General features: G+C 60.6%; 51 protein-coding genes (1 of these 51 running past the window's edge). 22 read left to right on the top strand and 29 right to left on the bottom strand.

The window, feature by feature from the left end:
- Nucleotides 1–233 carry the 3' portion of a DUF1127 domain-containing protein gene (locus tag ABMC88_RS12345; protein ID WP_349577202.1) on the top strand. The gene continues 1 nt to the left of window position 1, outside the view, so the window shows 233 of its 234 coding nt (coding positions 2–234); the start codon is cut by the window's left edge — 2 of its three bases fall inside, at nucleotides 1–2; the stop codon is at nucleotides 231–233.
- Nucleotides 234–326: 93 nt separating this feature from the next.
- On the opposite strand, the gene ABMC88_RS12340 is transcribed toward ABMC88_RS12345, so the two are convergent.
- Nucleotides 327–764 carry a PaaI family thioesterase gene (locus tag ABMC88_RS12340; RefSeq protein ID WP_349577201.1) on the bottom strand — a complete coding sequence of 146 codons (438 nt, stop codon included), beginning with the start codon at nucleotides 762–764 and terminating at the stop codon, nucleotides 327–329.
- 2 nt (nucleotides 765–766) lie between these two features.
- Here ABMC88_RS12340 and ABMC88_RS12335 point away from each other — a divergent pair, with 2 nt between their 5' ends.
- The 5 genes from ABMC88_RS12335 (at nucleotide 767) to gluQRS (ending at nucleotide 6,230) form a co-directional block, all read left to right on the top strand.
- Nucleotides 767–1,606, top strand: coding sequence for an enoyl-CoA hydratase (locus tag ABMC88_RS12335; RefSeq protein WP_349577200.1), 840 nt, complete (start codon nucleotides 767–769; stop codon nucleotides 1,604–1,606).
- A gap of 94 nt (nucleotides 1,607–1,700) precedes the next feature.
- A complete protein-coding gene (locus tag ABMC88_RS12330; RefSeq protein ID WP_349577199.1) occupies nucleotides 1,701–3,029 on the top strand; it encodes a cytochrome-c peroxidase in 1,329 nt (442 codons plus the stop codon).
- Between the two features lie 340 nt (nucleotides 3,030–3,369).
- Complete coding sequence (gene trmFO / locus ABMC88_RS12325) at nucleotides 3,370–4,719, top strand: methylenetetrahydrofolate--tRNA-(uracil(54)-C(5))-methyltransferase (FADH(2)-oxidizing) TrmFO (RefSeq protein ID WP_349577198.1); 1,350 nt, start codon at nucleotides 3,370–3,372, stop codon at nucleotides 4,717–4,719.
- Nucleotides 4,720–4,797: 78 nt separating this feature from the next.
- Nucleotides 4,798–5,343 (top strand): class I SAM-dependent DNA methyltransferase, encoded by a 546-nt coding sequence (locus ABMC88_RS12320; RefSeq protein ID WP_349577197.1) that lies wholly within the window; start codon nucleotides 4,798–4,800, stop codon nucleotides 5,341–5,343.
- Nucleotides 5,340–6,230: a tRNA glutamyl-Q(34) synthetase GluQRS gene (gene gluQRS / locus ABMC88_RS12315; RefSeq protein WP_349577196.1), complete on the top strand. Its 891-nt coding sequence runs from the start codon at nucleotides 5,340–5,342 to the stop codon at nucleotides 6,228–6,230. Before ABMC88_RS12320 ends, gluQRS begins: the two co-directional genes overlap by 4 nt.
- Here the strand turns inward: gluQRS and hisI are convergent.
- Nucleotides 6,227–6,574 carry a phosphoribosyl-AMP cyclohydrolase gene (gene hisI, locus ABMC88_RS12310; RefSeq protein WP_349577195.1) on the bottom strand — a complete coding sequence of 116 codons (348 nt, stop codon included), beginning with the start codon at nucleotides 6,572–6,574 and terminating at the stop codon, nucleotides 6,227–6,229. The two genes, gluQRS and hisI, sit on opposite strands and share 4 nt — an antisense overlap.
- 70 nt (nucleotides 6,575–6,644) lie before the next feature.
- Between hisI and ABMC88_RS12305 the strand changes: the two genes are divergently transcribed.
- Entirely contained in the window at nucleotides 6,645–7,091 is a 447-nt protein-coding gene (locus ABMC88_RS12305) for an iron-sulfur cluster assembly scaffold protein (RefSeq protein ID WP_349577194.1), read from the top strand.
- Between the two features lie 194 nt (nucleotides 7,092–7,285).
- On the opposite strand, the gene ABMC88_RS12300 is transcribed toward ABMC88_RS12305, so the two are convergent.
- The 5 genes from ABMC88_RS12300 to sciP form a co-directional block, all read right to left on the bottom strand.
- On the bottom strand, nucleotides 7,286–7,414 hold the full coding sequence (locus ABMC88_RS12300) for a hypothetical protein (protein WP_349577193.1): 129 nt from the start codon (nucleotides 7,412–7,414) through the stop codon (nucleotides 7,286–7,288).
- A gap of 97 nt (nucleotides 7,415–7,511) precedes the next feature.
- Nucleotides 7,512–9,602: an ATP-dependent DNA helicase RecG gene (gene recG / locus ABMC88_RS12295; RefSeq protein ID WP_349577192.1), complete on the bottom strand. Its 2,091-nt coding sequence runs from the start codon at nucleotides 9,600–9,602 to the stop codon at nucleotides 7,512–7,514.
- Complete coding sequence (ligA, locus tag ABMC88_RS12290; RefSeq protein WP_349577191.1) at nucleotides 9,599–11,734, bottom strand: NAD-dependent DNA ligase LigA; 2,136 nt, start codon at nucleotides 11,732–11,734, stop codon at nucleotides 9,599–9,601. Before ligA ends, recG begins: the two co-directional genes overlap by 4 nt.
- A gap of 90 nt (nucleotides 11,735–11,824) precedes the next feature.
- Nucleotides 11,825–12,532: a response regulator transcription factor CtrA gene (gene ctrA / locus ABMC88_RS12285; RefSeq protein WP_349577190.1), complete on the bottom strand. Its 708-nt coding sequence runs from the start codon at nucleotides 12,530–12,532 to the stop codon at nucleotides 11,825–11,827.
- Between the two features lie 102 nt (nucleotides 12,533–12,634).
- Nucleotides 12,635–12,913, bottom strand: coding sequence for a CtrA inhibitor SciP (sciP, locus tag ABMC88_RS12280; protein ID WP_349577189.1), 279 nt, complete (start codon nucleotides 12,911–12,913; stop codon nucleotides 12,635–12,637).
- Nucleotides 12,914–13,044: 131 nt separating this feature from the next.
- Between sciP and mnmA the strand changes: the two genes are divergently transcribed.
- The gene (gene mnmA, locus ABMC88_RS12275; RefSeq protein ID WP_349577188.1) at nucleotides 13,045–14,187 is read left to right on the top strand and encodes a tRNA 2-thiouridine(34) synthase MnmA; all 1,143 of its coding nucleotides are present in this window, start codon (nucleotides 13,045–13,047) and stop codon (nucleotides 14,185–14,187) included.
- Here the strand turns inward: mnmA and lpxB are convergent.
- The 13 genes from lpxB to pyrH all read right to left on the bottom strand — a co-directional run bounded on the left by lpxB (nucleotide 14,175) and on the right by pyrH (nucleotide 26,366).
- A complete protein-coding gene (gene lpxB, locus ABMC88_RS12270; protein ID WP_349577187.1) occupies nucleotides 14,175–15,341 on the bottom strand; it encodes a lipid-A-disaccharide synthase in 1,167 nt (388 codons plus the stop codon). The genes mnmA and lpxB overlap by 13 nt on opposite strands.
- Nucleotides 15,338–16,120 carry an LpxI family protein gene (locus ABMC88_RS12265; protein WP_349577186.1) on the bottom strand — a complete coding sequence of 261 codons (783 nt, stop codon included), beginning with the start codon at nucleotides 16,118–16,120 and terminating at the stop codon, nucleotides 15,338–15,340. The genes lpxB and ABMC88_RS12265 overlap by 4 nt, the downstream gene beginning before the upstream one ends.
- Entirely contained in the window at nucleotides 16,117–16,896 is a 780-nt protein-coding gene (lpxA, locus tag ABMC88_RS12260) for an acyl-ACP--UDP-N-acetylglucosamine O-acyltransferase (protein WP_349577185.1), read from the bottom strand. Before lpxA ends, ABMC88_RS12265 begins: the two co-directional genes overlap by 4 nt.
- Complete coding sequence (fabZ, locus tag ABMC88_RS12255; RefSeq protein ID WP_349577184.1) at nucleotides 16,896–17,366, bottom strand: 3-hydroxyacyl-ACP dehydratase FabZ; 471 nt, start codon at nucleotides 17,364–17,366, stop codon at nucleotides 16,896–16,898. The genes lpxA and fabZ overlap by 1 nt, the downstream gene beginning before the upstream one ends.
- Nucleotides 17,367–17,435: 69 nt before the next feature.
- Complete coding sequence (locus ABMC88_RS12250) at nucleotides 17,436–18,083, bottom strand: OmpH/Skp family outer membrane protein (protein WP_349577183.1); 648 nt, start codon at nucleotides 18,081–18,083, stop codon at nucleotides 17,436–17,438.
- Nucleotides 18,037–20,394, bottom strand: coding sequence for an outer membrane protein assembly factor BamA (gene bamA, locus ABMC88_RS12245; RefSeq protein WP_349577182.1), 2,358 nt, complete (start codon nucleotides 20,392–20,394; stop codon nucleotides 18,037–18,039). Before bamA ends, ABMC88_RS12250 begins: the two co-directional genes overlap by 47 nt.
- 145 nt (nucleotides 20,395–20,539) lie before the next feature.
- A complete protein-coding gene (locus ABMC88_RS12240) occupies nucleotides 20,540–20,668 on the bottom strand; it encodes a hypothetical protein (RefSeq protein WP_349577181.1) in 129 nt (42 codons plus the stop codon).
- Nucleotides 20,669–20,799: 131 nt separating this feature from the next.
- Complete coding sequence (gene rseP, locus ABMC88_RS12235) at nucleotides 20,800–22,152, bottom strand: RIP metalloprotease RseP (protein ID WP_349577180.1); 1,353 nt, start codon at nucleotides 22,150–22,152, stop codon at nucleotides 20,800–20,802.
- Nucleotides 22,153–22,158: 6 nt separating this feature from the next.
- Nucleotides 22,159–23,331 (bottom strand): 1-deoxy-D-xylulose-5-phosphate reductoisomerase, encoded by a 1,173-nt coding sequence (gene dxr / locus ABMC88_RS12230; protein ID WP_349577179.1) that lies wholly within the window; start codon nucleotides 23,329–23,331, stop codon nucleotides 22,159–22,161.
- Nucleotides 23,332–23,336: 5 nt separating this feature from the next.
- Entirely contained in the window at nucleotides 23,337–24,131 is a 795-nt protein-coding gene (locus ABMC88_RS12225) for a phosphatidate cytidylyltransferase (protein WP_349577178.1), read from the bottom strand.
- A 28-nt stretch (nucleotides 24,132–24,159) separates the two neighbouring features.
- Nucleotides 24,160–24,912 (bottom strand): polyprenyl diphosphate synthase, encoded by a 753-nt coding sequence (gene uppS / locus ABMC88_RS12220; protein WP_349577177.1) that lies wholly within the window; start codon nucleotides 24,910–24,912, stop codon nucleotides 24,160–24,162.
- A gap of 74 nt (nucleotides 24,913–24,986) precedes the next feature.
- Complete coding sequence (gene frr / locus ABMC88_RS12215) at nucleotides 24,987–25,553, bottom strand: ribosome recycling factor (RefSeq protein WP_349577176.1); 567 nt, start codon at nucleotides 25,551–25,553, stop codon at nucleotides 24,987–24,989.
- Between the two features lie 87 nt (nucleotides 25,554–25,640).
- Nucleotides 25,641–26,366 (bottom strand): UMP kinase, encoded by a 726-nt coding sequence (pyrH, locus tag ABMC88_RS12210; protein WP_349577175.1) that lies wholly within the window; start codon nucleotides 26,364–26,366, stop codon nucleotides 25,641–25,643.
- Between the two features lie 102 nt (nucleotides 26,367–26,468).
- Between pyrH and miaA the strand changes: the two genes are divergently transcribed.
- The 6 genes from miaA to ABMC88_RS12180 all read left to right on the top strand — a co-directional run bounded on the left by miaA (nucleotide 26,469) and on the right by ABMC88_RS12180 (nucleotide 33,475).
- The gene (gene miaA / locus ABMC88_RS12205; RefSeq protein ID WP_349577174.1) at nucleotides 26,469–27,353 is read left to right on the top strand and encodes a tRNA (adenosine(37)-N6)-dimethylallyltransferase MiaA; all 885 of its coding nucleotides are present in this window, start codon (nucleotides 26,469–26,471) and stop codon (nucleotides 27,351–27,353) included.
- 127 nt (nucleotides 27,354–27,480) lie between these two features.
- Nucleotides 27,481–28,314 (top strand): helix-turn-helix transcriptional regulator, encoded by an 834-nt coding sequence (locus ABMC88_RS12200; protein WP_349577173.1) that lies wholly within the window; start codon nucleotides 27,481–27,483, stop codon nucleotides 28,312–28,314.
- Between the two features lie 259 nt (nucleotides 28,315–28,573).
- Nucleotides 28,574–29,620, top strand: a complete 1,047-nt coding sequence (locus ABMC88_RS12195) for an ABC transporter permease (RefSeq protein WP_349577172.1) — start codon at nucleotides 28,574–28,576, stop codon at nucleotides 29,618–29,620.
- Between the two features lie 14 nt (nucleotides 29,621–29,634).
- Complete coding sequence (locus ABMC88_RS12190; protein WP_349577171.1) at nucleotides 29,635–31,101, top strand: ABC transporter permease; 1,467 nt, start codon at nucleotides 29,635–29,637, stop codon at nucleotides 31,099–31,101.
- 2 nt (nucleotides 31,102–31,103) lie between these two features.
- Complete coding sequence (locus ABMC88_RS12185; RefSeq protein WP_349577170.1) at nucleotides 31,104–31,385, top strand: hypothetical protein; 282 nt, start codon at nucleotides 31,104–31,106, stop codon at nucleotides 31,383–31,385.
- Nucleotides 31,382–33,475 (top strand): dipeptide ABC transporter ATP-binding protein, encoded by a 2,094-nt coding sequence (locus ABMC88_RS12180; protein ID WP_349577169.1) that lies wholly within the window; start codon nucleotides 31,382–31,384, stop codon nucleotides 33,473–33,475. The genes ABMC88_RS12185 and ABMC88_RS12180 overlap by 4 nt, the downstream gene beginning before the upstream one ends.
- Before the next feature lie 516 nt (nucleotides 33,476–33,991).
- On the opposite strand, the gene ABMC88_RS12175 is transcribed toward ABMC88_RS12180, so the two are convergent.
- Nucleotides 33,992–34,411: a hypothetical protein gene (locus tag ABMC88_RS12175; RefSeq protein ID WP_349577168.1), complete on the bottom strand. Its 420-nt coding sequence runs from the start codon at nucleotides 34,409–34,411 to the stop codon at nucleotides 33,992–33,994.
- A gap of 216 nt (nucleotides 34,412–34,627) precedes the next feature.
- Nucleotides 34,628–35,239, bottom strand: a complete 612-nt coding sequence (locus ABMC88_RS12170; RefSeq protein ID WP_349577167.1) for a lytic transglycosylase domain-containing protein — start codon at nucleotides 35,237–35,239, stop codon at nucleotides 34,628–34,630.
- 207 nt (nucleotides 35,240–35,446) lie between these two features.
- Here ABMC88_RS12170 and ssb point away from each other — a divergent pair, with 207 nt between their 5' ends.
- Together ssb and ABMC88_RS12160 are read left to right on the top strand one after the other, a co-directional pair.
- Entirely contained in the window at nucleotides 35,447–35,989 is a 543-nt protein-coding gene (gene ssb, locus ABMC88_RS12165) for a single-stranded DNA-binding protein (protein WP_349577166.1), read from the top strand.
- Nucleotides 35,990–36,011: 22 nt separating this feature from the next.
- A complete protein-coding gene (locus ABMC88_RS12160) occupies nucleotides 36,012–36,317 on the top strand; it encodes a hypothetical protein (protein ID WP_349577165.1) in 306 nt (101 codons plus the stop codon).
- Here ABMC88_RS12160 and aroB read toward each other — a convergent pair.
- The gene (gene aroB, locus ABMC88_RS12155; protein WP_349577164.1) at nucleotides 36,314–37,426 is read right to left on the bottom strand and encodes a 3-dehydroquinate synthase; all 1,113 of its coding nucleotides are present in this window, start codon (nucleotides 37,424–37,426) and stop codon (nucleotides 36,314–36,316) included. The genes ABMC88_RS12160 and aroB overlap by 4 nt on opposite strands.
- The gene (locus ABMC88_RS12150) at nucleotides 37,419–38,015 is read right to left on the bottom strand and encodes a shikimate kinase (RefSeq protein ID WP_349577163.1); all 597 of its coding nucleotides are present in this window, start codon (nucleotides 38,013–38,015) and stop codon (nucleotides 37,419–37,421) included. The genes aroB and ABMC88_RS12150 overlap by 8 nt, the downstream gene beginning before the upstream one ends.
- A 78-nt stretch (nucleotides 38,016–38,093) precedes the next feature.
- On the opposite strand from ABMC88_RS12150, the gene ABMC88_RS12145 reads away from it, so the two are divergent.
- The 3 genes from ABMC88_RS12145 to ABMC88_RS12135 are packed head-to-tail and all read left to right on the top strand — an operon-like array spanning nucleotide 38,094 to nucleotide 40,829.
- Complete coding sequence (locus ABMC88_RS12145; RefSeq protein ID WP_349577162.1) at nucleotides 38,094–38,246, top strand: hypothetical protein; 153 nt, start codon at nucleotides 38,094–38,096, stop codon at nucleotides 38,244–38,246.
- Nucleotides 38,247–38,250: 4 nt separating this feature from the next.
- On the top strand, nucleotides 38,251–39,861 hold the full coding sequence (locus tag ABMC88_RS12140) for a hypothetical protein (protein WP_349577161.1): 1,611 nt from the start codon (nucleotides 38,251–38,253) through the stop codon (nucleotides 39,859–39,861).
- On the top strand, nucleotides 39,858–40,829 hold the full coding sequence (locus ABMC88_RS12135; RefSeq protein ID WP_349577160.1) for a site-specific tyrosine recombinase XerD: 972 nt from the start codon (nucleotides 39,858–39,860) through the stop codon (nucleotides 40,827–40,829). Before ABMC88_RS12140 ends, ABMC88_RS12135 begins: the two co-directional genes overlap by 4 nt.
- On the opposite strand, the gene ABMC88_RS12130 is transcribed toward ABMC88_RS12135, so the two are convergent.
- The gene (locus ABMC88_RS12130; RefSeq protein ID WP_349577159.1) at nucleotides 40,772–41,584 is read right to left on the bottom strand and encodes a metallophosphoesterase family protein; all 813 of its coding nucleotides are present in this window, start codon (nucleotides 41,582–41,584) and stop codon (nucleotides 40,772–40,774) included. The genes ABMC88_RS12135 and ABMC88_RS12130 overlap by 58 nt on opposite strands.
- A gap of 71 nt (nucleotides 41,585–41,655) precedes the next feature.
- Between ABMC88_RS12130 and ABMC88_RS12125 the strand changes: the two genes are divergently transcribed.
- Nucleotides 41,656–42,963, top strand: coding sequence for an HlyC/CorC family transporter (locus ABMC88_RS12125; RefSeq protein ID WP_349577158.1), 1,308 nt, complete (start codon nucleotides 41,656–41,658; stop codon nucleotides 42,961–42,963).
- Nucleotides 42,964–43,055: 92 nt separating this feature from the next.
- Here ABMC88_RS12125 and ABMC88_RS12120 read toward each other — a convergent pair whose 3' ends face one another.
- Together ABMC88_RS12120 and ABMC88_RS12115 are read right to left on the bottom strand one after the other, a co-directional pair.
- Nucleotides 43,056–45,479: a GcvT family protein gene (locus ABMC88_RS12120; protein ID WP_349577157.1), complete on the bottom strand. Its 2,424-nt coding sequence runs from the start codon at nucleotides 45,477–45,479 to the stop codon at nucleotides 43,056–43,058.
- Between the two features lie 96 nt (nucleotides 45,480–45,575).
- Nucleotides 45,576–46,868: a DUF2254 domain-containing protein gene (locus ABMC88_RS12115; RefSeq protein ID WP_349577156.1), complete on the bottom strand. Its 1,293-nt coding sequence runs from the start codon at nucleotides 46,866–46,868 to the stop codon at nucleotides 45,576–45,578.
- A 144-nt stretch (nucleotides 46,869–47,012) separates the two neighbouring features.
- On the opposite strand from ABMC88_RS12115, the gene ABMC88_RS12110 reads away from it, so the two are divergent.
- Nucleotides 47,013–49,430: a GcvT family protein gene (locus tag ABMC88_RS12110; protein ID WP_349577155.1), complete on the top strand. Its 2,418-nt coding sequence runs from the start codon at nucleotides 47,013–47,015 to the stop codon at nucleotides 49,428–49,430.
- Nucleotides 49,431–50,030 carry a nucleotidyltransferase family protein gene (locus ABMC88_RS12105; RefSeq protein WP_349577154.1) on the top strand — a complete coding sequence of 200 codons (600 nt, stop codon included), beginning with the start codon at nucleotides 49,431–49,433 and terminating at the stop codon, nucleotides 50,028–50,030.
- Here the strand turns inward: ABMC88_RS12105 and ABMC88_RS12100 are convergent.
- Together ABMC88_RS12100 and ABMC88_RS12095 are read right to left on the bottom strand one after the other, a co-directional pair.
- Entirely contained in the window at nucleotides 50,023–51,126 is a 1,104-nt protein-coding gene (locus ABMC88_RS12100; protein WP_349577153.1) for a Hint domain-containing protein, read from the bottom strand. The two genes, ABMC88_RS12105 and ABMC88_RS12100, sit on opposite strands and share 8 nt — an antisense overlap.
- A gap of 341 nt (nucleotides 51,127–51,467) precedes the next feature.
- Nucleotides 51,468–57,083: Ig-like domain-containing protein (locus ABMC88_RS12095; protein WP_349577152.1), on the bottom strand; the 5,616-nt coding region annotated here is incomplete at its 5' end.

Here is a 57,083-nt window from a genome sequence, read left to right as displayed (position 1 = left end):
TGACACACGCAGCGATCCTGACAAACGACGCCCTCGCGGTCCTGAACTCATCCCGCAGCTTGCCGCTGCTGGCAGTGGTCAGCGTCAAGTTTGCAGCCTGCGTGACGAAATGGGGAGCCCGCCGCCGCACGCGCCTGCATCTGGAGCAACTTGATGCGTGGCAGTTGGATGACGTGGGACTGACACCTGACGCGGCTCGCGCCGAGGCGCAAAAGGTGTTCTGGCGGGCGTGACATCCCCGTGGCGGACGCCAGACCTCTTCACTTGGGCAGGGTTCACCCCTGCCCTTTTTTGATACAATCGCCTAGCGCGACCGAATTGTACCCCTAGCCCATTTTCGCAGGGGGAATGGCATAGGTCATGGTGGCCTGTGCGACAGGATCGGCCATCCCTTCGGAATAGACCAGCACATGGCTGACCGAAAGCTGGCGACCCAGCTTCAACAGCCGTGCCGTCGCGATCAAATCCGCATCCGCCTGCGGCTTGCGCATAAAATCAAGCGAGCAATTGGTGGTGACGGCCAGCGCCTTTGGCCCGATCATTGCCAATGTCGCCACATAGGCCGCAACATCCGCCAACCCGAACATCGACGGCCCTGATACCGTGCCACCGGGGCGCAGGTGCTTTTCCGTTACGCGCAGGCGCATGGTGACTTCGTTCGGCTTGACCTCTTCCACGTTGAAATCATCCGCAACCTGCTGGAACACCTCACGCATAAAGACGTTCAACTGGTCGGCGTTCATCTGCAATTCGGCCTTGGCCATACTTGTTCTCTCCTCCGCTTTGCACCAGAGTTGCCGCAACAAAGGAAGGGCGCAAGATGGCAATTTTGGAAATTACGCAACGGGACGCGGTCACGCATATCATGATGAACAGCCCCGAGCGGCTGAATGCGCTGAGCGACGAGATGCTGGCCGCGCTGCAAAAGACGCTGGACAAGCTGGCCAAGGATCCGACCTGCCGCGTGATTACCATCTCGGGCGCGGGCAAAGCGTTCTGCGCGGGCCACGATCTGCGCCAGATGCAGGCGATGCGCCAGAACACGGACGCAGGAGCAGCGGCATTTGCCGATCTGTTTGCCCGCTGCACCGATGTGATGATGCGCATCCAGTCCATGCCGCAGCCCGTGATTGCCCAAGTCCACGGGATCGCCACTGCCGCAGGCTGTCAATTGGTAGCGACCTGCGACATGGCTGTGGCGGGGCATGGCACGCGCTTTGGTGTCAATGGCGTGAACATCGGGCTCTTTTGCTCGACCCCGATGGTCGCGCTCAGCCGTAATATCGCGCCGAAAAAGGCGTTCGAGATGCTGACCACAGGCGACTTCATCGAAGCCGACCGCGCCGAAGAGCTGGGCCTGATTAACCGCGCCGTCCCCGCCGAGGATCTGGCCGCACATACGGCTGCCCTTGCCGATCAGATTGCGGCCAAACTGGGCGCGGCAGTCAAAATCGGCAAACGCGCCTTTTACGAGCAACTGGCGCTGGATACAGCCGCCGCCTATGCCCATACGGGGGCGGCAATGGTGGAAAACCTTGCAAACGCGGACACCGCCGAAGGGATGCAAGCCTTCATCGAAAAACGCGCACCCGATTGGAAACACTGACTGTTTCCCAAACCAGCACGGTGTTTTTCCAAAGCATTTGTCGCAATTTCGCCGCAATTCACATAGACCTCACAAAACCGTGAGGAGTAGTGTAATGTTGAATATAACAGGGCGTGCGCTGAAACTTGGCTTGGTTGCGGCACTCTTTGCAACGACAACGCAGGCAGGCCCGCTGCCCCAACCCGCCAGCGATAAAGATTACCACGCCTTCCCCCCCGACATGATCGAACTGGGACGTGATCTGTTCTTTGATCCGATCCTGTCGGGCAACAAGAACATCGCTTGCGCGACCTGTCACCACCCCAGCCTCGGCACCTCTGACGCGATGTCGCTGTCGATTGGCGAAGGCGGGCTTGGCCTTGGGGCCGACCGCAAGGCGGATGCAGGCAACCGCCCGCAGGACCGCATCCCGCGCAATGCGCCCGCACTGTTCAACCTCGGGGCCAAAGAGTTCACCGTCATGTTCCATGATGGCCGCACCGCCAAAGACCGCCACGCCATGTTTGGCATTCGTATGCCCGAAGGGCGCACGCTGGAACGTCCTGTCGCCTCGCCCTTGGCAGCGCAAAACATTTTGCCGATCCTCTCGCCCGCCGAAATGGCAGGCCACCCTGGTGAGAACGAGATTGCCGACGCTGTCGCCGAGGAACGCATCATGGGCCCCGATGGCGCATGGGATTTGCTGGCCCGCCGCGTGCAAGCTATCACCGAATACCGCGAGCGGTTCAAATCCCTTGGCACCTCGGACATCCACATCACCGACATCGGCACGGCCTTGTCCGCCTTCATCGGCTCGGAATTCCGCGCCGATCAAAGCCCGTTTGACCGCTACCTTGCAGGCGATACCGACGCGATGACCGCGCAAGAGCTGGCAGGGATGGACCTGTTTTACGGCAAAGCGCGGTGTTCGACCTGCCACACGGGCACCTTTCAGACCGATCATGATTTTCATGCAATCGGCCTGCCCCAGTTCGGCCCCGGCAAGTTGGATTACGCCGACACGGGCCTTGGCATGGTCTCGGGCGAGGCGGACGATATGTACCGTTTCCGCACGCCGACCCTGCGCAACGTGACGCAATCGGCCCCCTACGGGCATAACGGCGCCTACTCCAATCTCGAAGATATCGTCCGTCACCATCTGAACGCGGTGCAGGGCCTTGCCCAATACGACCGCAACGCAGCCCTCTTGCCCAGCGACATCGACGGCGCGGACGACTGGAAGGCCATGGATGACTTTGACGAAGTCATGCGCATCGCCGAAGCGATCGAGATCAGCATCATCAAGATGGAAGAAGACGAGATTGCCAAGATCATGTCATTTCTGGGGGCGTTGACCGATGAAGGCGTGATCGAACGTGGCCTTGGCGTGCCGGCCTCTGTGCCTTCGGGGTTAGAGATGGATCTGGTGCTGCCGCCCTCCTAACCGCTCAAAACATCAATAAAAAGTTAACCCTCACTGCCCGGCAGTGGGGGAATTTTTTTGTCCGTTCCCATTGTTGCGGATTTGGCACCGCTGTGTTGCGAAGTTACATCTCGCAAATCGGGCAGCAATAAGGCACAAATAAGTCATAGCACAAAGCGTGCCCTTTTGGGTCGCCGCCGGCGGAAGATCCCTCCAGATCAGGCTCTCATCTGATCCCCCCTTCTCCCCGCAGCGGCGACCCCAAACCCCCCCCGACAGTCCTGGCCATACGGCACATTGCGCATTTGACGCAGGGCGCCCCCTGTTGCACCGCCGCGCTGTCTCGCTTATCTGCGCTGTCATGGATAACACATTGCACATCATCGGCGGCGGCATGGCCGGATCAGAGGCCGCCTGGCAGGCCGCAAACCTTGGCATCAAGGTGGTCATTCACGAAATGCGTCCCAAGGTCGAAACCTTCGCCCACCAAACGGGGCTATTGGGCGAGATGGTCTGCTCCAACTCCTTCCGCTCGGACGATAGTGAACAAAACGCCGTGGGGCTGCTGCATTGGGAAATGCGTCAGGCGGGCGGGCTAATCATGCAAACCGCCGAGAAACACCGCCTGCCTGCGGGCGGTGCCTTGGCGGTGGACCGCGACCCGTTCGCGCAATCCGTCACCGACGCGCTGATGGCACATGAAAACATCAGCGTGGAATACGGCGAGATCAAGTCCCTGCCCACCGAAGGCCATTGGATCATCGCCACAGGGCCGCTCACCTCCTCCGATCTGGGTGCTGCGATTGCGGCGGAAACGGGCGCCGAAGCCTTGGCCTTTTTCGACGCGATCGCGCCGATCGTCTATCACGACAGCATCGACATGAGCAAAGCGTGGATGCAATCGCGCTATGACAAGGGCGAGACAGAGGAAGAGCGCACGGCCTACCTCAACTGCCCGATGGACGAGGGCCAGTATTACGCCTTCATCGACGCGCTGGCCGAGGCCGATAAGACCGAGTTCCACGAAGGTGAGACAGCGGGCTACTTCGACGGCTGCCTGCCCATCGAAGTGATGGCCGAGCGTGGCCGCGAGACCCTGCGCTTTGGCCCGATGAAGCCTGTCGGCCTGACCAACCCGCACCAGCCCGAGGTAAAGCCCTATGCCGTGGTGCAGCTGCGCCGCGACAACAAGCTGGGCACGCTCTATAACATCGTAGGCTTCCAGACAAAGATGAAGTACGGCGCGCAAGCCGAGGTATTCAAACGCATTCCGGGCCTTGAGAACGCCAGCTTTGCGCGATTGGGCGGGATCCACCGCAACACGTTCCTGAACTCTCCTACGCTGCTGGATGGTCAGATGCAGCTGAAATCACAGCCGCATATCCGCTTTGCCGGACAGATCACCGGCGTCGAAGGCTATGTCGAGAGCGCCGCGATGGGCCTGCTTGCGGGCCGCTTGGCAGCTGCGCAGATCAAGGGAGAGACGCTGGACACGCCCCCCGCCACCACGGCCACCGGCGCGTTGATCACCCATATCTCGGGCGGAGCCGAGGCCAAGACGTTCCAGCCCATGAACGTGAACTTTGGCCTCTTCCCGCCGGTTGAGGGCCTGAAATCCGGCCGCCGTGGCCGCAAGGACCGCTACAAAGCCTATACAGACCGCGCCAAAACCGATTGGCAGGCGTGGCTAAACGCTGGACAAGAAGGTTAACGACCGTAAACTACGCCTATGAATAACAGCTGTATAGACACTGCATACGATGCGCGTGACGCCGACGGAACCCGCGCGATGTATGACGATTGGGCCGCTTCTTACGAGGCTGAAGTAACCGCGAACGGCTACGCCACCCCTGCCCGCTGTGCAGAGGCTTTGGCCGACTGTGTCGAAGATCGCAACGTGGCGTTGCTGGATTTTGGCTGTGGCACGGGGCTGGCGGGCCTTGCCTTCAAACGCGCAGGGTTCAAAGTGATCGACGGGGTGGACCTGTCGCCCACGATGATCGCACAGGCCCGCGCCAAAGGCATCTACCGCAGCATCGAACAGATCGAGCCCGATACCTCCCCCGACGAGACCTATGCGGTGATCGCAGCCGTGGGGGTGATTGGTGAGGGCGGCGCCCCGATTTCGACCCTCGATCTGCTGCTGCATGCGCTGCCAAGCGGCGGCAAGCTGGTGTTTTCGTTCGATGATGCAACGCTGGCCGATCCGACCAATACGGGGCGCCTGAACGAATGGCTCGATTGCGGGGCAGCGCGTCTGCTTTTTAGCGAACACGGCCCCCATTTCCCCACCAAAGAGATCGAAAGCACCGTCTACGTGGTTGAAAAAGCTTGAGCTTTACCACTCGATTTGCCCCATCCCCGACTGGCCCGCTGCATCTGGGCCACGCCTATTCCGCGCTGCTGGCCTATGACATGGCACAGGCGGCAAACGGCACTTTCCTGCTGCGGATCGAAGACATCGACCAATCGCGTGCCCGCCCCGAATGGGAGGCGCAGATATACGAAGATCTGCGCTGGCTCGGGATCACGTGGGATGACCCCGTGATGCGCCAGTCTGACAGGCTGTCATCCTACAAAACCGCGCTGCATGACCTGTGGAACACAGATGCCCTTTTCGCCTGCACCTGCTCGCGCCGTGACATCGCCGAGGCGGCCTCCGCCCCACAAGAAGGGGGTGCCCCGCTGATCGGTCCTGACGGGCTTGTCTATCCGGGAACCTGTCGGACCAATGGCCGCAGCTCGGGGGTAAACCCCTTGCCTGAAAATGCCGCTTTGCGCCTGTCTATGAACTATGCCGCCACAACCACCGCCACGCCGCGCATTGGCGGCGGTGTGTTTTCGTTCACCGAAACGGGCATGGGCCCGAACGGTGAGACAGGCCTGATCGAATTTCCCGCGCAAGCGGCGGTTGCGCACATCGGTGATGTGGTTCTGGCACGCCGTGACATGGGCACGTCATACCATCTGTCGGTGGTTCTTGATGACGCGGCCCAAGGTGTCAGCCATGTGGTGCGCGGCGCAGATCTGTTCGAGGCTACAAAGATTCACGTTATACTTCAAAGGCTTCTTGGCCTCTCTACCCCGACATACCACCACCACGCCCTAATCCGCGACGACGGCGGCAAACGGCTGGCAAAACGCGACGATGCGCGTGCCATTTCCCTGTACCGCCGCGAAGGCGCTTCGCCATCAGACATCCGCGCCATGGTCGGGCTTTAGCCGAGGTCTGCCTCGCCCTCGGCGCTCACGCCTGTGAAAAAGCAACTGCGCCGCCCTGTGTGGCACGCAGCGCCAACCTGATCGACCTGCATCAGAATGCAATCGCGGTCGCAATCCACCCGCATCTCGCGCAGCGTTTGCACATGCCCCGAGGTCGCGCCCTTGGCCCAGAACTCTTGCCGCGAACGGCTCCAATAGGTCACCTGCCCCGTCTCAAGCGTGCGCATCAAGCTTTCGGCATTCATCCACGCCATCATCAGCACTTCGCCTGTGGCGTTGTCTTGCGCAATGGCGGGGATCAGGCCCGCGTCATTGTATTTCAGGCTGGTTGGATCAAAGGACATAGCGGCCCCCCTATTTGTTTTTGCATCTGCGTCTCATCGGCTTATGTAAAGGGCAGACAAAGGAAACGCCATGTCCAACGACCAAGACCTGATCAAGCTCTATTCCGCCCGCATCCTTGCGCTGGCCGCCGACATCCCGCATCTGGCGCGGCTGGAGGCACCGGACGCCACGGTAAACCGTCGCTCGCCCCTGTGCGGGTCGAGTGTGACGGTGGATGTGTCGGTGAAAGACGGCGTTCTGGCCGCGATGGGCCAAGACGTCAAAGCCTGCGCTTTGGGTCAGGCGGCGGCGGCGATCACGGCAGAGGCAGCGGTTGGCGCGCCTTTGGACGTGGTCGAAACAGGACGTGACCAATTAAAGGCGATGCTGAAAGGCAAAGGCGGCGTGCCCGATGCGCCCTTTGACGGGTTCGAAGTGCTGACCCCTGCGGTAGAGTACAAGAACCGCCACGCCTCGATCCTGCTGTGTATCGAGGCTTTGGCCGAGGCGATGGCCACAGCCCGCACCAACGCATAAAAAAAACGCCGCACATCCGGGACAGGATGGCGGCGCAAGGAACAGCGTTACCCGTGTGGGACCCAGAGGTACGGTTGGGGAAAGGCACCCCCATCAGATGTTATGGACAGGCAGAACGTAACATCACACCGCTGCGCAAAATTGGGACAAATGCAGCGGTAAACCGACCCTGGCACGAGAGCGCAGGCAGAAAATCAGACAAAAGCGGGGAAATGCAAGCCTGCTACCAGCATGACAATCAACGCGGCAGCGCCTGCTGCGTCATACGCCAGCGTGTCCTGGGACCGTGCTGCGATGGCTTTGATTGTTTGGTAGAAGGTCATGTCTCTCTCCGTCTTTGTTGCACCTTTGTTCTCATTTTCATTAACCAAAGTAAAGAACTTTTTAAGAACATTTGTGAACTTTTTGGAACAGATACGACTAACCCACTGAAATCAAACGGATCGCCTCGTCCTGACGCATAAGCCACAGCAGCAGCCGTGCCGCCTGCCCGCGCGTGCTGGTTAATTCTGGGTCAGTATTCAGCAACGCACGCGCATCCGATTGTGCCACGGCCATCAACGCAGCCTGCTTTTCCAGATCAGCCACTTTGAAACGCGGTACGCCCGACTGCGCCGTGCCGATCAGATCGCCGGTGCCGCGCATCTTTAAATCGGTCTCTGCAATGACAAAGCCGTCCTCGGTCTCGCGCAAAACCTCGAGACGTTGCCGCCCTGTCTGGGTCAGCGGGTTTTGATACATCAACAAACAGCTCGACGCTGCCGACCCACGCCCCACGCGACCGCGCAGCTGGTGCAACTGCGCCAGACCGAAACTCTCGGCCCGCTCGATCACCATGATCGACGCATTGGGCACATCCACGCCCACCTCGATCACCGTTGTGGCCACCAGCAGCTTCGTCTCACCACGCTGAAAGGCCAGCATGCCTGCGTCCTTCTCCGCCGGTGGCATCTGCCCGTGGACAAGGCCCACGACACCCTCGCCCAAGGCAGCGCGCAGACGTTTGAATCGCTCCTCAGCGGCGGTCAGATCGCTGACCTCGCTTTCCTCAACAAGTGGGCAGACCCAATAACACTGCCGCCCGTCGGCGATGGCAGCACGCAGGCGGTCGATGACTTGGTCGTAGCGGTCGGTGCTGATCAGCACGGTCTGGATCGGTTTGCGCCCGGGGGGTTTTTCGTCCAGCACGCTGACGTCCATGTCGCCGTATTGTGCCAAAGCGAGGCTGCGCGGAATCGGCGTGGCGGTCATCACCAGCACGTCTGCCTGACGGCCCTTGCGCCCCAGTTCCAACCGCTGGCGCACGCCGAAACGGTGCTGTTCATCCACCACGGCAAGGCGCAGATCGTGGAAGACCACACTTTCCTGAAATACCGCGTGGGTGCCAACCAGAACGTGGATGTCCCCCCGCTCCAACGCGGCAAGCTTCGCGGCACGCTCAGCCCCTTTGTCGCGGCCCGTCAGGATTTCCAGCACGACACCCGCGCTTTCGGCCAAGGGACGCAGGCCCTGAAGATGCTGCCGCGCAAGGATCTCGGTCGGGGCCATGAGCACGCCCTGCCCGCCGGCCTCAACCGCGGCCAGCAGCGCCATGAAAGCGACCAGCGTTTTGCCCGCGCCCACGTCGCCTTGCAACAGGCGGTTCATGCGCTGATCGGTGGCCATGTCGGCGGTAATCTCGGCGATGGCGCGGCTCTGGGCACCCGTCGGTTTATACGGCAGGCTTTTGAGTACGTTGGCTTGCAACACGCCCGTGGCATGAGCGGCGCGGCCTTTCTTGCGCCGCTCGACCTGACGGGCAAGGGCCAGTGTGATCTGATGGGCCAGCAGTTCGTCATAGGCCAGCCGTGCGCGGGCGGGCGCGCTGGCGGCGATGTCGCGCAAGGATTGCGGCGCATGGGCGGTCTGGGTGGCGGTGGTGAAATCGGGCCAGTCTTCCTTGGCCAGCTGGCTTGGGTCGATCCATTCATCCATCTGCGGGATCAGCGCCAGCGCCCCCCGCGTCGCCTTATACATCAGCTTTTGCGTGACCCCGTGGGTCAGCGGATAGACCGGCTCAAACGCGGGGATCGTGTCGGCCTCTGACTCTGGCACCATGAAATCGGGGTGAACCATTTGCGGGATGCTGTCGAACAGCTCTACCCGCCCCGAGACGATGCGGCGGCTGCCTTCGGGCAAGCTGCGTTGCCAGAAATCGCCACGGGCATGAAAAAAGACGAGTTGGAAGGACGTCTGAGCGTCCTCGACATGGATGCGATACGCGCCGCCTTTGGTGCGGGCGGGCGTGTGTTTGCCGACCGTTACGGCCACCGTCAGCGTGGTGGGGAAATGCGCGCCCGCCACCGTTTCCAGCAGCTGTCGGTCAATGCCCGATTGCGGCAGCGTAAACAGCAGATCACGCGGCGCGATCACACCAAGCGCCGCAAAATGCTGCGCCGTTTTGGGGCCAACACCCGTCAGCGTTTCCAACCCCGCAAACAGCGGGAACAGGGGTTCGGGCCGCGTGCTCATAACCCTTCAATCAGGGCGAGCCAGCCATCTTCGTCCAGCGTTGTAATCTCCAATTCTGCGGCCTTCTTGGCCTTGGACCCTGCGCCGGGTCCCGCGATCAGGATGTCGGTCTTGGCACTGACCGAGCCCGAGACTTTGGCGCCCAACCGCTCGGCCCGCGCCTTGGCCTCGGCGCGGGTCATCTTTTCCAACGTGCCGGTGAAGACCACGGTTTTGCCCGCCACGGGAGAGCCTGAGGTATCGGCGCGCTTGACCTCTTGCACATCCAGCTGCGCCACCAAACGGTCGATCGAGGCACGCTCGGCCTTTTGCGCGAATGCCCCGACGAACGAGCCCGCCATGACAGCACCCATGCCGTCGATGGCCAGCAGATCGTCCCACGCCTCGCCGCTCTGCTCGCGAGCAGCGTCCACCCCACGGGCCAGCGCCTCCCATGTGCCGTAGTGCAAGGCGATCATGCTCGACGCGGCATCACCCACATGGCGGATGCCAAGGCCAAAGAGCAGACGGTCCAGCGGGATCGTACGCTTGTCCTCGATCGCGGCAAAAAGGCCCGCGGCCGACTTCTCGCCCCAGCCCTCGCGGTTCTTGAGCTGTTGCAGGCCGCTGCCGTAGCGGTCTTGCAGGGTGAAAATATCCGCAGGCTCCGCGATCCAGCCGTCGGCATAGAACTGCTCGACCTGTTTTGCGCCTAGCCCGTCGATGTCAAACGCCCCGCGAGAAACGAAATGCTTGAGCTTTTCCACCGCCTGCGCAGGGCAGATCAGACCGCCCGTGCAGCGGCGCACGGCATCGCCCGGCTCACGCACCGCCGCACTGTTGCAGCGCGGGCATGTGTCCGGAAAGACGAATGGCACGCTGTCGTCGCCGCGTTTCGAGATGTCCACATCGGCGATCTTCGGGATCACATCGCCCGCGCGGTAGACCTGCACCAGATCACCCACACGAATGTCCTTGCCGCCGCGAATTTCGGTGCCTTTGCTATCGAGGCCGGTGATGTAATCCTCATTATGCAGGGTCGCATTCGAGACGACGACACCGCCCACCGTTACAGGGCTAAGCCGCGCCACAGGGCTGAGCGCACCTGTGCGCCCGACCTGAATGTCGATGCCCTCCAGCGTGGTCCAGGCAAGTTCCGCAGGAAACTTATGCGCGGTGGCCCAACGGGGAGTGGTTGAGCGAAACCCAAGGCGTTTTTGCAACTCAAGGTTGTTAACTTTATAGACGACGCCATCGATGTCATAGCCTAAATCAGGGCGTTGTGATTCGATTTTGCGATAATGGGCGATCATCGCGTCAGGCCCGTCACACAGCGCGGTGAGCGGATTGATCGAAAAACCGAAGCGGCCAAGCGCCTCGATCGCGCCCATTTGGGTGCTGTCCAAAGGCGCCGACAGGCTGCCCCACGCATAGGCGAAAAAGCGCAGGGGCCGCGCGCGGGTGATCTCTGCGTCAAGCTGGCGTAGCGATCCCGCGGCGGCATTGCGCGGGTTGGCGAACAGCTTGCCGCCACGGGCCTGCTGAGCTTCGTTCAGGGCGGCGAAGTCGTCGTGGCTCATGTAGACTTCGCCGCGCACCTCCAACACCTCGGGGGCATTGGTCAGGGTTTGGGGAATGTCAGAGATGGTGCGGGCATTGGCAGTGACGTTTTCCCCCACGGCCCCGTCGCCCCGCGTGGCCGCCTGCACCAGCACTCCGTTTTCATAGCGCAGCGACAGAGAGAGCCCGTCAATCTTCGGCTCTGCGGTGTAGGCCAATGGCGCGTCAGCCGCGAGGCCAAGGTATTTGCGGATAGAGGTATCAAACTCGGCCACATCCGCATCTTCAAACGCATTAGCCAAGGATAGCATCGCAACACTGTGGCTGATCTTTCCGAACCCCGAGGCCACGGGCGCGCCCACCTGATCACTTGGGCTATCGCTGCGTTTGAGCTCGGGAAAAGCATCCTCAATCGCGGCATTGCGGCGTTTCAAACGGTCATATTCGGCGTCATCAATGACAGGCGCATCATCCGTGTGATAGGCCGCATTCGCCTGCGACAGCCGATCCGCCAGATCGGCCAGTTCAGCCGATGCCTGCTGCCGCGTCAGATTTTTCACATCCAATTCAGCGCTTTCAGTCGTTTGAGTCACAAAAACCTGCCTTTGGTGTTGCCGCCTACCCTTGAGTAGATAGGCCGCGACCATAGGCAGGTCTAGCGCATTTCACATATTGCCGCGAACTCAGGCGCTCGCGGCGAGATCCATTTCACCAGGTTCGGGATCGCGCAGCACATACCCACGCCCCCAGACCGTTTCGATATAATTTTCGCCGCCCGTGGCGTTGCCCAGCTTTTTGCGCAGCTTGCAAATGAACACGTCGATGATCTTCAGCTCCGGCTCATCCATGCCGCCATACAGATGGTTGAGGAACATCTCCTTGGTCAAAGTGGTGCCCTTGCGCAGGCTGAGCAGTTCCAGCATCTGGTATTCTTTGCCGGTCAGATGCACGGGCTTGTTTTTGACACTGACGGTCTTGGCGTCCAGATTGACGGAGACGAGGCCAGTGTCGATAACGGACTGAGAGTGTCCTTTGGAGCGTCGGATGATGGCGTGAATACGGGCGACCAGTTCTTCGCGGTGGAAAGGTTTGGTCAGATAATCGTCCGCGCCAAAGCCGAAACCGCGGATTTTGCTTTCGGTATCGTCAGCGCCCGACAGGATCAAAATCGGCGTCTCGATCCGGCTTAGGCGCAGCTGGCGCAGCACCTCGTGGCCATTCATATCCGGCAGATCAAGATCAAGGAGGATGATGTCATAATCATACAGCTTGGCCAGATCGATCCCCTCCTCTCCCAGATCCGTCGCGTAAACGTTCAGGTTCGCGTGGGTCAGCATCAGCTCGATGCTTTTGGAGGTTGTGGGATCATCTTCGACAAGCAAAACGCGCATTTTATGGTCATCTCCGCCATTACAAATTCAGTCTATGGCGTTAACTCTGCGCAATAAAGGTTAATCACCCGTAAATATTGAGGCCAAAGATACATTAACACGTTAAAGTTGTCGGTATTTCTGTACCATCGTGGCTTTTAGGGCCGCCTCACCGTGGGTTGAAACGGCGCGCACCCATTCGATAAATTCGTCATCACTCAGGCTGTAGCGTTCGAGCGCGTCTTCTTTGCTGATCAAACCATAGACAACCCCGCGCACCACAGCCGCCTTGCGCGACGCAACCCAACGCCGCGTGCGGGTGGGCGGCAAATCGGCCATGGTCATTACGGTCCCGTCTGCCAGGGTCACAGCACGCGGGCCATCGACTTTTCTTAGATACATTTGACTACACCAACTCTACTTTCGGACAACATTGTCCCTTTCCCTTAAAGACAGATGAAGCCGCCCCTTGTGAGTAGTTTGCATTTTCCTATATTCCACAACAAAGCACCCACACAGCATCGAGGCCCGTCATGGCATTGGACCAAAATCCCCCGCTCAATTCATTGGGCTTTGCAAAAGCGCCCGCCGACACCCGTGTGGTGGTGGCGATGTCGGGGGGTGTCGACAGTTCGGTCGTGGCCGCGATGCTGGCCGAGGAAGGTTACGACGTGGTCGGCGTCACCTTGCAGCTTTATGACCACGGGGCGGCGCTGGCGAAAAAGGGCGCGTGCTGTGCGGGGATCGACATCCATGATGCGCGCCGCGTGGCCGAGGATATGGGCTTTCCCCATTACGTGCTCGACTATGAAAACGTGTTCAAGGACGCGGTGATCGACGAATTCGCCGACAGCTATCTGGGCGGGGCGACGCCCGTGCCCTGCATCCGCTGTAACGAGCGGGTGAAGTTCAAGGACCTGCTGGAGACGGCAAAAGATCTTGAGGCCGACTGCATGGCCACGGGCCACTACATCCAGCGCGTGATGGGGCCGCAGGGGGCCGAGCTGCACACAGCAGCAGACGCGGCCAAGGACCAAAGCTATTTCCTGTTCTCCACCACGCCCGAGCAACTGGATTTCCTGCGCTTCCCGCTGGGGCATCTGCCCTCCAAGGAAGCGACACGGGCGCTGGCCGCGAAATACGGGCTGGTGGTTGCGAACAAGCCTGACAGTCAGGACATCTGCTTTGTCCCCGATGGCGATTATGCCAGCGTTATCCGCAAGCTACGGCCCGAAGCTGCGGCACCCGGAAACATTGTGGATACCGAAGGCAATGTGCTGGCGGCCCACGATGGCGTGATCAATTACACCATCGGCCAGCGGCGCGGGCTTGGCATTGGCGGGCTTGCCGATCCGCTGTATGTGGTGCGGCTGGATGCCGACCGCCGCGAGGTTGTCGTGGGCGGAAAAGAGCTGCTCGCCACGCGCAATGTGCCTGTGCAAGAGATCAATTGGCTGGGCGATGCGCCGTTCTCCTCCCGCGAGGAATGGCATGTGGCCGTGCGCGTCCGTTCGACCCGCCCGCCGACCGAGGCGATCCTGCGGCCGCTATCGGATACGACAGCCACGGTTGAACTGGTCGCGGCAGAGCAAGGGATCAGCCCCGGGCAGGCTTGTGTGTTCTACGATCCGGACAGCAGCCGCATCTTTGGCGGCGGCTGGATTCACCGCGGCTGAAGCCCGTCCAGAACGGCACGGGCGGCGCGCAGGCCGGGGGCCTCACCGCCCTGCCCCAACCGCTGCATTGTCAGCGCCATGGCAGCGTGCTGTGCCTGCGGGTCTGCCAACACATCTGACACGCCCTGCGCGATGGCCTGCGGTGTGCAATCCTTGCCGATATACTCGGGCACCGTGCGGGTCTCCGACACCAGATTGACCAAAGTCACCGTATCAACCAGCAGCATACGGCTGATTAGCAGACGGCTCAGTAAATTCATGTCATAGGCGATGACCATCGGCGTGTCGGCCACCGCCAGCTCCAGCGAAACCGTGCCAGAAGCCGCCAGCGCCACGTCAGCGGCGCGAAACGCGGCGCGTTTTTGCGCCATTGCCTCCCCCAGATCGCGGCCCGTAGGGTCAAGCACATGGGTGTCGGGCCAATCGCGGGTCAACGCCAGCACCGTCTCAGCCACAGGCGCGGCAGCGGGGACGACAAATTGCGCGTCCTTGTGGCGCTCTTTGATCAATGCGACAGCCTGCCCGAACCGTTCCCCCAACCGCGCCACCTCGGATCGGCGCGACCCCGGCAAGACCAGCACCACGGGATTGTTCACCAAGCCATGCGCCTCACGAAAGCTCTGCGCGTCTTGCGGGGTCGCCACGGGTTCGGCCACCACGGGATGACCCACAAAATCACAGCGCATACCAGCGGCCTGCATGTAAGCCGGCTCGAACGGGAGGAGCGCGAGCACCTGATCAATGTGACGCGCCATTTTGGCCGCACGCCCCGCACGCCACGCCCAAACGGTGGGGGCGACGTAATGCACGGTGCGGATTTGGCTGCGGGCCTTTACCTGCTTGGCCACGCGGAGCGAAAAATCAGGGCTGTCGATGGTGATCAGCACATCAGGCTGCATCGCCACCACAGCGTCAGCCGTCTGCGCGATGCGGCGTTTAAGGTGGCGGTATTTCGGCAAAACCTCAGCCAGACCCATCACGCTCAGCTCGGACATATCGAACTGGCTCACCAGCCCTTCGGCCTGCATTTGCGGCCCGCCGATGCCTTGAAAGTTCACATCAGGGCGCAGCGCCTTCAGGCCCGCCATCAATGCGCCGCCGAGCTTGTCGCCAGACGGCTCTCCGGCAAGGATAAAGACGCGCAGCGGGGTCATTCGCCGGTGCGTGCCCAAAAGACAATGTTGTGCATATCGGCCAGCGCGGTACACTCTGCCGCATGCAGGACCAGCACATCGCCCGCGTCGACGACCACTGCCCGCAGACCTGCCGCTGCCGCCGCCCTGATCGTCGCGGGGCCGATGGTGGGTAGGTCGATCTTGCGGCTTTGGCCCTGTTTGGGACCTTTGAACAGGATCGCGCCCTTGGCGTTGCGCAGATTGCCGATCATCGCATCCGTGCCGCCCGCGTCCTCCATCGCAAGGACATCGCCAGCCTGCACAACACAAGCCTGCCCGATGTCTTGTGGCGACATTTCGAGGATTTTTGCAGCCCCTGTCGTTGCATCATCGCGTATTTTTTTGTCAGGCCAATGAGTGCCGTAAACACCGCCTTTGGCAAGCAGATCGGGGGCGATCTCATGGGCGCCCAGAACCTCGAACCCTGTCTTCTCAAACAGGTCCAGCACCACACGCAGCGCGCCATCATCGCCCTGCTGCAAGGCTTGCATGAACATCGGCACCAGCGGCGCGGTCTCGGCATCCAGCTTGCTTGGGTCCAGCGCGGGACGGTCCAGCGCACCGGCAAAGCAGACTTGGGTCACGCCGCGCTGCCCCAATTCCAGCAACAAGGTGCCAAGCGTTTCCAGCCGATAGGTCAGATCAACGGTCAGCCCTGCGACGGGCGTGCCTTCATAGCCGACGATCAGCGGAGCATCAGCCGCCTCAGCCACCAGTGCGGGCAGATCACCGCGCCCTGCAATCAGCGCCAGCGTCATTTCGGCGTCAAGAAGTGGCGGCCACTGTCCGCCAAAACAAAATCAACGATCTCGCGCACGTAATCGCTTTCCGTTTCGGCGCCCAACCGCTCGGCGCGGTCGTGGAAGGTGCCCTCGCCCTGCGCCAGCATCTGGAAAGCGGCCCGTAACGCGGTAATGTCACCGCGTGCCACGCCGCGACGTTTGAGCCCCACAAGGTTCAGCCCGTCAAGATGCCCGCGCGGCGCCTGCACAAGCCCGTAAGGGATCACATCATTGGTCACCATCGTGACCGCGCCGATGATCGCCCCGCGCCCGACACGCACCCATTGGTGGATGCCCGATAGCCCGCCGATAATCACCTGATCCTCGATCACGCAATGGCCCGCAACGGCGGCATTGTTCACCACAATCACGTCATTGCCAACAATCGCATCATGGGCAATGTGACAGCCCGCCATAAACAGCCCGTCATCGCCCACACGGGTCACGCCACCGCCACCTTCGGTGCCGCAGTTCATCGTCACATGCTCGCGGATGCGGTTGCGTTTGCCGATCTCAAGGCGGCTTGCCTCGCCCTTGAACTTGAGGTCCTGTGGGATTTCACCGATCACGGCAAAAGGAAAGATCACCGTCCCCTCGCCCACAGAGGTCTGGCCCGTGACCACCACATGCGACTTCAGCTCGACGTTTGCGGCCAGCGTGACCTGCGGCCCGACGACGCAGAACGGGCCGACGGTTGCGCTTGGATCAATCTGTGCGCCGTCCTCAATGACGGCACTGGAATGGATCGCCATTACGAGGCGTCCTGTGGCAGGTCGAGCATGGCCATAAACTCGGCCTCGGCGGCCATTTCGCCCTCGACGGTGGCCACGCCCGAGAATTTCCAGATTTTGCCACCGGGTTTGCCGCGTAGAGTTTTCACATCCATGCGCAACACGTCACCCGGCACCACCTTGCGGCGGAATTTGCATTTATCAATGGACATGAAATAGATCAGCATTTCCTTGTCCATCTGCTCTAGCGCGACGCCCACCATCACGCCTGCGGTCTGCGCCATCGCCTCCACAATGGTGACACCGGGCATGATCGGCGTGCCGGGAAAGTGGCCCTGAAAATGCGGCTCGTTCATGGTGACGTTCTTGTAACCCACCGACGATTGCGTGCCGTCGATCTCGGCCACTTTGTCGACCAGCAGGAAAGGATAGCGGTGCGGCAGGATGCGTTGGATGGTCTGGATGTCGGCGCTTTTGAGGTCTTGGGTCATTGGGGTACTTTCATCATGTTCGCCCCCACAGCTACCAATTGGCGCGGCGCGGAGCAAGCGCGCGCGGGGTTAGTCCTGCGCGGGTTCTGGCTGCGCATCCTGCGCTGGGTCGGCAGACGGCGTGCCCGCCCCAAGGGAGGCGTTTATCCGTGTGATCGCCTCTGCGGTGATGTCGCTGGCGTTGGTGCTGATGAAAACCGTGCGCCGTTCCAGCACCACGCTTGCGCCGACCTCGGCCATCAATGCCTGCAAGACTGGGCCCGCAGCACGCAAGAACACTTCGCGTTCTTGCTCCAACAAATCGTTAAGCGCGCGGGATTTGGTCGCCTGGGCCTGCCGCGTCTCTTGTACACGGGTGTCGAACGCATCGGCCAGCGGGCGGAATTCCGCAGGCGTCATTGTGGCGCGTTTGTCGGTCAGCTCTTGCTCGGCCTCGGCGAGTTCCAGCTCGATCTGGCGGTTCTCGGTGGCCAGATCATTGCCGCGCGCCTCGATCTCGCTTGCGACACGGATGCCGAACGCACTGTTGAGAAACATGCGTTCGCTATCAATCGTGAGGATCGCCATGGCGGGCAGTTGGCCGATGCTCAGCTCCTGCGCCAGCAATGGCGCAGGCCCAAGCAGCGCCGCAACAAGAGAAATCCATTTCAGCCGCTGGCGCAGCACCGGATCAAAATTCCGTTTGAAGGGTAATTTCGAACTTCTGCTCGCGGTCATATGTCTCTTTCTTGATCGCGTCAGAGATGTTGAACTGCAACGGGCCGAACGGCGTGTCCCAGAAGACCGAGACGCCGATGACATGACGGAACGATCCGCCCTCGCCCGACACGCCGGCACTGCCAAGGTTCACGTCCGACAGATCCCACAGATTACCCACATCATAGAAAACACCGCCACGGATGCCGTATTCTTCGGGCAGACCCAGCGGGAATTCCGCCTCTAGACGGCCAACAAGATAGACGTTGCCGCCCAATGTGTCGCCGTTCGCCGTATCACGGGGGCCAACGCCGCCCGGCTCAAACCCGCGCAACTGCGATGTATTGAGGATAAAGCGGTCCACTGCGCGGTTGGTGCCGCCGCGCCATGCCAATGCGCCACCTTCGATGCTTGCACGCAGGGTCAGTTCTTCGTTGAGGAATTTCTTTTCGCCGACAACTTTGGCAATGGTGCGCACATATTTCTGATCGCCACCCAAACCCGCGAAATCCTGACTAAAGCGGAACAGAACGCCTGCATTCGGGTCAAGACCTGTGCGGCGCGTGTCATAGCTGTAGGTATAACCCAGCGACGATGTGATCAGCCCGCCCGCATCAATATCGGACTGGATAATTGCCCCGTTTGGATCATTCTCATCCTCGCGAGAGGTCACTTCGATCTCTTCAGCAGTATAGCGCAGCTGCAAGCGGCCATTCTCGCTGACAGGGAAAGTCAGGCTTGGCTCGAACCGGAAGCGCGTGGTGTCATAGGTCGAGAACGAGCTGTTTTCCTCGGAGTAGTTGAGCGCAAGGCCAAAGGCCACATCACGGCCCAGCAAGGAAGGCTCGACAAATTCAAAACCATAGCGGCGGGCGTCGGAGGCCGTGGACACGTTCAGGCGCAGCTTTTGACCACGGCCCAAAAAGTTCTCTTCGGCGAAGGAAATCGCAATGCCGGGACCATCCGAACTGGAGAACGACCCCCCGAAGTTGAGCGAGCCTGTCGGCTTTTCCTCAACATCAACGTCCAGCACCACCTGTTCGGGGGTAGTACCTTCGCGGGCGTTGACTTCGGCAGTCTCGAAATAGCCCAAGGCGCGGATGCGTTCGGCGGCCTGACGGATTTCACGCGGGTTGAACGGGTCGCCTTCGACGCTGTCGAACTGGCGGCGCACAACACGGTCCAGCGTGGTTGTGTTGCCCTCGATGTCGATACGCTCGACAAAGATGCGCTGACCACGCGACAGGACAAATTCCACATCAAGCGTCTGGTCACGGTCATTGCGGGTCACGCGCGGCTCGACGCGCATGAAATCCACGCCATCGCGGATGGCCTGACGCTCAAGCCGCGCAATGTCTGCCTCTACCAATGTGGGAGAGTAAATCACGCCCGGCTTGACCTTGACGATGTTGAAATACGCGTCGCCGTCCACATTCGGCAGCTCCGAGGTCACGCTGATTTGGCCGAACTGGAATTGCTGGCCCTCTTGGACGTTGAAGCCCAGGAAATAGCCGTCCCGCTCTTCCGTCAGCTCGGCGTTGACTGAATTCACGCGCATGTCGACATAGCCACGCGAAAAGTAGAAGTCGCGCAGCACTTGTTTATCAAACTCGATCCGGTCGGCAACATATGTGTCGCGGCGCACCAGACGGCGGAAGATGCCTGCCTGCTTGGTGCCAAGCACGCGGCGCAAGCGGCGGTCAGAATATGTGCGGTTGCCGACAAAGCTCAGGCGCTCGACCTCGACGTTGTCGCCTTCAAAGATTTCAAACACCAGATCCACGCGGTTCTGGCTGCGCTTGATCACCTTTGGCTGCACGCGGGCAGACAGGCGCCCCTCGTTCGAATAGGCCTGTGCGATCGCGTTCGCGTCTTTCTCGGCCTGACCGGGGTTGAACACGCGTCGCGCTGTTGAGCCGACAACAGATTCCAGCGCGTCATCCTTGATGCGGCGGTTGCCCTCAAATGAAATGCGGTTGATCGTCGGCAGCTCGACCACGGTGATTTTCAGCGTGCGGCCCTGCGGTTCAATCGCGACATCTTCAAACAAGCCCGAGTTGGTCAGCCGCTGGAATGCGTCATTCAGCTGCCCCGCGCTGACCGCTTGGCCGCGGGCGATTCCGGCCTGCGACAGGATCGCGCTGTCGCCGATCCGTTCGTTGCCTTCGATCCGAACTGTGTTGAATTGATATTGCTGCGCAAAAGCCACGGGCGCAGGCGCAACCCAAGCTGTTGTAATCAGTAATGAAAATGCAAGCCCCTTAAGGCCCGTCTTGAAATAGCTTGTCTGCTCAACCGCGCGTGTCGCGCGAGACGTAAACCCCAGGTCCATGGTTGTTACCCAATTTTATAAACACCGTTACCGCCTAAGTACCTGCCCCCGCTTAGGTTGTCAAAACCCAACCGCGCCTATTGTGAACGCAAAAAGGCCCGCGCAGCGCACGGACCCGATCTCAGATGCGGCCGGCAGCCGGTATTTAGAACAAGCTGCCCAGATAGGCGCCAGACGCCAAAGCAAACGCCATGGTGCACATATAAAGCACACGATCCCAATTGAGATCCATCAGGACGCTCAAACCACGGTAGCCTTTTGATATCGTCTGCATCTCGTTCACCTTAGCTGACATGTTGCTATAGCGGGCAGGATGACAAAAGATTATGGCAAGGTTGGGGGCCAATTAAGGCAAAATCAGGGCAGCCCCCTAATGGTCTGGTGACTGCCCCCCTGCTCTGCCCCTTACGGGCAGAACAAATCGTTATAGAGCGCAAAGACCATCAGGCCTAGCACCAGCGAGATGCCGACCGTCATCAGGATGCGCAGCGCCTTATCGCTGGGCGGCTTTCCCATTACGGCCTCATAGGCGTAAAACACCAGATGCCCACCATCCAGCGCGGGGATGGGAAAGAGGTTGAGCAAGCCGACCGCAGTGCTGAGCACGGCAATGAAGTTGATAAAGTTGATCGCACCCTGACTGGCCATAGCGCCCGAAACTTTGGCGATGCCCACAGGGCCCGACATGTTACAGGTGCTGATCGCCCCTGTCGCCATATGCCACAAGCCCGATATCGACCCGTTGATAATCCGCCATGTTCCGGCAACACCGCGCTGCGCAGCTTCCCACAGGCCTGGCGTTTCGGTGGCTGCCGTGATCGCGCTATCGCTTGAAATGCCGATGCGCAGGACATTTTTGAACCCGCCGTCTGGCTGCGGCTCATCCGTGGATTTGGGCACCAGCGTGAATTGCAGCGTCTCGCCCGCCCGCCAGACGTCCAGCAACAGCGGCGCGCCGCCCCCGCCCTCTACCGCGTCTTTGAGCTGTTGGAACGCGAATGTCTCACGCCCGTCGATCCCCGTGATCACATCGCCCGAGGCCAGTCCCGCCTCCAGCGCGGCCGTCTGCGGCCCTACACCACCCACAAGAGCGGGCTGCGGATACGGGCCCTGCACAGTCAAGGAGTGGCCGTCGCGCAGGACAGTATAGTCAAGCACAGGCTCTAACGGGAGATCGCTCATAAACGCTGTGTATTCAGGGCTGCCGATGCTTTGCGGCAGATCACGGCCTGCGATGGCCTGCAGCACATCGCCCCGTTGCAGCCCCTGTACCTGATTGGGCAGCGGTTTAAGCGCCTCAACGGTCAGCGGCTCACGGGTGGTGCCAAGGCTCATCGCGATGGCGCCGAAGATGATGATGGACATGGCAAAGTTGAACGCAGGGCCCGCCGCCACAGTCAGCGCACGCGCCCAAAGGGGGGCGCCGTGCATTGTGGCACGCAAGCGCACAGGATCGGTTGCGACCTCTTCCATCGCGTCCTCGTCCTTGCCCGAGGCGGCATTCGCATCGCCCGCAAACTTCACATAGCCGCCGAACGGAAGCGCCGCAATTTGCCAGATTGTGCCGTGTTTATCCACACGCGAATACAAGACAGGGCCAAAGCCCAGCGAAAACACATCCGCCTTGATCCCGCACCAGCGGCCGACGATGTAGTGGCCGTATTCGTGGATCGCCACGATCACAGACAAGGCGATGACAAACGCGGCAAGCGTCCAGATAAAACCGCCGAACTGCGGAATGAGTGTCGTGATATCCAAAGTGCTCTACCTTGCTGTTTTTAGGATGGCAGCCCGCGCAGTTTCGCGGGCCAGCTTGTCAATTTCCAAGACGTTATCAAGTGTCATCATGTCATCTATATGGCCACCCGCCGCGTTCAACCGATCCAGCGTCGCTGCGACAATATCGGACATATCGGTAAACTTCAGATGACCTGCGATAAATCCGTCCAACGCCGTCTCTTTTGCGGCGTTAAACACCGCGCCGCTTAGGCCGCCGCGGTCCATCACTTCGCGGGCAATGCGCAGTGCGGGCCAGCGGACCTCGTCAGGGGTGCGGAATTCGAAAGAGCCGATGGCAGCCAGATCCAGACGCTCCACCGGCAGGTGGCGGCGTGCGGGGTGATGCAGCGCATAGCCGATGGCGTGGCGCATGTCGGGCGGGCCTACGTGCGCCATCAACGCCCCGTCGTAAAAGCCAACCAACGCGTGGATCATACTTTGCGGATGCACCAACACTTCGATCATCGCGGGGTTAACACCAAAGAAACGCTCGGTTTCAATGACTTCCATCGCCTTGTTAAACATCGACGCGCTGTCGATGGTGATCCGCTGGCCCATGTCCCAATTGGGATGGCTGGAAGCCTGCGCCAGCGTGGCGTTCGGCAAATCCTCCAACGGCCAGTCGCGGAACGCCCCGCCAGAGGCGGTGATGATGATCCGCTCGACCGCGTCCATCGGCTCCCCCACGAGGGCTTGGAAAATGGCAGAATGTTCGCTGTCTACGGGCAGGATGTCCGCATTGTGAGTGGCGGCAGTGTCCAGCAACAGCTGGCCCGCACAGACCAGCGATTCCTTATTGGCCAGCGCCAGCGTGGTACCTTGGCGCAGCGCCTCCATCCCCGGTGCAAGGCCCGCCGCCCCCACAATCGCGGACATGATCCAATCGGCCGGGCGGCTTGCGGCCTCGGTGATGGCTTGGGCGCCTGCGGCAGCCTCGACGCCGCTGCCCTGCAACGCATCGCGCAGATCGGGTAGCAACGCGGCGTCTGCGGTCACTGCGACCTGCGCCTTCAGCGCAATCGCATCCGCCGCCAACTGTTTGATATTGCTGGCCCCCGTCAGCGCGACGACCTCATATTCCTCTGGCGCACGCGCAATCAGGTCAATCGTGTTCTGCCCGATGGAGCCTGTGGCCCCGAAAATGCTAACCCTGCGCATTCCGCTCAGCCCACCGCGGGCGGAAAGCCCACGGATTGACCGATAATCAGCAGGAAAACAGACGCGCCCAACATGCCATCGAACCGGTCCATCAACCCGCCATGACCCGGGATCAGGTTCGAGCTGTCCTTGATGCCCATTTTACGCTTCAAGCCGGATTCCGCGATGTCACCCATCTGCGAAGCCATTGAAACGGCAATAGAAATCCCCACCAACTGCAAACCAACGCCCGTGTTAATGGAGAAGAGCAAGCCCACTGCCGCAGCGCCAACCCAGCCCGCCGCCGTGCCCGACCACGTCTTTTTCGGGCTGACCGCTGGCCAGAACTTTGGCCCGCCAAAGGCGCGGCCTGCAAAATAGCCCACCACATCCGTGATCACCACCACGACAACCAGCCATAGCATCCAGCCCACGCCCATGTCGTCGCGCACCTGCATCATGCCAAAGCCGGACAGCAGGATCATCACACAAAAGGCCATGTAAACCGTGCGGTTCGTGGCCAACATCCCAAACCCGACAAGCGCGGGCGCCAGCAACAAAGGCAGCGCAAAACCGACAGGAATATAGACAGCCAACAACAAAGCCGCCCCCGTCAACGCGCCCAGCATCACCGCGCGGTTGCGCCCGTCAGGCGGGCTGATCATCGAGACAAGCTCCCACACCATTGCGGCGCAGATCAGCGCGATGAGGACATGAAACACATGCCCTCCCGACCAGATGCCAACCACACCCACCACAATCATCGCTATGGCCGAGCCTAAGCGGGTCGTCAGGTCCGACCACTTTGCACCATCATTCATCGCTGACCGCCCCCGCTATTGCCGTTTATCAAGTCTTCACGCCGCCAAAACGGCGGTCACGCCCCCCGTAGGAAGCGCATAGGCTTGCGAACTCCTCACGGGTGAAATCGGGCCAGAGCGTGTCGATGAATTCATATTCCGCATAGGCGGACTGCCAAAGTAGGAAGTTCGAAATTCGCGCCTCTCCGCTGGTCCGAATGACCAGATCGGGATCGGGTAAAACATATGTATCCAAATACTTTGGCAGCGTTTCTTCATCTACCTTTTCAGGGTCCAGCCGCCCGTCCGCCACATCCTGCGCCAGCCGTTTGGTCGCGCGTGCGACCTCGTCGCGGCCGCCATAGTTCAACGCGATGGTCAGGTTTACGCGGGTATTGCCGGCAGTGATCTCTTCGAGATCGTTCATCAGCTTGATCAGCTTATCGTCCAGCTTGACCCGATCCCCGATGAAACGCACCCGCACGCCACGCTCGTTCAGGGCGCGGGTTTCTTTGGTAATATAGCGGCGGAACAGGCTCATCAGGCCCGCGACCTCAACCTGCGTGCGTTTCCAGTTCTCGGTCGAGAAGGCGAAAATCGTCAGGTACTCGACGCCCACCTCGGGACAGGCCTCGACCACTTCGCGCACGCGTTTCGCACCCGAGTGGTGGCCAAACAGGCGCGGCCGCCCGCGCTGCGTGGCCCAACGGCCGTTCCCGTCCATGATAATCGCCACATGGCGCGGCCCGCCAGCGGTCGGCTCTGGCAGCGGTTCTAACGGTTTCTTGGCACGTCTGATCATGGATTGAGGCCTGTTTTTCTTTGTCGTTACCGAACCCTATACAGGCCTTACGCCCATTTTAGGGCAAAATCCGTTCAAACCTGCATAATTTCCGCTTGTTTCGTCTCAAGCAGCGCGTCGATGCCTTTGATCTGGTTGTTGGTCAGTTCCTGCACCTCGTCCTCCCAGATCTTCTGGTCGTCCTCGGACATGGCGCCGTCTTTCTGGGCCTTCTTGATCTGGTCCATGCCGTCGCGGCGGATGTTGCGGATGCTGACGCGGGCGTTTTCGGCGTAGCCGCCTGCCACTTTGGTCAGTTGGGTGCGGCGTTCCTCGTTCAGCTCGGGGATGGGCAGCATGATGATGGTGCCGTTGAGCTGCGGGTTGATGCCCAGCCCGCTTTCGCGGATTGCTTTTTCGACCTTACCGACAAGCGCTTTGTCCCAGACATTGATCGTGACCATACGCGGCTCTGGCACGTTCACCGTGCCCACCTGATTGATCGGCGTCATCGAGCCGTAGGCGTCTACCATCACAGGCTCCAGCATCGAGGCCGAGGCACGGCCCGTGCGCAAAGATGCGAATTCGGTGCGCAGGGACGTGATCGCCCCCTGCATCCGCCGCTCAAGGTCATCGGTATCAAGCATAAAATCGTCGGACATGTCTCGCCTCGTCTGCTGTTTTGTTGGGGATGGGTCTAAAGCATTGGCGCGGGCATGGAAAGCGCGGTTTGCTGTCGGGCGGCGGCCTTAGCCCTGCACGCGGGTATAGGTCCCCTCACCCGCAAGGATACCTTTGAACCCGCCCGGCTCGTCCAGTGAGAAGACGATGATCGGTAGGTTGTTATCGCGGGCCAAGGCGATGGCCGAGGCGTCCATCACGCCCAGACGTTTGGCCAGCACATCGTCATAGCTGACCGTGTCATAGCGTTTTGCATCGGCGTGTTTTACGGGGTCTTTGTCATAGACACCGTCGACCTTGGTGCCTTTGAAAATCGCCTCGCATGACATCTCATTGGCGCGCAGCGTCGCGGCCGTGTCGGTGGTGAAATAAGGGTTACCGGTGCCTGCGGCAAAGATGCAGACGCGCTTTTTCTCAAGGTGGCGCACGGCGCGGCGGCGGATGTAGGGCTCGGCCACCTCGTTCATGGTGATGGCGCTGATCACGCGGGTGTGGATGCCCTCGGCCTCCAGCGCGGATTGCACGGCCAGCGCGTTCATGACGGTGGCCAGCATCCCCATGTAGTCGGCGGTTGTCCGCTCCATCCCTTGGGCGCTGCCTTGCAGGCCGCGGAAAATGTTGCCGCCCCCGATCACCATGCAAATCTCGACGCCCATATCATGGACCGACTTCACCTCTTTGGCGATGCGTTCCACCGTGGGCGGGTGCAAGCCGAATCCCTGATCCCCCATCAGCGCCTCGCCGGAAATCTTGAGCATCACACGATTAAAGCTGGTTTGGGTTGGTGCGGACATGGGAGAGGATACCTTTCGGGGCAACTGTGGGCTTTCGCTGGCGGGTAAAATGTCCCAAAAAGCGGCAAGATTCAATGCAGCGCAACAGATCGGAGCAAAGAAATGTCACCACGCCCCAGCGATGCGTTGCTTGGCAGAATCCCTACGCGCCAGCCTGTGTTGATCGCGGGGCCGACAGCGTCCGGCAAATCGGCGTTGGCGCTGCGGATCGCGCAGAGCGGTGGCGGGGTGATCGTAAACGCCGATGCCTCGCAGGTTTATCGCTGTTGGCGAGTGATCTCGGCCCGCCCTACGGCACAGGAGGAAGCGCAGGCACCGCACCGCCTTTACGGGCATCTGGAGGACCACGCCCCCTATTCCACCGGCCATTGGCTGCGCGAGGTGGCGCAGATCATCGACAGCGGGATTCGGCCGATCATTGTGGGAGGCACGGGTCTGTATTTTCAGGCGCTGACCGACGGGCTGGCCGATATGCCTGCCACCCCGCCGCAGATTCGCACCCAAGGCAACGCAATGACGCTTGAGGCGCTGATCGCGGGGCTCGATGATCTTACGGCAGACAGCATCGATCTGGCCAACCGTGCGCGGGTGCAACGCGCATGGGAGGTCCGCACCGCTACGGGCCGTGGCCTCGCCGCATGGCAGGCCGAGACGCCGCCGCCCCTGTTGCCGCTGTCCCAATGCTGTGCCATCGCGCTGGAGGTTGAGCGGGACTGGCTGAATGCGCGGATCGAGCGCCGCTTTGACCTGATGCTGGAGGGCGGCGCATTGGATGAGGTGCGTGCCGTGCTGCCCCGCTATGACCCCCGCCTGCCTGCGCATAAAGCCATCGGCGTGCCCGAACTGGTCGCCCATCTGCGCGGCACGATGACATTGGAGCAGGCCCGCGAGGCGGCGATCATCGCCACGCGCCAATACGCAAAGCGCCAGCGCACGTGGATACGCTCCAAAATGGGGGTGTGGCACAAGCTGCCCTGCCCCGAATGACCCCTTTGGGGACAGCAAAAAGCCGCTCTTGTCCTTTTTGCACTTTTCACCCCCTCAAGACCCTTTATGCTTGATAATACATATTGGAAATCGAACCTCCCCCCCATAACCACCGAGCGGACACCCGATGCACGACCTGCGCCTGCAAATCCTCTCTCTGTCACAGCTTTGCAATGGTGGCACATGGCAGATCGAGCTGGCCCATGACCGCCCGCATCACATGCTGTTTTGGTTCACCCGTGGGCAGGGGCGCATGTTGCTGGATGGCGGTTTGCGCGGGCTTGGGCCGCATAATGCGGTGTTTGTGCCCGCAGACACCCTGTTTGCTGTAGAAGCAGGCGCGCAGACGCTGGCGCAGGTCGTTATGATCCCCCAAGGCACGCCCTTGCGCCTGCCCGACATGCCGCGCCAGTTGCGCATACGCGATGCGGCGGTCCAGTCCGAGCTGTCAGGCATCCTCGAGAACGCACAGCGCGAACAATCCACCGGCCGCCCCTTGGCACAAGACGCGCTAGAGGCCCATGCCGCGCTGATGTCGGTCTGGCTGCGCCGCCAGATCGCGCTGGAAGACCACATTCCCGCCCCGCGCAGCGCAGCGCAGCGTTTGTCGGGCAGGTTCTCGCAGCTGGTTCCAAGATACTACAAGACGGGCCAGCCAATGGCGTTTTACGCGCAAGAGCTGGGCGTGACCCCGACCCACCTGACCCGCGCTGTCAAAGCAGCCACAGGCAAAACCGCCGCAGAGGTGCTGACCCAGCGGGTTGTGCATGCAGCGCGGACCCTTCTGGGCACAACCACCCACCCCGCACGCAACGTGGCCCAGCACCTTGGCTTTCGCAGTGCCGCCTATTTCACGCGGTTCATGCAGCAACACACAGGCCAAAGCCCCAGCCAGCTGCGGGGGGCTGCCAAACAGCCGACCAATGCCGCACAGGGAACCGCCCTGCTGCGCACGCGCTAGGAACCACACGATAACGCCCGGCTCTGCGCTGTAAAAAGGCGCCGCAATCCGCAGGGATATGTTGACGCCCGCGGCTTCATCGTGCCTCATGGGGGGAAGGGTTCGGTGAACGGGCCATGGGGGGAAACACATAAATGCGATGTCTGCTGGCCATGCGTAGGGGCCACGGGCCGCAATCTCTCTGAATAATACGGGCGAATGCCTGATCAAACGGGCGGGATTCTTCCCGCGCACAGCCAACGACAGGGGCTAAGACGACATGGGACTATTCATCCTCAGGCGACTGGGTGTGATGCTGCTGACGGCGCTGTGCCTGACGTTCATCGTATTCTGGCTGACGAACCTTTATCCGAACCTCGAAAAACTTGCCAAGAACCAGGGCAACTTCCGCATGAGCGACGAGGCGGTTGAATCCTTTCTCGGGGATCGCGGCTATCTGGACCCGCTGCCGCTTAAATACGGGCAATGGCTGGGCGTGTTTCCGGGCTATGTGACGGAGAAAGAGGACGGCACCGTGCTGGCGCGGTGTTACAACAACGAGACGCCAGAGGAAGAGCGCCGCAGCTTTTGCGGTGTGTTGCAGGGGGAGTGGGGATCGTCCACTGTCTTCAAGGATGACGTGAGCAACATCATCTCGACGCGGCTGGCCCTTACGGGCAAGCTGATGTTCTGGGTGCTGGTGCTGATGGTGCCCTCGGCCCTGCTGATCGGGGTGCTGGCGGGGATGCGCGAAGGGTCGAAAATGGACCGTTCGCTGTCCACCGTTTCGATCGTGAGCACGGCAACGCCTGAATATGTATCGGGCGTAATTTTCATTGCGGTCTTTGCCTCGTCGGCCTTCGGGCTGAAATGGTTCAAAGGCTCGGCCACCAGCGCCATGGAAAACGCGAATTTCGAGAACTTCTTTCTGCCCGTGCTGACCATCTCCCTTTATGGCATGGGATATATCGCGCGGATGACACGGGCGAGCATGACCGAGGTGATGACGGCGCAATATATCCGCACGGCGCGGCTGAAGGGTGTAAGCTTTGGCAATATCGTGATGAAACACGCGCTGCGCAACGCGCTGATCGCGCCCTTTACAGTGATCATGTTGCAGATCCCGTGGCTGCTCAACGGGGTGGTGATCGTCGAGACGCTGTTCAACTACAAAGGCTTTGGTTGGGTGTTGGTGCAGGCGGCGGGCAATAATGACATCGAGCTGTTGCTGGCGGTTTCGGTTGTGTCGGTCATGGTGGTGCTGCTGACGCAGCTCATCTCGGACATCGGCTATGTCTTTCTTAATCCACGCATTCGCATTTCATAAGGGAGGGCACAGACATGGAACCACTTACATGGACAGGCGCGCTGGCGCCGCTGAACCTTTTCCTTGCGCTGGCGGTTGGCGTGCTGGTGATTGCTTTTGTTGCGCAGATGCTGGCCAGTCTGGTGCCTTCGGGGGATACCCGTGCGGTCTATGCCGACGGGAGCATGGCGGCCGACAAAGGGCTATCGGGGTTTCTGGGGGTTATACTGCGCTATGCGATCCTTGTGACGGTCGGCATTACGGTGCTCTATATTATTGCGGGTGTGCTGATGGGCACCAATGCGGGGATTGTGGGTGGCGTGATGCGGCAGCTCTTGCCCGTTTGGATCGCACTGGTGGCCACCTTTGGCCTGTCGCTGATGTTCAAGCGGCGTCTGGGCCTTTATGGCAAGCTGTTTGACAGCACCGTTGGCATGATCGGCTTTGGTCTGGTGATGTTCTGGGTCTATGCGGGGTTCTTTGGCGGTGCGCTGGACCTGATCGCTACCCATGACACGCTGAGCCAGTTTTCAGGCATGAAGAACAAACTGCCCGGCACGCCGTTGCGCGGGGCCGAGGAAGGTGACTATCAGTGGTTCTTGCTGGGCGGCGACAACCTTGCCCGCGATGTGTTCAGCCGCCTGTTTGATGGCGCGTGGTCGGTGGTACAAATCGCCCCTTTTGCGACGATCTTTGCCTTTATGGTGGGGATCACACTGGGTCTGCCTGCGGGGTATTATGGCGGGCGTCTGGACACGGTGCTGAGCTTTACCGCCAACCTGATCCTCGCCTTTCCGGTGATCTTGCTGTTTTACCTGCTGGTCACCCCCGAGATCAGGTTGACCGGCCTGCCCAGCTATATGGCGCTGGTGTTGTTTGTCTTTCCGCTGGTGTTTGTCGGAGTTTTGCTGAATTCCCGCTACTACACGCAGCCAAGCCTGCGCACGCCGCTTTTGGCGGTGGTTCTGGGGATTGGCGGGTGGCTTTATCTGTCGATGGTCAGCACCAATGGCGCGCTGGTCGAGACACCGGACTATAAGATCCCCGGTCTGCCTGCGGCGATTGACGGGTTTGATATTGATCCGCAATTGCTGGTGGTGTTTGTGGCCGTTGTCTTTGTGAATGCGCCCACTGTGTTTCGGATTGTGCGCGGCCTCGCGCTCGACATCAAAACCCGCGACTATGTGGCGGCGGCGCAGACGCGTGGCGAGGGCCCGTGGTACATCATGCTGTGGGAGATTTTGCCCAATGCGCGCGGGCCGCTGATCGTCGATTTCTGTTTGCGCATCGGCTATACCACGATCCTTTTGGGGACGCTGGGCTTCTTTGGCCTTGGGCTGGCGTCGGAAAGCCCTGACTGGGGCACGACGATCAACTCTGGCCGCAGATTGCTGTCGATCTATCCACACGCAGCAATCGCCCCTGCCCTGTCTTTGCTGACACTGGTGCTGGGTCTTAACCTGCTGGCCGACGGCCTGCGCGAAGAAAGTTTGAGAGATTAGTTATGGCAAAGAACTCTAATGTTTGGAAAGTCAGCGATCTGGCGACAGCGCCGATAGCTTTTGCGGTTTGGGGTCTGCTCTTGTCTCTGATGTTCTATTTTCGTGAAAAATTGGGATTAGCAGAAAGTCAAACTTTACTAGCCTCGATCGCTGTAATTGCGGGATTGGTTTCTCAGGGCATTAAATTTATAACCGCGGACCGCCCCTCCAAACAATGGGAAGCTCTGTTCGCTAGCTTGGCCATTATTCTTGGTGTTATCGCGCTTTACGGGGAGTTATCATGAGCGATAAATCGTATGACGGGCCTATTCTGGAAATCGACAAGCTGTCGATCTCGTTCTTTACGCGGCTGCGCGAAATCCCCGCCGTTATGGATTTCTCGGTCTCGGTGAAGCCGGGGGAAGCTGTGGGGTTGGTTGGCGAGTCGGGCTGTGGCAAATCCACTGTGGCGCTGGGCGTGATGCAGGATTTGGGCAAGAACGGGCGCATTGTCGGCGGGTCGATCAAGTTCAAGGGGCGCGATCTGGGGGAGATGTCGGATGCGGAGTTACGCGATATTCGCGGCTCCGAGATTGCGATGATTTACCAAGAGCCGATGGCCTCGCTCAACCCTGCGATGAAGATCGGCAAGCAATTGGCCGAAGTGCCGATGATCCATGCGGGCATGTCCGAAAAGGACGCCATGGCGCGGGCCTTGCAGGTGGTGACGGATGTGAAGCTGCCGGACCCTGCGCGGATACTCGAGGCCTATCCGCACCAGCTGTCTGGCGGCCAGCAGCAGCGGATCGTGATTGCGATGGCGTTGATGAGTGAGCCTTCGTTGTTGATTTTGGATGAGCCGACGACCGCTTTGGACGTGACGGTTGAGGCGGCTGTGGTCGAACTGGTCAAGGATTTGGGCAAGAAATACGGCACCTCGATGCTGTTTATCTCCCACAACCTCGGGCTGGTGCTGGAGACGTGCGACCGCATTTGCGTGATGTATTCCGGCGAAGCGGTCGAGCGCGGCAGCATTGAGGATGTGTTTGACGAGATGCAGCACCCCTATACGCAGGCGCTGTTCCGCTCGATCCCGCTGCCCGGTGCGGACAAGAACGCGCGCCCGCTGATTGCAATTCCCGGCAACTTCCCCCTGCCCCATGAGCGCCCACAAGGCTGCAACTTTGGCCCGCGCTGCGATTATTTCGAGGCAGGGCGCTGTGATGTGGGCGAAATCTCCATGCGCGACGTGGCGGGCAACGAACGGCACGCCACGCGCTGTGTGAAATTCGACGAGATTGATTGGGCCGCGCCGCCGGAGTTGGCCGATGTCAAGACCAAGGGCGAGATTGGCGATGTGGTCCTGAAGATGGACAACCTCAAGAAATACTATCAGGTCGCGGCCAATGCGATGTTTGGCGGCGGCAATACCAAAGTTGTGAAGGCCAATGAAACCCTGAGCTTCGAGGCCCGCGAAAGCGAGACTTTGGCGATTGTCGGCGAGAGCGGCTGTGGCAAATCCACCTTTGCCAAAGTCTTGATGGGGCTGGAGACGGCCACAGACGGGACCATTATGCTCGACAATCAGAGCATCGGATCGGTTCCCATTGAGGAGCGGACGACGCAGAATGTGGCGGACATCCAGATGGTGTTCCAGAACCCGTTCGACACGCTCAACCCCTCGATGACCGTCGGGCGACAGATTGTGCGCGCGCTTGAGATTTTCAAGATCGGCAAAAATGAGAAAGAGCGTTGGCAACGGATGCTGGAACTACTGGATCTGGTGAAACTGCCGCGTGAGTTTGCAACCCGCATGCCGCGCCAGCTGTCGGGCGGGCAAAAGCAGCGGGTGGGCATTGCGCGGGCCTTTGCGGGGGACGCGCGGATTGTGGTGGCGGATGAGCCTGTCTCGGCTTTGGATGTGTCGGTACAGGCGGCGGTGACCGATCTGCTCATGGAAATCCAGCGCGAGCATAAGACGACGCTGCTGTTTATCAGCCATGATCTGAGCATTGTGCGCTATCTGTCGGACCGTGTGATGGTAATGTATCTGGGCCATGTGGTGGAACTGGGCACCACGGATCAGGTCTTTAACCCGCCCTATCACCCCTATACCGAGGCGCTGCTGTCTGCTGTGCCGATTGCGGATACCAAGGTGAAGAAAAAGCACATCGTGCTGGAGGGCGACATCCCCTCGGCCATGAACCCGCCGCCCGGCTGCCCGTTCCAGACGCGCTGCCGCTGGAAGTCCAAGGTGCCCGGCAACCTGTGCGAAAGCGAAGTGCCGCCCGTTCGGATGTTGGCAGGCAACCATCAGGTGAAATGCCACCTGAGCGATGCAGAGCTGGACGGAATGGAGCCTGTGATTGAAATGGGTGATGTGGCGGCGGAATAGGGTTTCCCAGGGAGAGGGACAGAATAGCCTAGGCAGCACGGCTGGTATGTAAGTGCTGCGCCTTAGCGCCGTCTTGTTGAATGTCTGCTCTGAGCCCTATGCGACAAAGACTACATGGGTAAGCCCATCACGTAGTAGACTGGTAAAACGAACGATAGAATATGCGCAAGTGTTGCCAAAGGGTGTTCAATCGCAACTCGCAACGTCGATTTCTCCATGCGAAACATCTTTGCTGTATCATCCCGATATCGCTGAGAAAACGCCAACAGAACTCCATACGTTCCAAGCATCGACACAGCGACAACGGCAAAGTTTTGATCCTGTGTCATAGTGAAACCCTGAAATGTCTAGTTGAGCAATTCTGGGCAAAATACGCTCAAACTTCAACGGTAACAAAGTCCGCAAAGCAGCCTCTCGCCCGCTTTAACGAACATCGCTAAATCACACTCCACCTCACGCGCAAAGGGGCGGGTCATTGCCACGACCCTCCCCCAAAACGCAGTCAAAACGCTTTGATCAGAACAGCGGCAGATCCAGCATCGCCGCCCCGATGGCGAAGGGAAAGTATGCCGCCGAGAAGAAGAAGAGCGTCGGGAAGCGGGCGCGCATGGTGGCCGTCGCAATCGCCATGACCGGCGCGGCACAAAGCGCCAGCAGCACGGGCAGGACCAGCATCTGGTTATACTCGAAACCCGGGCCCCAAGGCATTGCAGGGTTTTCAAGACCCGCAGCAAGCGCGCCGATAATCATGCCAATCACGGCGCCCAGCAGCATCGGCTTGATGCCGCGGCGCGCCGTGGAGGCATTGGTACCCATCACAGGTGAGCTAAACTTTGACGTCACAGTGCCACCTTCAGCCGTGGTCATCATGCTACGGGCAGAACCCGAGCGGTTCTTGATCCGTGCGATACGCTGGTTAAAGATGTCTTGGCTCATGTGACTTACTCACTGCTAACTTGTTACGGGTTAACGTATCGAATTCCATTGGGGCCAGAATTGGGCAAAAGCGGGCGGCCAATGGGGCAGCCTGTGGCACGCATATGACCACAATAGTTAACGTTTTGTTTTAAATGGATTTTCACAGAAATGGCGCGCCAAGCCTACGCGGACATAACGTAAGGTAAACCTGACGAAATAAGTAAAAACAGTCTGCTATTTACGACCTGCAATGATGCGAACGTAGTTCTTCGTCTCACGAAAGGGCGGGATGCCGCCGTATTTCTTAACAGCACCAGGTCCCGCATTATAGGCAGCAAGGGCCAATCGCCACGTCCCGAAGGTGTCGTATTGCATTCGAAGGTAGCGCGCCCCGCCCTCAAGGTTTTGTGACGGTACTTTGGGATCAACCCGCAGATCGGCCGCAGTGCCGGGCATCAATTGGGCCAGACCAATCGCGCCTGCGTGGCTGACGGCGTTCTGGTTAAACCGGCTTTCTTGATAAACCAGTCGCAAAAACAAATCCTGCGGGATGCCGTGTTTATCCGCCGCAGCCCGCGCCATGGCCAAAAACGGCCCCTTATAGCGGCCGCGATATTTCTTGATGCTGGGGTCGGACTTTACTTCATCATCCCATTTGGTCGGTGTGACGACCTTGGGCGGCTGTAACCGCGCCGAGCTGTGGTATTGTTTGGACGCCCGCGTATCGAGAAGTTTTTTCTGTGACGAGAACAGCTTGCTGCGGCTTTTGGTGGAGAAGATGTCCGCCGAGACAGGTGCGCCGAAGGCAATCGTGCCCGCGATCAATGCTACTACTGCTATGCGCATGCCGCCCCCTGACCGCAATTTCACGAATTTCACGCACTATATCAAAGAAAATCGCAGTTACCAGCGCATTGGTTCCGTGCAATCTTTTGCAGGCTGCGCGATGGCAAAATCGCATGTCCCTGCCCTTGTGTTGTGGCTATAACAGCGCGTGAACGGCACGGGCGGGATTCGGCCCATGCAGACAACCACTAATAAGGAGAGCGCGTCATGGCAGGCTCAGTGAACAAAGTAATCCTCATCGGCAATCTGGGCCGTGACCCCGAAGTGCGTAGCTTTCAGAACGGCGGCAAAGTGTGCAATCTGCGCATCGCAACGTCCGAGACATGGAAAGACCGCAACACGGGCGAGCGTCGCGAGAAGACGGAATGGCACAGCGTTGCGATCTTCCAGGAAGGTCTGGTGCGCATCGCAGAGCAATACCTGCGCAAAGGTTCCAAAGTGTATATCGAAGGCCAGCTACAAACCCGCAAATGGCAGGACCAATCGGGCGCGGATCGTTACTCGACCGAAGTGGTCTTGCAAGGCTACGGCGGCACGCTGACCATGCTTGACGGTCGCGATGGCGGCGGCGGTGGCGGTGGTGGCAGCATGGGCGGCGGTGGCGGCTATGACGATCCGGGCATCGGCGGCGGCGGCTATGATCAGGGCGGCGGTTACGGCGGCGGGCAATCGTCTGGTGGCGGCGGTGGCGGCAACCAAGGCGGCGGCGGTGGCGGCGCACGCGATCTGGACGACGAAATCCCGTTCTAAAAACAACGGCAGAGGATAGGATATGGCGATAGAGGCCTCGGTTGCCCTCTTTACAGGCGCAGCACTGGTCGTTGCCTATACTATCCTCTACCCCCGCCTGCCCCGTAAAACGGTCATGGCTTTATTCGCGGCAGACATCGCAGCCTACGCGGTGATCCTCGCGACCGTTGGCGCGGTGTTTTACGGCACGCGCACCTTGTTTTGGTTGTTCTTCTTTGACGTGCCATGGTGGCTATTCACATTTGTGATCGCCAGCCTTATCGAGGTGCCGTTGTTCATGTGGTTCTGCGCCCGCTACGACATCGACCTGAACCCGCCCGAGGACTAGCGCTGCGCCAGCGCGTCCTCCAACACTGACATCACATCCTCAACAGCCACATCCGCCGTCGTGAACGCCGCGCCGATCTCACGCGCAAGGACAAAGTGTAGCTGCCCCGAGACGACCTTTTTGTCCTGCCCCATCAGCGCCAGCAGGCCCGCCGCATCGGGCAAATCGCCGTCAATATCAGCCATGTCTACCTTCATGCCCATCGTGCGCAAATGCGCCCGCACGCGGCTGGGCGCTTCCTGGGAACACAGCCCCATACGCGACGACAGCTCAAACGCCAACGCGCATCCGATCGCCACACCTTCGCCGTGCAGCAAACGGCTGGAGTAGCCCGTCGCGGCCTCCAGCGCATGACCAAAGGTATGGCCAAGGTTCAGCAGCGCACGCTCGCCCTGCTCTGTCTCGTCGCGCATGACAATGTCGGCTTTCATCTGGACCGAGCGGCGCACCGCTTCGATCCGCGCGGATACATCGCCAGCCGCCAGCGCGGGGCCTTGCCCCTCTAGCCAGTCAAAGAAGCCGGCATCGCCCAGCAGCCCGTATTTCACGACCTCGCCGTAGCCTGCCAGAAAATCACGCGGTGTCAGCGTGCCCAGAACGCCCGTATCGGCCAGCACAAGCGACGGCTGGTGAAACGCACCCACCAGGTTCTTGCCGTGGCGCGTGTTGATCCCCGTCTTCCCCCCGACCGAGCTGTCGACCTGCGCCAGAAGCGAGGTGGGAATTTGCACAAACCGCACACCGCGCCGCAGCATAGCCGCGGCAAAGCCCACAAGATCGCCGATCACACCGCCGCCAAAGGCCACGACAACATCGCCCCGCTCGACCTGTTGGTCCAGCAGCCATTCGACACAGGCGGTCAGTTGCGCCCAACATTTTGTCGCCTCGCCCGGGGGCAGGATCAGCGCCTCGGCGGTAATGCCCGCATCGCCCAAGCCGCTGCGCAGCGCCTCGAGGTGCAGGGCTGCGACGGTTTCATCGCTGATGATCGCCACCCGCGGGCGGCGCAGCAGCGGGGCGATGTGGCTGCCTGCCTTAGCCAGCAACCCCTGCCCGATCTCGACGTTATACTCACGGCCCGGCAAATCAACGGCGACACGTTCAATCATCCAACTGCTCCAATACATCGGCACGGGTGAGCAAAGCTGCAATCACCCGTTCAGCCATGGCATCAATCGACAGATTGACCGCACACACCACGTGCAATTCTGCCAGTTTATAGATCGGTGTGCGCGCGGCAAAAATCTCGGCCAGCGTGGCGCGGGGGTTCTGGGTGCGCAGCAAGGGGCGCGAGTCCTTGTGGCGCACGCGCATCCACAACAGATCTAGATCGGCATCCAGCCAAAGGGCCACGCCTTTCTCGGAAATCGTCTCTCGGTTGACTTGCGCCAGAAACGCACCGCCCCCTGTGGACAGGATCACATTCTGCGTCTCCAGCAGGCGGCGGATGACTTCGGTCTCGCGCTTGCGAAAGAACGCCTCGCCATCGCGGGCAAATATCTCGGGGACTGTTTGATTGGCCGCCGCCTCGATCTCGGCGTCGCTATCAAGAAACGGCGCACCCAGCTTGGCGGCCACGGCGCGGCCCACTGCGGTTTTGCCAGCCCCCATCATCCCCACCAAAGCAACGGTCTTTTTCAGACGGAAGCGGCGGGGCGATCGGCGGATGTCAGCCGTGGTTTCATCTATTTCACTCATTTTTTCCTGAATGACGTGATCTTGCTGGAAAGGCCATATATAGTTTTAAAAAATATTGGCAGTACGGGCAAAAAATTCATGTTGGGCAAGCTATTCAAGTTCCTGTTTATTATCGCGATTTTGGGCTTTGCAGCGCTTGTCGGCTTTGCCTATGTCGGCCCCGAGATCGGGATCGATTTTGCGCCCGACCGCCAAGAGATCCGTATGCCTGTCACATTGCAGGGACAGTAATCGCGTGTCGGCGCGGGTCTGGCCAGCTGTCCTGAGCATCCTTGCGCTGTCCGCGACAGGCGCATTGGCCCCTGCCAGTGCGCAAACCGCAGGTCCGCTGTCGGTGATCGACTGGCTGGATGATCCGGCCCCGTCTGTCCGCCTGCCCCGTGCGCCGCGTGTGGCCGCGCCGCGCCCCAAACGTAAAAAGATCAAAGAACCCGCCGTGGCCCGCACAGGCTCCGCGCCGCAAATCACTACGCGGCCCTTGGGCGCTGGCCCTGCGCGCAACGTGGGCCTTGCCCCGCCTGCAATCACGGGGATGCAGCCCGATCTTTGGGCGCAAAGCGACCCGCGTGATCTGGCCGCGCAAATAACGGCCCTGCCTGATCTGGATCTGCCCGCAGCGGATGCCCTGCTGTTCATGTTGCTCCTGGCCGAGGCCGCCGCCCCCACAGGCGGCGCCGCAGCACAGGACATCATCACCCAAGCGCGGCTGCAAAAGCTGATGACCTTGGGCGCTGTGGACCCCGCCCTGTCTTTGGCCGAACAAGCGGGGGCGGCTACCTCGCCCGTGTTGTTTGACACATGGGCCAAGCTGGCGTTGCTGGTGGGCACCGAAGATGACGCCTGCGGGGCGCTGTCACGGGCGCCGCATCTGACCAAAGAAACCGCGCTGCGGATTTTCTGCGCCGCACGGGGCGGCGACTGGGCGACTGCGGCACTCACGTTTAACTCGGCCTCGGCCTTGGCGCTGGTGCCGCGTGACACGCTTGCGCTGCTCGACCGTTTCCTGAACCCTGATCTGTTCGAGGGCGCAGCCCCCCTGCCCGTCCCGCGCAAAATGGACCCGCTGAGCTTTCGTTTGTTCGAAACCATTGGCGAGCCTTTGGCCACAGGTCCCTTGCCGCGCAGCTACGCGGTGGCCGATCTGCGCGACTTTGCCGGCTGGAAATCACAACTGGAAGCGGCAGAGCGGCTGACCCGTGCGGGGGCGCTGCCCGACAACCGCCTGATCGGTCTTTATACCAACCGAAAACCTGCCGCCTCGGGCGGAATCTGGGACCGCGTGCAATCGGTGCAGCGCCTCGACGCCGCGCTGGACAGCGGCACCGCCGAAGCGGTGGCAAAAACCCTACCCGCCGCGTGGCGACAGATCAGCCGCGCAGGGCTTGAGGTGAGCTTTGCCAATCTGTTCCAGGACCGACTTGCCGCCATCCCCACCACAGGGCGCACCGCGGTCATCGCCGCAAAGATGGGCCTGCTGTCGCCCGAATATGAAACAGTCGCGCGGCAGATGCCCAGCGGGCTTTTAGGGCGTGATGACGTCTTGCTGCGTGCCATTGCGATGGGCGACGTGCCCTCAGCCCTGGCCGCGACGCCACCATCCGAGGCGCTGCGCCGCGCCATTTTTGATGCCTTCCTCACGCCGACCCCCAACACGGTCTGGATAGAATGGGCCAAGAACGGCCGCTTGGGCGAGGCGCTATTGACCGCTCTTGACGCGCTGCATGAAGGCGCACGCGGTGACAGCCGTGCGCTGCGGTCGTCCCTGTCGACGCTGCGCGCCTTGGGGCTGGAGGACACGGCCCGCCGTGCGGCGTTGCAATTGCTGCTTTTGGAGCGACTCAGATGAGCCCGCGTGCGCCCTCGGGCTGGATTTCGATGTTTCTGGAAGCGCAGGCCGCCGAGTTGGGTGCCGCGACCAACACGCTGCTGGCTTACGGGCGCGACCTAAAGGATTTCGACGCGTGGCTGGCGCGGCGCGATATGGATTTCGACGTCGTGGCCCGTGCGGACGTCGAGGCCTATCTGGTGCATTGCGATGCCCAAGGGCTTGCCAAATCTACCCGTGCGCGGCGTCTGTCCGCCGTTAAACAGCTCTACCGTTTTGCCTTTGAAGAAGGGCTGCGCACCGACAACCCCGCCCTGCAAATCAGCGGACCGGGGCAGGACAAGCGCCTGCCCAAAATCCTGTCGGTTGAGGAAGTGGACCGCCTTCTGGCTGCAACCCGCCAACTGGGCCGCAATGACATGGACCGCGTGCGCAACACCTGCCTGATGGAGCTTCTTTATGCCACCGGAATGCGGGTGAGCGAGCTTGTCGGCCTGCCCGTCAGTGCCGCACGCGGCGATCCGCGCCTGTTGCTGATCCTCGGCAAAGGCGGCAAGGAACGCATGGTGCCGCTGTCACCCGATGCGCGTGATGCGCTTGGCCTCTGGATCACCCTGCGCGACGCGGCCGAAGCCGCAAAGACCGCGCAAAAGAAACCCGCCTCGCGGTTCCTGTTCCCCTCACGCGGCAAGGACGGGCATCTGACGCGGCATCGCTTTTACTTGCTCATCAAAGAAATCGCCGTTGCCGCAGGTGTAGACGCGACCAAAGTCACGCCCCACACGTTGCGCCATGCCTTTGCCACGCATCTTCTGGCGGGCGGTGCCGATCTGCGGGCGATCCAGACCATGCTGGGCCACGCCGATGTCGCCACGACCGAAATCTACACGCACGTCCTGGAGGCCCGCCTGTCCGAGCTGGTGCTGGATCATCATCCCCTGTCGGACACCCGCAAAGCGGGCGGCAAGACGTCCTCGGACGGCCAATAGCCGCTGCGCAGCGCGTCGGCATAGTCCCGCGGCAAGCCCGCGTTGGTCATATCCGCCACCGCCCCCTGCACATCATAGCGCAACCTTTCGATACGCGTCCCGCCGGCGTCCAACACGGCAAAGCGCACATCACACACCCCGTCATGGGGCGGCATGCCGACAACGCCGGCGTTGATCCATGCCCCCCGTGCCGTGCCGCGCATAAACGGCAGGCCGGAATGGCCGGCAATCACCGCATTGACCTTCCCCGCAATCGCCTCCAGCGCGTCCCATTCGCGGGCAAATACGTCCTCTGCATCCGTCTCCCAGATGAAACGCGCCACATCACTGACCCCGCCATGGATCACCCCGTAGCGCGTGCCGTGATGGGTAAAGGTCACCACATCGGGCAGGTCGCGCATCCAATCGCGCGCATCCGCATCCAGCTGCGCACGCGCATATGCGTACCACGCAACGCTGAGGCGGTCGCAGGTCGTGCCTTCCTCAAAGCCGCAACCGCAATCATCGGCATTGGCCGCCAGCTGCACCTCGCAATTGCCCGCAATCAATGTGCAACCAGACGCACGCACTGCCGCCAAAGTCGCGGCAGGTGCGCCGCAATAGGCGACAATATCGCCCGTACAAATCACATGCGACGCCGCAATCCCCAACGCCTCGGCCTGCGCCAAAACTGCCTCTGTGGCCTGTAAATTACTGTAAGGCCCGCCAAACACCAGCAGATCGCCCTCCAACACCCCCAAATCGCGATGTTTCATGAAGTCCCCTCCTTGAATGACGCACGCCCGCGCTCCATAACAAATGGAGACATCTTACAAGGGTTTCCCACATGGACACGGCTCAGGCAACGCTCGATTCTGCCTTCTGGATTTCCACCGCTATCATTTTGCTTTTGCTGATCCTGTCGGGCTGCTTTTCAGGGTCCGAAACGGCCCTGACCGCCGCCTCACGCGGCAAATTGCGCAGCCAGGCCGACAAAGGCTCGGCAGGCGCAGAACGGGCGCTCAAGATCACCGAGGATAACGAGCGGCTCATCGGCTCCGTGCTGCTGGGCAATAACCTTGTGAACATTCTTGCCGCCTCATTGGCAACGGCTTTGTTTACACGGCTCTTTGGCGAAAGCGGCGTGGCGCTGGCCACGTTGGTCATGACCCTGCTGGTGCTGATCTTTGCTGAAGTGCTGCCCAAGACGTATGCCATCACCAATGCCGAACGGGCCGCGGCCCTCGTCTCTGGCCCGATCAGCGTGGTCGTTCTTGTCTTTGCCCCTGTGGTCAGCATCGTGCGGCTGTTGGTGCGCTCCATGTTGCGCCTGATGGGCGTGACCGTGGACCCCGACAGCAATATCCTCGCCGTGCGCGAAGAGATCGCAGGCGCGCTGCACCTTGGCCACTCCGAAGGTGTGGTGGAAAAAGAAGACCGCGACCGCATTCTGGGCGCGCTTGATCTGCGCGAACGCGTGGTCGAGGAAATCATGCTCCACCGCTCGGGCATCGAGATGATCAACGCCGAGGACGAGGCCGCCGATATTCTTGAACAATGCCTGCGCTCCAACCACACCCGCCTGCCCGTCTATCGCGATGATCCCGAAAACATCATCGGCGTGATCCACGCAAAGGACCTGCTGCGCGCCATGCACAAACGCATCGGCGGCCCTGACGGCGACGCGGCGGCGCTCAAAACATTCGACATCGCCGAAGTCGCGATGGAGCCGTACTTTGTCCCCGAAACCTCCACGCTGGACGAACAAATGCGCCAGTTCCTGCACCGCCGCACCCATTTTGCGCTGGTGGTTGATGAATACGGCTCGCTTCAGGGGCTGATTACCCTCGAAGACATCCTTGAGGAAATTGTGGGCGAAATCACCGATGAATTCGACCCCCACGCCGAGCATACGGTCCAAACCGATGCCGACGGTCACTATCTGGTGGACGGTGCCATGACCATCCGCGACCTCAACCGCGCCAATGACTGGAGCCTGCCTGACGAAGAGGCAAATACCGTTGCAGGTCTCGTCATCCACGAGGCCCAGATGATCCCCACCAAAGGTCAGGTCTTCCTGTTCCACGGCTTCCGCTTCGAAGTCCTCGCCCGCGAAGGCAACCGCATTACAGAGCTAAAAATGCGCCCCCTCTAAAATCGCCGCAACACGCCCGCCTATTTTTTCTGGCCCAAAATGCACCGGGGGATACTTGGGCCATCGGCCCAAGGTGGGGGCAGCGCCCCCGCCTAGGCCCGCAACCGCGCACCCGACGGATCAAATGGCGGCTCGGCCAGCACAGTTGCCTTATGCGGCTGGCCTAAAACCATAACCTCCACCGTCTCCCCCGCCGCCACACCGCGCACAAACCCCAGCGCCAGCGACATGCCTACCGAATACCCGTAGGCACCAGAGGTCACACGCCCGATCCCGACTCCGTCTTTGAAAATCGGCTCGCCCCCTGTGGCATCCGCATTCGACGCATCCGTCTGCGCAGCGTTCAGCGCCAACAGAACCAACTGTTCACGCGCAGGTTTCGCCATCGTTTCAATCACCGCCTCGCGGTTCAAAAAACTGTGCTCGACCTTGCACAGCCGCGCCAGACCCACCTCTTGCGGCCAATACTCGGGGCTATATTCGCGCCCCCATGAGCCATAGCCCTTCTCGACCCGCAGCGACATCAGCGCCCGCGATCCGACAGGCCCTGCGCCCACGTCGCCCCCCGCAGCGATGAGCGCAGCGAAGAGCGCCCCCTGATCGCTTGCATCGCAATGCAGCTCCCATCCCAGATCACCGGTAAAGGAGACACGCAGCGCCAGACAGCGCACCCCGCCCAGCTCGATCCATTTTGACCGCATGAAAGGAAAATCAGCTGTCGCCAGCGAGGTATTCGTCAACCGCTGCAACATCTCACGCGACGCAGGCCCCGCCACATTAAACCCGCACATCGCCTCTGTTCGGCTCTCGAATGTTGTCCCTTCGGGCAAGGGCACCGCGCTAAAGAACCGCTGGTGATACCGCTCGGCCATGCCCGACCCGATGATCCAGAACTCGTCCGTCCCCAGCCGCGTCACCGTGAAATCGCCCGCAATCCCGCCACGCGTCCCGATCAGCGGCGTCAGGCACGAACGCCCCACGGCGCTTGGCATGGTATTGGCAAAAATGCTGTTTAGCCAGTCTTCCGCCCCTGCCCCTTTACACAGGTATTTCGCGAAATTCGAGATGTCGATGATGCCCGCCTTCTCGCGCAGCATCTTGCACTCGGCGCCCACGACATCCCACCACGGCTGGCGGGTGAAGCCTTCGGTCACATCCTCTGCCCCGACCGTGTCGCCGTAATACAAAGGATGCTCCCAGCCATAGTTCAGCCCGAACACCGCGCCCATCCCGCGTTGAGCCTCATAAGCAGGACGTGTGCGCGCAGGGCGGCCTGCGCTGCGTTCCTCATTGGGGAAATGGATTTTGAAACGGTTGGCATATTGATCGCCGACCCGCGCTTTGGTGAATGCCGTGTCCGCCCAGTCGCCAAACCGGGCCACATCCCATGCGAACATGTCATAGCGGCTCTCGCCCGTGACGATCCAGTCAGCGGCCAGCAGGCCCATGCCGCCCGACTGCGAGAACCCCGGAATAATCCCGTTACAGCAAAAGTAATTCCGCAACTCTGGCACGGGACCGAACAACACGTTCGAATCCGGAGACCAGATCATCGGCCCGTTGATCACCCGTTTGATCCCAGCCGTTCCCACCGCAGGCACGCGGCCGATGGCGCGCATCATATTCTCCTCGATCCGCTCCAGATCATCGGCGAACAGCTCATGGCCGAACCCTTGCGGCGTGCCCTCTTCTGCCCAGAACCGCAGGTCCTTTTCATAGGCACCGACCAACAGACCTTTCCCCTCTTGGCGCAGGTAATACTCACCATCACGGTCCGCGACTGAGGGGAGACGGCGGTCCATGCCCTCGATCTCGGCGATGCTTTCGGTCACGAAATACTGGTGCTCGGTCGGTTGCAGCGGCAGGGTGATGCCCGCAAGCGCCGCCACTTCGCGGCCCCACAAGCCTGCGGCATTCACGATCCACCGGGTGTGAATATCGCCCTTTTCGGTCCGCACGATCCAAGAGCCGTCGGGCTGCTGTTCAGTACCTGTCACGGGGCAAAAGCGAATGATCTCGGCCCCGTTTTGCCGCGCCCCTGCGGCATAGGCGTTGGTCACGCCCGAGGGGTCTACGTTGCCCCCGTTTTCTTCGAACATGATGCATCGGATGCCATCATAGTTCACCAACGGATGCAGCGCCTCTGCCTCGGCACGATCAACCTCACGGAAGGGCAGTCCGTAATAGGCCGCCTTGGCCGCTTGCAAGCGCAGCTGGTGTTCGCGTGCCTCCGTCTGCGCCAGATAGAGGCTGCCGGGCTGGAACACGCCGCATGACTTGCCCGTCTCGGCCTCCAGCGCGTTATAGAGGTCCATCGTGTAGTTCTGGATTCGCGTGATGTTGTTGTTGTCATGCAGCCCGTGGATGTTGGCCGCCGCGTGCCATGTGCTGCCTGATGTCAGCTCGTCGCGCTCCAGCAGCACCACATCGGACCAGCCCAGTTTGGTCAGGTGATACAGGATCGAGCAGCCGATAACGCCGCCTCCGATTATGACGGCTTGGGCATGGGTGCGCATGGGGGGCATGTCCTGTGATTGACTGCGGTACTGTCCCTATCGTTCCCAGAAATGCGCGGGCGTGATCGTGCATTTGCGACACAATATGTCGCTGGGCTACTGCGCGTCCTTTTGGGCCTGACGCACACAAGGGGCCGCCGCTGCGATCAGCCGTTCGCGGTCAGGCTCAAACGTCAGTGTCGCCAGCCCCCGCGCCAGCGCCTCGGCCGCAAAATCGCGTGCCGCATCAGACATCACCGCGTCCGAATGGGTCACCAGCTTGCCAAGCGTTAGCTGCAAACATTCCTGCACCTCGAACGAGCCTGCCCCGTCGCGGGCCACTCCGGCAAAGCCCGCCTCGACCAAATCCGCCGCATCAAGGGCGGGCACATAAAGACGCTCCAGCAAAGTGTCGGGCTCTGCCGTGCCTTCGTCCTCATAGGTTTGCAAAATGCGGCCAATCCGCGTGATGACATCCAGCGCCGTGCCCGCATCGTTGATCCCCGGTGACAACGCTTTTGATCCGACCTCGCCCATGACTTTCAGGCCGAACCCCGGGTCTTGTTCATAGTTGCGCACATCGCTGATTTCGATCGCCTCGGCGATTTGTTGGGACAGCTTGTCCCAGTCATCAACGTCGCCCTGCACGTAAACCAGCGCGTCGGGGGCATAAACATAGGCCCCGATGGCGGCTGTCAGATACAGCTGCACGTCATGGTTTTCCGCCACCGCATTCAGCGCCTCGGGGAGGACCTGCGCGATATACCCCGTCTTCCATGCGGGCAAAGCGCGGACGTCTTGCGGGATCGTTTCGGGCAACGGTTGCGCGCCAAGGCAGGGGGTTGCGATGCGGTCGTTGAATTTGGCCTGCGTCACCGTTTCGACCTGACGGATCGTGTTCAGCAGCTGGCCAAAGCCCTGCAAATGCAGCACCCAGCGAATGAGGTAGACAACGATCACCACCAGAACCACCACCGTCATCCAGAACAGCACAAAGGCACGCGCATCCCCGTAAATCCCCAGTTCGCGCAGGATAATCCCCAGCAGCGCATAGACATAGGCGCCGATGAACACGGCCATGGTGTTTTGCGTCGTCTTGTCGGTGATGATCAGGCGGTGAACACGCGGCGTCCACTGGGCCGAGCTGCTTTGAAAGACCGACACCATCACGGTGATCGAAAAGATCGTGACCGCCAACATCGCCGAGGCGATAAGCTGCAACAAACGGTCCGCCGACTTGCCCGTCACAGTTTGCGCCAGCTCGTCCGGCATCCACGCCTCGACCATCTGGCTGGTGCCCATCGCGACAAAGGCGGTCAGCCCCATCAGCATCACCCGCACCCACAAAAGGCGGCTATAGGCACGTGCGCGGCGGATAAGGGTGGCAAGCAGGGCGTTGATGTTTTCCATGTACGACACCTAGCGCGGGCACAGCCCTGCGACCACCCCCGACACTGTGCTTTGACCAATATCGACAAAACATGTCGCAAAACTACTTGCCTCTCGCGGCAAGGTGTCTTCCACTCAACAGGCAATAAATTTGGAGCCTCCCTCATGAAAACCACCACCCGTGTTTGTGTTATCGGCGGCGGCGTTGTCGGTGCCTCGGTTCTCTATCACCTGACGAAACTGGGCTGGTCGGATGTCATGCTGCTGGAACGCTCCGAGCTGACATCAGGCTCTACATGGCACGCGGCGGGCGGGTTTCATACGCTCAATGGCGATACGAATATGGCCGCGTTGCAGGGCTATACCATCAAGCTTTATCAAGAGTTGGAGGAGATCACGGGCATGTCCTGCGGGCTGCACCACGTGGGCGGCGTGACGCTGGCGGATAATCAGGAACGCTTTGACATGCTGCTGGCAGAACGGGCCAAGCACCGGTTCATGGGGCTAGATACCGAGATCGTCACCCCCGAAGAGATCGCCAAGATCGCGCCGGTCACCAACCTCGATGGCATTATCGGCGGCTTGTATGACCCGCTGGACGGGCACCTTGACCCTTCGGGCACCACCCACGCCTATGCCCGCGCAGCCAAGATGGGCGGCGCGCAGATTGAAACCCACTGCATGGTGAAAGAAACCAACCAGCGCCCCGATGGCACTTGGGATGTGGTGACGGACAAAGGCACCATCCACGCCGAGCATATCGTGAACGCAGGCGGCCTTTGGGCGCGTGAAGTGGCGGCCATGGCAGGCGTCTACCTGCCCCTGCACCCGATGGAGCATCAATATCTGGTCACTGAAGACGTGCCCATGATCCGTGAGATGATGGCGGACGGCCGCGAGCATCCGCACGTCATGGACCCTGCAGGCGAGAGCTATCTGCGCCAAGAAGGCATGGGGCTTTGCATAGGCTTTTACGAGCAAACCTGCCGCCCCTGGGCCGTGGGCGGCACGCCGTGGAGCTTTGGCCAAGACCTACTGGCCGATGATTTCGACAAGATCGAGGAGAGCATCAATTTCGCCTACCGCCGCTTCCCCGATCTGGAGAGTGCGGGCGTGAAAAACGTGATCCACGGCCCGTTCACCTTTGCCCCCGATGGCAACCCGCTGGTCGGCCCCGTGCCGGGTTTGCGCAATTACTGGAGCGCTTGTGGCGTCATGGCGGGCTTTTCCCAAGGGGGGGGCGTGGGGCTGACGCTGGCTCAATGGATGATCGAGGGCGAGCCAGAGCGCGATGTTTTCGCCATGGATGTGGCGCGCTTCGGCCCGTGGATATCCGAAGGCTACACCCTGCCCAAGGTGATCGAGAACTACCAAAAGCGTTTCTCGGTCGCCTACCCGAACGAGGAGCTGCCCGCCGCACGCCCCCACCAAACCACGCCGATGTACGACATCTTCACCGAAATGGGCGCGGTCTGGGGGCAGCAATTCGGGCTGGAGGTGCCGAACTACTTTGCCAATGGCGACGAGCCTACCTATGAAACACCCTCCTTCCGCCGCTCTGACGCGTTTGGTGCTACAGGCCGCGAGGTCCGCGCCGTGCGCGAGGCCGTGGGCATCAACGAGGTGCAGAACTTTGGCAAATATCTGGTGTCCGGGTCTGGTGCGCGTGCGTGGCTCGACCGGATCATGGCGGGCCGTGTCCCTGCGCAAGGGCGCATAGCTCTGACGCCCATGCTGTCGCCCAAGGGGCGTTTGATCGGGGACTTCACGATCTCCTGTCTTGCCGATGATCTGTTCCAGCTCACCGCCTCTTACGGCGCGCAGGCCTATCACAGCCGCTGGTTTGCGCAGAATATGGACGAAGGCGTAGTGGTCGAGAATATCTCGGACAGGCGCACGGGCTTCCAGATTGCAGGGCCACATGCCCGCGATGTACTGCAAGCCTGCACGCTGACGGATGTGTCGACGATGAAATTTCTGGACGTGGCCCCGATCACCGTGGGCATGACCAATTGTCTTGTGCAACGGGTCAGCTTTACCGGCGATCTGGGGTACGAGATTTACTGCGATGCGATGGCCCAGCGGCAGCTGTGGGACACGCTCTCGAACGCGGGCCAGCCCTACGGCATGGTCCCCTTCGGTATGCGGGCGATGATGTCGCTGCGGCTGGACAAGTTCTTTGGCGGCTGGTTGTTGGAGTATGGCCCCGACTATACCGCCGCTGAGACGGGGCTGGACCGCTTTATCAGCTTCAGGAAAAACACCGACTTCATTGGCCGCGCCGCCGCCGAGGCCGAGCGGGCCACAGGCCCCGAACGCAAGCTGAGGAGTTTCGAGGTAGATGCGTTGGACGCCGATGTGCAGGGCTATGAGCCGATCTGGCACGCAGGCGCCGTGATCGGGTTCTGCACCTCGGGCGGGTATTCGCATTATGCGGGCAAATCCGTGGCCATGGGGTTTGTGCCAACAGCACAGGCCAACGACGGGCTTGAGGTCGAGATCGAGATTCTGGGGCAGATGCGCCCTGCCCGCCTGATCACCACGCCGCTGTTTGACGCAGACGGTGCGCGGATGCGCGGTTAGATGATCGCGGTTGTCATCCTTGCGGCAGGTGCCTCGACCCGTATGCGCGGGCGCGACAAGCTGTTGGAGGAGATTGACGGCGTGCCGTTGTTGCGCAGGCAGGTGCTGCGGGCGGTTGCGACCGGTGCGCCTGTGTTCGTTGCCGTGCCGCCCGCGCCGCACGCCCGCCATGATGCGATAGCGGATATCGACGCCACGCTCGTTCCCGTCTCGGACGCGGCCGATGGCATGAACGCGAGCCTGTCGGCAGGCGTCAGCGCGTTGCCAGATGGCACCAAAGCCGCGATGATCGTGCTGGCCGACATGCCGGACCTCACGACAGATGACATGAAGACCATACTGCAAGCCGTTGACTTTAAATCAGATGTTTTGATCTGGCGCAGTGTGACACAGGCAGGCGCGCAGGGGCATCCCATCATCTTTCGCAGCGATCTTTTTGACCACCTCACGGCGCTGCGCGGTGACGCAGGCGGGCGCGAGGTTGTCCGCGCCCACATGGCCCGCACGCAGGCGATCGCCCTGCCCGATGACCACGCGCGAACCGATCTTGACACGCCAGAGGCATGGGCCGCTTGGCGTGCCAAACGCGCTTCTATCTGACCAGAACAGCCGCCTCATGCGCCTTTACGCTACGCCGCGCTGATGCGTATTGATCCACGCCGCGATGGGTCGCGAGGTCGGGAAACAGCTCGAACAGCTCGTTGCGTTGCGCATTTCCAATCCCCGCAAGCGAGCCAAGCCCCGGCTGAAAGCTCTCGCTCCATGCGCCGTTGGACAAGACGATCTCGTGGCGGTCAAACATCAGGTGGATATACGTCACATCGGTGATTTCCTCGATATTGACCCCTGTCAGCCCCGTCAGATGTTTCGCCGCGACCAGCACCTCGCGCTCTTCGAAATACAGGGCGGTTTTGTCGTTCGCCACAAGAAAGCGATGGTTCGGAGACACACGCGTGTCCCGCTCGGGCAGATCATTGCCAAGCGCGCCTTTTGAGATGCACACAGGCGCGAGGTGACGCGCCTTCCTAATCTCGGCTGCGCCCAATCTGCGGGTCCCGATCCAGCGGATCACCTGAAGACCGTTATCGCGGGTCATCACACGGTCGCCCAGTTTCAGATCCTCGACCGCGACTTCGCCACGCGGCGTTGCGATGCGCGTTCCGGGTGTGAAACACGGAACGACCTTTTCGATATTCGTAAAGACAATCTGCCCCGCGTCATTGCCATCGGCATCCAGCAACTGAATGGTGCCGTTCTCACGGTTGTCGGGATCGCGGTCCACGCGGTAGCTGCCTCCGTCCGGCACGGCATTATCCACAAGAATGCGGTCGAAATCGGCATCGCCCCCTTCGCCGCCATCAATCACGTCGCCTGCCGTCACATCATAGAAGATATCCAGCCCGCTGGTCCCGACCATCGTATCCGCGCCGGCACCGCCGTTAAATAGCCCGTTTCCAGCCCCGCCCAACAGCAGATCATCACCATCGCCACCGAACATGTCGTCGACGTCGTCGCCGCCGATCAGCGTGTCATTTCCGTCTTCTCCAAACAGAAAGTCAACGCCCGCCTGCCCCACCAAGCGATCGTCACCCTCGCCGCCTGCCAACGTGTCGTTGCCAATGCCGCCGGTAATTGTGTCATTTTCGGACGTACCGCGAAGTGAGTCGTCCCCGTCGCTGCCAATAATTTCAGCCATTTCAATCCCTCATCATAATCGGAAGTCGAGTGAGAAATCGTTACTTCAGTCAATCACCATTATGTTAACACATTACACCGCTGCGGGAAATTCGGATAGCGAATTCTTAATTTATCGTTAAAAAACAATAATATAGAAACGCTCGGCCGTATTCACAGGCATTGATGCGCGGGCGTCAACAATAGCGAGGGTCAGGCTTGCCGCAAAACATGAAAAGCGGAGCCGACAAGCGGCTCCGCCATCATTCACCCGGGGTCACTACGCCCAAGTGAAGCTGCATAAAAGAAACCCCGAGGCGCAGCCCTTTCGGGCCCGCCTTGGGGAATTGGTTTAGAGAAAGATCAGCTCTTTTTCGTAATCAGCTTGGCTTCATAGGCCTTGAGCGACTTGCGCGCAGCGGCGTAGGCTTCGATGCCTTCGCGTGTTGCAAGTTCCGGGAAGAGTTCCAGAATCTCCTCGCGGGAGGCATCGCCCACACCGGCCAGCGACAGATCGCCCGGCTGGAAGCTTTCGGTCCACGTGCCGTCTGACAGGATGACCTCGTGCTGGTCGAACATGACGTGGATATAGGTCGTGCCCGACACGTCAACCTGGTCGATCCCTTCCATATCCGTCAGGTGCTTCGCCGCGACCAGAACTTCACGTTCTTCGAAGTACATGGCCGTTTTGTCGTTGGCGATCAGCACGCGGTGCTGTGGAGACACCATCATGTCACGCTCTGGCAGACCGTTGCCCAATGCACCCTCTTTGATGAGGATCGGACGCAGGTGCTCTTTGGCGGCAAGTTCCTCGCCGGACATCTCACGACGTCCGATCCAGCGGATTTCCTGCATCCCGTTGTCGCGGGTGATGATCCGGTCGCCAACTTCCAGCTCTTCGACTTTACGCTCACCTTTCGGGGTCGCGATCAGCGTGCCGGGGGTGAAACAGGGGATGACCTTCTCGATGTTCGTGAAGACCAGCTGACCTGCGTCGGACCCGTCGGCGTTGAAGTAGTTGACGACACCGTTTTCGGCATTGTCGGGATCATAGACAATCTCCTGGCTACCACCTTCGGGTTTGGACCCCGTCAGATCAAGACAGTCAAAGTCATCGCCGCTCTCGGAGCCGTCGACCACGTCGCCTGCGTTGACGTTGAAGAAGACGTCGCGATCCGCGCCACCTGTCATCGTGTCAACACCTGCGCCGCTGTCGATGCTGTCATCGCCGGACCCGCCAAGGATCACGTCATCACCGTCGCCGCCGCTGAGCGTATCGTCGCCCAATGCGCCGTCCAGCGTGTCGTTGCCTTCGTCGCCGTTCAGGACATCGTTGCCCTGACCGCCATCAAGGCTGTCATCTCCAGCGCCAGCATTCAGGCTGTCTTCGCCGATACCACCGCGCAGGGTGTCATCGCCAAGGCCGCCTTCAAGGCTATCGTCGCCCTGACCACCGTCCAGACTGTCGTTGCCTGTACCGCCATCCAGAGTGTCGTTGCCCAACACACCTTCCAGAGTGTCGTTGCCGTCGTCGCCGCTCAGGACGTCGTCGCCATCGCCACCATCGACAAGGTCGTTACCTTCGCCGGCATGCAGGCTGTCGTTGCCTATGTTGCCGCGCAGGGTGTCGTCGCCGATGCTACCCTCAAGGGAGTCGTCACCGACACCACCCATCAGGCTATCGTCGCCTTCACCACCAACCAGCGTGTCGTTGCCTTGGTTGCCGTTCAGCGTATCGTTGTCGATGCCACCGTCCAGCAGGTCGTCACCGTCACCACCCAGCAGGCTGTCGTCGCCGATGTCACCCAGCAACGTGTCGTTGCCTTCGTCACCAAACAGCGTGTCCTGACCTTCGTCGCCTTCGAGCAAGTCATTGCCCTCGCCACCGTTGAGCACATCGTCGCCTTCAACACCGCGCAGGGTGTCGTCGCCGTCGTCGCCCGACAGGATGTCGTCGCCTTCACCGCCATCCAGCAGATCGTCGCCGTCTTCGCCGCGCAATGTATCATTGCCGGTATTGCCGCGCAGGGTATCGTCACCGATGCCACCTTCCAGCGTATCATCGCCTTGGGCCCCCATCAGGCTGTCATCGCCCTGACCACCGATCAGCGTATCCTCACCGGAGCCACCATTCAGCGTGTCATCGTCGATGCCACCGTCGATGAAGTCATCATCGCTGCCACCGCGCAGGACATCGTCGTCGTCGCCGCCGAAGATGACATCATCCCCCGCACCGCCGTCTACAGTGTCCATGCCGTTGTTCGGCACCAGATCCGCACCCAGCGGGTTCGAGCCATCGTCTTCGATTTCCAGCTCGTCTGCGTCCAGATCAGGGTCGTTGTTGGCATAGATCGTGTCGTTGCCGTCACCGCCAAGGATGCTGTCGTTGCCTTCAGAACCCACGATACGGTCGTCGCCTTCGCCACCGTCTACGATGTCGTCGTCGATGCCTGCGTCGATCACATCATCGCCTGTGCCGCCCGTGATTGTGTCACGGTCATCACCGGTGCTGATGGTGTCGTTGCCGTCACCGCCATCCACGCTGTCGCGGTCATCTTCGGGATCTTCATCCGCGTCGAAGATGCCAGGATAGCCAAGGTCGGGAAGCGGATCAGTCGGGTTGGAGGTGTCGATGACATCGTCACCTGCGCCGCCTTCGACAGTGTCGTTGCCTTCGCCGCCGGTGATGGTGTCATTACCTTCATCGCCGTTCAGAACATCGTCACCTTCTTCGCCGTCAAGCGTGTCGTCATCGGCACCGCCATTGAGCGTATCGTCGCCCTCGCCGCCGAGAAGCGTGTCTTCACCCTCGTCGCCGTTCAGAACATCGTCACCGTCTTCGCCGTCCAGCATGTCATCGTCGGAGCCGCCATTGAGCGTATCGTCACCCTCGCCGCCGAGAAGCGTGTCTTCACCCTCGTCGCCATCGAGTACGTCGTCGCCAACGTCGCCATTGATGCTGTCGTCGCCTGTGCCACCTGAAACATCGTCGTTCCCCTCGCCAGCTTCGACTGTATCGTTGCCGTCGCCTGCGTTGATGATGTCGTCTTCCGGACCTTCGCCCGGCAGGAACTCATCCCCGTTGTCGACCAGATCGCCTTCGGGATCTTCGTCGAATGTGCCGTCGATCAGGTCGTCGCCGTCTGTGCCGGTCACGATACCATCGTTGACCATAACATCCACGGTGCCTTCGTCCTCGCCACCGTTGCCGTCAGAGATGACATAGGTGATTTCGGTCGGGCCGAAGAAGCCGTCTTCAGGAGTGAAGGTCAGCGTGCCATCGTCGTTGATCTCGACTGTGCCATTGGGGCTTGTGGCCTCGATCACAGTCAGATCATCGCCTTCGGGATCGCTGTCGTTGCCCAGCACGTCAATGGTGACAGGTGTCTCAAGCTCGGTGCGGCCTTCGTCGTCCTCGGCAACCGGTGAGTCGTTGACCGGAGTAACGGTGACCGTGACTGTGGCTGTGTCCTCGTTCCCGTCGGGATCGCAGACCGTATAAGTGATCGTTGCCTCGCCAAAGAAGTCGGGGTTGGGCGTGAACTCGATCGTGCCATCATCGTTGACCGTGACAGTCCCGTCAGGTGAAGACGCATCGTCCTTCACCGTCAGCGCGTCGCCGTTTGGATCAACATCGTTGTCCAGAACGTCGATGGTGACAGGCGTGTCCTCCAGTGTTTCAGCGACATCATCCGTAGCAATCGGATCCACTTCGCCGGGTGGTGTCACCGTAACGAACAGAACCGCCGGATCCTCCAATTCACCATCAGAGACAGTGTAATTGACCTGAGCGTCGCCTACGAAGCCTTCGTTCGGCGTGAACGTCAGCGTACCATCCTCGTTGATGGTGACCTCGCCATCAGGGCTGGAGGCGTCCACGATTGTCAGCGGATCGTCTTCAGGATCGCTGTCGTTATCCAGAACGGCGACCGTTACAGGCACTTCGCTTGGCGTCTCTGCGGTGTCATCTTCGGCCAGTGGGCCATCGTTGACAGGGTTTACAGTGACGTCGACCGTGGCCGTATCCGTTTCACCATTCCCGTCAGTGATGGTGTAGGTGATCGTGGTCGGGCCGTTGAAGTCAGGATCGGGCGTAAACTCGATCGTGCCGTCGTCGTTGATTGTGACAGTGCCGTCTGGCGACGTCGCCTCGATGACTTCCAGTGGGTCGCCGTCGGGGTCTTCGTCGTTGGCCAGAACATCGATGACGACAGGTGTGTCCTCATCTGTTGTCGCTGTGTCGTCTGCGGCAACGGGCGGCGTGCTTTCCTCGCCAACCGATACTTTCGCTACCGCTGTGTCCTCGCCGCCGTTGCCGTCCGAGATCGTATAGGTGATCTCGGCGTCGCCGGTGAAGCCCGGGGTCGGCGTGAACTCGATCGTGCCGTCATCGTTGAAAGTGACATCGCCATCTGGCGAAGTCGCCGAAATGACTGTCAGCTCATCACCATCCGGATCGCTGTCATTGGCCAGCACGTCGATTGTGACAGGTGTGTCCAAGTCGGTGGCAACACAATCGTCGGTCGCAACCGGATCATCGTTGATGTTGTTCACGGTCACAAAGACCCGCGCATCGTCGATGCCGCCGTTGCCGTCGGTGATCGTGTAGTCGATCACAGCCTCACCAAAGAAGTCGGGGTTGGGCGTGAACTCAAGCGTGCCATCGTCGTTGATGGTGACCGTGCCGTCATCCGAGGTCGCCTCGGTCACGGTCAAATCGTCATCCTCAGGATCGGTGTCGTTGCCCAGAACGTCGATGGTGACAGGTGTCTCCTCGTCCGTCTCGTCAACATCATCCACCGCAACAGGCGAGAAGTTTTCGGCTTCTTCGCCGACTTCAACGAACAGAACCGCAGGATCTTCCAACTCACCATCAGAGACAGTGTAGTTGATCTGCGCCTCGCCCTCGAAGCCTTCATTGGGCGTGAAGGTCAGCGTGCCGTCGTCGTTGATGGTAACTTCGCCATCCGGGCTGGAGGCGTCCACGATGGTAAGCGGATCGTCCTCTGGATCGCTGTCGTTATCCAGAACCGAGACAGTAACAGGCGTCTCGAACGGCGTCTCCGCGTTGTCATCCTCGGCCAGCGGGCCGTCGTTGACAGGGTTCACAGTGACCAGCACCTCGGCTGTGTCCTCGCCCCCATTCCCATCGGTGATGGTGTAGGTGATCGTGGCCTCGCCGTTGAAGTCGGGATTTGGCGTGAACTCAATCGTGCCGTCTTCGTTGATGGTGACTGTGCCGTCTGGCGAGGTCGCATCGGTCACGGTCAGGTCATCGCCGTCCGGATCGCTGTCGTTGCCAAGTACGTCGATGGTGACAGGTGTGTCCTCATCTGTCTCGGCTGTGTCGTCTTCGGCCACAGGCGGATCAGAGACTTCGCCAACAGATACAGTGACTTGCGCCGTGTCTGTCAGACCTTCTTCGTCCTCGATTGTGTAGTCGATAACCGCGTCGCCGGTGAAGTCGGCGTTCGGAGTGAACTCGATCGTGCCGTCGTCGTTGATGGTGACCGTGCCGTCTGGCGATGTCGCCTCGATCACGGTCAGGTCATCGCCGTCCACGTCAAAGTCGTTGTCCAGCACGTCGATGGTAACGGGCGTGTCCTCGTCTGTTGAGTCGAGGTCATCCACAGCCACAGGCGCGTCGTTGATGTTGTTTACGGTCACAAAGACCCGCGCATCGTCGATGCCGCCGTTGCCGTCGGTGATCGTGTAGTTGATCACAGCCTCGCCAAAGAAGTCGGGGTTTGGCGTGAACTCAAGCGTGCCATCGTCGTTGATGGTGACTGTACCGTCTGGCGAGGTCGCCTCGGTCACGGTCAGGTCATCATCTTCCGGATCTGTATCATTGCCCAGAACGTCGATGGTGACAGGTGTCTCCTCGTCCGTCTCGGCGGTATCATCCACCGCAACAGGCGAGAAGTTTTCGTCCTCTTCCGCGACAGTCACCACATGCTCGGCTGTATCCGTCAGCTCACC

It is taken from the genome of Sulfitobacter aquimarinus (assembly GCF_040149565.1).
GTDB classification, from domain to species: Bacteria; Pseudomonadota; Alphaproteobacteria; order Rhodobacterales; family Rhodobacteraceae; genus Sulfitobacter; species Sulfitobacter aquimarinus.
Note: the sequence above shows the minus strand (reverse complement) of the source record. Positions and strands in the feature narration are given on the sequence as shown.

Excerpts from the sequence above, each read along its gene's own strand:
- aroB (WP_349577164.1), bottom strand. The coding sequence starts at position 37,426 with ATGATTGAACGTGTCGCCGTTGATTTGCCGGGCCGTGAGTATAACGTC.
- ctrA (WP_349577190.1), bottom strand. The coding sequence starts at position 12,532 with ATGCGCGTTTTGCTTGTCGAAGATGATCCCACAACCTCCAAAAGCATC.
- trmFO (WP_349577198.1), top strand. The coding sequence starts at position 3,370 with ATGGATAACACATTGCACATCATCGGCGGCGGCATGGCCGGATCAGAG.
- ABMC88_RS12145 (WP_349577162.1), top strand. The coding sequence starts at position 38,094 with ATGTTGGGCAAGCTATTCAAGTTCCTGTTTATTATCGCGATTTTGGGC.
- ABMC88_RS12120 (WP_349577157.1), bottom strand. The coding sequence starts at position 45,479 with ATGCGCACCCATGCCCAAGCCGTCATAATCGGAGGCGGCGTTATCGGC.
- ABMC88_RS12170 (WP_349577167.1), bottom strand. The coding sequence starts at position 35,239 with ATGCGCATAGCAGTAGTAGCATTGATCGCGGGCACGATTGCCTTCGGC.
- lpxA (WP_349577185.1), bottom strand. The coding sequence starts at position 16,896 with ATGGCGATCCATTCCAGTGCCGTCATTGAGGACGGCGCACAGATTGAT.
- ABMC88_RS12190 (WP_349577171.1), top strand. The coding sequence starts at position 29,635 with ATGGAACCACTTACATGGACAGGCGCGCTGGCGCCGCTGAACCTTTTC.
- ABMC88_RS12320 (WP_349577197.1), top strand. The coding sequence starts at position 4,798 with ATGTATGACGATTGGGCCGCTTCTTACGAGGCTGAAGTAACCGCGAAC.
- ABMC88_RS12105 (WP_349577154.1), top strand. The coding sequence starts at position 49,431 with ATGATCGCGGTTGTCATCCTTGCGGCAGGTGCCTCGACCCGTATGCGC.
- ABMC88_RS12115 (WP_349577156.1), bottom strand. The coding sequence starts at position 46,868 with ATGGAAAACATCAACGCCCTGCTTGCCACCCTTATCCGCCGCGCACGT.
- dxr (WP_349577179.1), bottom strand. The coding sequence starts at position 23,331 with ATGCGCAGGGTTAGCATTTTCGGGGCCACAGGCTCCATCGGGCAGAAC.
- ABMC88_RS12250 (WP_349577183.1), bottom strand. The coding sequence starts at position 18,083 with ATGACCGCGAGCAGAAGTTCGAAATTACCCTTCAAACGGAATTTTGAT.
- bamA (WP_349577182.1), bottom strand. The coding sequence starts at position 20,394 with ATGGACCTGGGGTTTACGTCTCGCGCGACACGCGCGGTTGAGCAGACA.
- ABMC88_RS12340 (WP_349577201.1), bottom strand. The coding sequence starts at position 764 with ATGGCCAAGGCCGAATTGCAGATGAACGCCGACCAGTTGAACGTCTTT.
- lpxB (WP_349577187.1), bottom strand. The coding sequence starts at position 15,341 with ATGACCCCGCTGCGCGTCTTTATCCTTGCCGGAGAGCCGTCTGGCGAC.
- ABMC88_RS12180 (WP_349577169.1), top strand. The coding sequence starts at position 31,382 with ATGAGCGATAAATCGTATGACGGGCCTATTCTGGAAATCGACAAGCTG.
- ABMC88_RS12175 (WP_349577168.1), bottom strand. The coding sequence starts at position 34,411 with ATGAGCCAAGACATCTTTAACCAGCGTATCGCACGGATCAAGAACCGC.
- ABMC88_RS12150 (WP_349577163.1), bottom strand. The coding sequence starts at position 38,015 with ATGAGTGAAATAGATGAAACCACGGCTGACATCCGCCGATCGCCCCGC.
- sciP (WP_349577189.1), bottom strand. The coding sequence starts at position 12,913 with ATGTATCTAAGAAAAGTCGATGGCCCGCGTGCTGTGACCCTGGCAGAC.
- ABMC88_RS12225 (WP_349577178.1), bottom strand. The coding sequence starts at position 24,131 with ATGAATGATGGTGCAAAGTGGTCGGACCTGACGACCCGCTTAGGCTCG.
- ABMC88_RS12200 (WP_349577173.1), top strand. The coding sequence starts at position 27,481 with ATGCACGACCTGCGCCTGCAAATCCTCTCTCTGTCACAGCTTTGCAAT.
- ABMC88_RS12130 (WP_349577159.1), bottom strand. The coding sequence starts at position 41,584 with ATGAAACATCGCGATTTGGGGGTGTTGGAGGGCGATCTGCTGGTGTTT.
- ABMC88_RS12265 (WP_349577186.1), bottom strand. The coding sequence starts at position 16,120 with ATGACGCTGGCGCTGATTGCAGGGCGCGGTGATCTGCCCGCACTGGTG.
- pyrH (WP_349577175.1), bottom strand. The coding sequence starts at position 26,366 with ATGTCCGCACCAACCCAAACCAGCTTTAATCGTGTGATGCTCAAGATT.
- frr (WP_349577176.1), bottom strand. The coding sequence starts at position 25,553 with ATGTCCGACGATTTTATGCTTGATACCGATGACCTTGAGCGGCGGATG.
- ABMC88_RS12110 (WP_349577155.1), top strand. The coding sequence starts at position 47,013 with ATGAAAACCACCACCCGTGTTTGTGTTATCGGCGGCGGCGTTGTCGGT.
- ABMC88_RS12300 (WP_349577193.1), bottom strand. The coding sequence starts at position 7,414 with ATGACCTTCTACCAAACAATCAAAGCCATCGCAGCACGGTCCCAGGAC.
- fabZ (WP_349577184.1), bottom strand. The coding sequence starts at position 17,366 with ATGACCCAAGACCTCAAAAGCGCCGACATCCAGACCATCCAACGCATC.
- ABMC88_RS12195 (WP_349577172.1), top strand. The coding sequence starts at position 28,574 with ATGGGACTATTCATCCTCAGGCGACTGGGTGTGATGCTGCTGACGGCG.
- ABMC88_RS12100 (WP_349577153.1), bottom strand. The coding sequence starts at position 51,126 with ATGGCTGAAATTATTGGCAGCGACGGGGACGACTCACTTCGCGGTACG.
- miaA (WP_349577174.1), top strand. The coding sequence starts at position 26,469 with ATGTCACCACGCCCCAGCGATGCGTTGCTTGGCAGAATCCCTACGCGC.
- ABMC88_RS12330 (WP_349577199.1), top strand. The coding sequence starts at position 1,701 with ATGTTGAATATAACAGGGCGTGCGCTGAAACTTGGCTTGGTTGCGGCA.
- ABMC88_RS12160 (WP_349577165.1), top strand. The coding sequence starts at position 36,012 with ATGGCGATAGAGGCCTCGGTTGCCCTCTTTACAGGCGCAGCACTGGTC.
- ABMC88_RS12240 (WP_349577181.1), bottom strand. The coding sequence starts at position 20,668 with ATGCAGACGATATCAAAAGGCTACCGTGGTTTGAGCGTCCTGATGGAT.
- uppS (WP_349577177.1), bottom strand. The coding sequence starts at position 24,912 with ATGATCAGACGTGCCAAGAAACCGTTAGAACCGCTGCCAGAGCCGACC.
- ABMC88_RS12305 (WP_349577194.1), top strand. The coding sequence starts at position 6,645 with ATGTCCAACGACCAAGACCTGATCAAGCTCTATTCCGCCCGCATCCTT.
- ABMC88_RS12125 (WP_349577158.1), top strand. The coding sequence starts at position 41,656 with ATGGACACGGCTCAGGCAACGCTCGATTCTGCCTTCTGGATTTCCACC.
- ABMC88_RS12185 (WP_349577170.1), top strand. The coding sequence starts at position 31,104 with ATGGCAAAGAACTCTAATGTTTGGAAAGTCAGCGATCTGGCGACAGCG.
- recG (WP_349577192.1), bottom strand. The coding sequence starts at position 9,602 with ATGAGCACGCGGCCCGAACCCCTGTTCCCGCTGTTTGCGGGGTTGGAA.
- hisI (WP_349577195.1), bottom strand. The coding sequence starts at position 6,574 with ATGTCCTTTGATCCAACCAGCCTGAAATACAATGACGCGGGCCTGATC.
- ABMC88_RS12135 (WP_349577160.1), top strand. The coding sequence starts at position 39,858 with ATGAGCCCGCGTGCGCCCTCGGGCTGGATTTCGATGTTTCTGGAAGCG.
- mnmA (WP_349577188.1), top strand. The coding sequence starts at position 13,045 with ATGGCATTGGACCAAAATCCCCCGCTCAATTCATTGGGCTTTGCAAAA.
- ssb (WP_349577166.1), top strand. The coding sequence starts at position 35,447 with ATGGCAGGCTCAGTGAACAAAGTAATCCTCATCGGCAATCTGGGCCGT.